The following is a 57,671-nucleotide window of genomic DNA, read 5'->3' as shown; positions in this document are numbered from 1 at the left end:
ACGGCGGCGTCGGCCCCGCCGGCGGCGGCGACGGCGGCGGCGAGCGCGTCGGCGGGGTTGGGCACGGGCGGGGCGGCGGTGAGGACGGTGGCCCGGCCGGTGCCGGGGGCGAGTTCGCGCCGGGCGACCACGCGGACCGGGCGGCCGGCGGTGAGCGGGATCCGGGCGGTGTGCTGGGGCGGGCGGACGTGGATGACGGCCGGATCGTCGGTCTCGGGTGGGAACTCGCCGTCGATCAGGGCCGTTGTGCCTGCGGAGAGGCGCAGGGCGCCGAAGCCGCCGAGCCCGAGGGTCCAGGGTCCGGTCGCGTCGGGGTGGAGCAGGGCGTCGAGCTCGATGGTGTGGGCGCCGGGCGGCAGTTCGGGTTCCAGGACGCGCCCGGAAGGCTGGTGCGCGGAGTACAGCACCACGTCGGCGGCGTCGAGCACGCGCAGGCGCACGCCGGGTGCCCCGCCCTCCGGGTCGCGGGCGTACCGCGCACCGAGCGGCTCCTGCCCGGCGCCGCCCTCGGGCGCGGGGCCGGGCTCGTACCCGATCCGGACGTGGGGCGGCAGCGCGTCGCGCAGCCCGTCGAGCGGGCTGACCACGCCCTGCGGGAAGACCTCGGAGCTGCCACCGCCTTGTACGCGGGGGGTGTCGGCGTGTGCCCCGATCACGGCGAGGCGATTGAGCGCACCGGGCTCCAGGGGCAGCGCTCCCCGGTTCTCCAGCAACACGAAGCTCGCGGCGGCTGCTTCGCGCAGCTCCCGGCGCAAGGCGGAAGTCTCGTCATGGCCATCGGCACCGCCCTTCGCGGAGGAACCGGAGGCAGCCGCCTCGCGCAACCCCCCGCGGAGGGCGGAGCCATCGCCATCGCCATCGGCACCGCCCGGCGCCAACGGACGGGAGGCTGCCGCCTCGCGCACCCTCCGATGCAGGGCAGAGGCCGGCCCCTCGACCGGGGCCGAGGTCGAGGCAGAGGCCAGGACTGGAGTCGAGGTCGAGGCCCGGGCTGAGGCCTGGGCCGGCTCCAGGGTTCGGGCCTGAACCCCCCGGTCCGGGGTGCAGGCCTCACCCGCCTCGTCAGGGGTACGGGTTGAGCCCGCCCCGGCAGGGGTGTGGGCCGTGCCCGCCCCCGCAGGGGTGTGGGCCGTGCCCACTCGGTCCGGGTCACGGGGGCCGAGGGCGCCTACGCGGTCCGCGAGGCGGAGGAGTCTGCGGGTCTTGTCCTCCACCGCCTCGGCCGGGACGCGGCCGCTCGCCAGGGCCTCCACCAGCGGCTCGCCCCACAGGCCGTGGGGGCCGGGCATCGCCAGGTCCTGCGCGGCGACGGCCGAGGCCACGGTGGAACGGACCCCGCCCCAGTCGGAGACGACCACTCCGTCGAAGCCCCACTCCCCCTTCAGCGGGTCGGCGAGCAGGGAACTCTCGCTCATCGTGGTGCCGTTGACCTTGTTGTACGCCGACATGACGAGCCACACCCCGGCCCGGACGGCGGCCTCGAAGGGCGCGAGGTACAGCTCGCGCAGCACGCGCTCGTCGAGCCGTACGTCGAGGGTCAGCCGTTGCGTCTCGGAGTCGTTGGCGACGTAGTGCTTCGCCGTCGCGGCCACTCCCCGCGACTGGACGCCGCGGATGAAGGCCGCTCCCGTACGGCCCGCGAGGAGCGGGTCTTCGGAGAAGCACTCGAAGTGGCGCCCGGCGAGCGGGCTGCGGTGCAGGTTGAGGGTGGGTGCGAGGAGGACGTGGACGCCTTTGCGGCGGGCCTCGTCGCCGAACAGTTCACCGAGCCGGCGGACCCGGTCCTCGTCCCAGAGTGCTCCCAGCGCGGTGGGCGAGGGGAGCAGGGCCGAGGTGGAACTCTCCTCCCAGCCGGGCCCGCGTACCCCGGCCGGACCGTCCGAGAAGACCATCTCCCGCAGCCCGATGGCCGGTTCGGGGCGGGTCCGCCAGATGTCGGCCCCGGTCAGCAGCCGCACCCGCTGCCCGGGATCCAGCTTGTCCACCAGTTGTTCCACGTCATCGTGCATGTCCACCCCTCGCACACCAGCCATCCGGATCGCCGGGAGAGCGCTCTCCCGCATGATCCCGGCGCACCGGACGGACTGTCAACGGCCGTGCGCGGACAGGCGCCGGAGCCGCCCCGTCGAATCGCGCGGGTGAAGAGTGCGGGACTGGCGACCACGACCGTGGCCGCCGATCTGCCGGGGCCGCTGCTGACCGGCTGCGGCGAGCGGGATCCGGCGTACGGCGAGCGGGCCGCGGTCACGCCGTACGCGGGCATCGAGGAGGCGCCGCAGAGTCCGGCCGCGTTCCCGCGGCGCGCTCTTCGACGAGGAGTCGTTCGACGAACTGCTGACCGGCATCCAGCGGCAGCCTCTGAAGCGCGGGAACCCGCCTGATCCGGCCGGTTCCCGCGCCGGACCCAACAGGCGGCCGGCCAGCGGTCAGGCGCGTGCGCGGCCGGTCAGGCGTGGACGGGGTGCGCGGCTTGGAAGGCCAGCCGGGCATCCGCGCCATCGGCGAGACGGCCCAGCAGCTCGTCGAGTTCGAGGTACACCGCCCAGCGCTCGGTGCCGGGCGGCGCGGCCCGGACGAGGTGGTCGATCAGGAGGTCTTCCAGGTCGGCGACCCGCGCGCCCTTCCACACCTTGTCGGCGGCGCTGACCAGCAGCTCCTCGATGCCCACCCCATCCGCCGCCCAGGCTGCGTGGGTGGCGGCGAAGCGGGCCGGCGCCGGGGGGAAGCCGTGTGCGAGGAGCAGGTCCCGGCCGGCCGGCTCGTGCGCGGAGCCGGGGCCTTCGAGTTCGGCGGTGTGCACGGCCTTGCCGATGTCGTGGGTGGCCGCGCCGAACAGCACGGCGTCGCGGTCGAAGGACACCGCCGGGTGGAACTCCGTGAACCAGTCGGCCAGTTCACACCCCACATCGTGCACGAGCCGCAGATGCGCCGCGAGCCTGGGCGGCGCGGCGAGATCGCGCAGCAGTGTGGATACGACTCCGGGGAGAGGGCGCAACGGCAGGTCGGCCGGGGCGTCGAGCGCGCGGGAGAGGAGGTCGGATCGGGGCATCCGGCCAGACTAACCCGGGCACCGCGGCGCGCCCGTACCCGCGCGGCAGCCCCCGTACCCGCACGACGACCCGCGTGGAAGCAACGCCCGCGCGGAGGCGACGCCCCCGGCCCGCCCTCACTCGTACTCCGTACCGCCCTTGCGCGTCAGGTACGCGGGGCTGACCGCCTTCGCGATGGCGCGTCCGCCGACCACCGGGCTGTAGCGCTCTGCCGCCGGCCGGATGACGACACCCTCGCGCAGGTGCATGCCCCGGCCGGACACGGTCTCCCGACCGCTCGCCCACTCCAGAACCATGTCCAGGTCGTAGGCACCCTCGAACAGCCGGGGAACCAGGGGCAGTTCACCATCGACGAAGACCTGTGCCGGGTCCAGCCACCGCACTTGTCCGTCGATCTCGGCGGAGACGTCGAATACGGCGTACCCGGGCGGCGTTTCGGCCGTCCGCACGTCGGTCCCGTAGGCCAGGTCCTGAACTCCCTTGCCGTACACCTCGGCGAAGATCCCGACCCTGGTCGCCCCGACCCGCTCGGCCAGCCGGGCGGCGGCCTCGGGCACGCCGTGGCCGCGTGCGGCCCGCCAGTAGAGGTTGCGTTCGTCCTCCCGGAGCGCCAGCCCCTTGGATCCGAAGCCCTTGGAGGAGACGAGCACCCGGCCGTCCTCGGCGACATAGGTCAACAGGCAGGCGGTTCCGTGCAGTTTCTCCGTGAGGACGACGGGCTCGCCGGGCTCGAAGATGCCCGGGTAGCGCTGGAGGTTCTCGATGTCCACCCACGGGAGCAGCTCGGCGGCGGCCTCCACCTCCCCGTCCATGGTGGTCGGGACGGGCGGGGACCATTTGGTGATGCCGAGCGACTCGGAGAAGTCCGTACCCTCCTTGGCCGCCAGGACGAGGTCCACGTCGGCCAGTGCGCGCGGCCGGCAGACCAGGCCCTGCGACAGCTCGCCGCGCAGCCGGACGGCCTTGACCCGGTTCGCGTCGCCGCCGGCGAGACGGCCGGTCAAGCCGAGCTCCTCGATCAAACCGGCGGGCAGCACGGACTGTTCGGGTACGTAGAGGGCGAAGTCCCCGGTGCGGTAGACGCCCTTGGCGACGACGGCCCGGTAGAGGCCCACCTGCGCCAGCTCCAAGGCATCGGCGTTCGGGTGTGGATGGACGGAGATCTCTTCGGCGGTGACCCTCAGGGTCGACATGGCGGTACTCCTCGAATGACGGGCGTCAGGTCTCGCAGGTCACTCTGCGACCCCGCATTTCCACTGGTCCAGCGCTTATTCACGGTGTTAGCCTGCGGCGGCGGTCCCGCCTGCTCGGCGGCTCTTCGATGGTCCACAACGGCCTCTGCAACGGCCTCTGCCGCAGCCGAGGCGATCGGGGCCAGGGGGGCGAGCGGGCCCCACCGTACTCGCCGCGCGCGGACGCCGTGATCATGGGCGTGGGCACGACATGGGTACTGCGTCACACAGGAGGCTCATATGTCACGTCGTCCGGTCACCGTCGTCACCGGAGGCAGCCGCGGCATCGGCGCCGCCACATGCGTCCGGCTCGCCGCCGACGGGCACGACATCGTGCTCGGCTACCTCCGCGACGAAACTGCCGCCAAGGCCACCGCCGAGCGCGTGCGCGCGGCCGGCGCCCGGTGCGTGAGCGTGCGCGGCGACACCTCCGAGGAGTGCGGCGTCGAGCGGCTCTTCGACATCGCCGGAGCCGAGTTCGGCGCGGTGACCGGCCTGGTCAACAACGCCGGGGTGACCGGCACCCCGGGCCGGCTCGCCGACACCAGCACCGAGGACCTGCGCCGGGTGCTGGACGTGAACCTCTTCGGGTACCTGCTCTGCTGCCGCCGGGCCGCCCAGGACATGGCCCGCTCCGGCGGCGGGGCGATCGTCAACGTCTCCTCCGCGGCCGCCACTCTCGGCAGCCCCGGCCGCTACGTCCACTACGCCGCCACCAAGGCGGCCACCGACACCCTGACCCTGGGCCTGGCCAAGGAGCTCGGCCCGGACGGGATCCGGGTCAACGCCGTGGCGCCCGGCATCATCGAGACCGACATGCACGCCGCCATGGGCGACCCCGACCGCCCGGCGCTCGCGGCCGCCGAGATCCCGCTCGGACGGGCCGGGCTGCCCGCCGAGGTCGCCGCGGCCATCGCCTGGCTGCTCTCCGCGGACGCCGCGTACACGACCGGGACCGTCCTCCGCGTCGCCGGCGGACGCTAGTGCGGTAGCCGGCAAGTCGGACGGCCCTGGGGGTGCTTCTCGCCCTGCCGGTGTTCAGCCGTCGATCGGGAAGGCCGCCCGCGTGGCCGGACCGTAGATGCCCTGCGGGTCGCCCTTGATGCTCCGGTGCTGCTGGAGCTGGGTGACACCGCGCCGGGTGTGCCCGTCGTAGACCCCGGTGACCGAGACGTACGTGAACCCCTGCGCGTAGAGCCGTTCCTGCAGGGCGCGCACCTCGGCGCCGCGGTCCCCCGGACGCAGGGTCCCGGCCTCTTCCGGCGGCTGCGTGCCCGCGGGAGCCGACGGCTTCGGGTCCCGGCTCGCGCTCGCCTGCGGAGCGGGCACCGCCGGGGCAGTCGTGGACGGCGCCGGGGGCTCGACCGGCCGTACGGACTCCGCGGCCGGCGAAGGATCCTCGCCCGCTCCCGGGCTGCGCACGGGAAGCATCGGCACGGACAGGTCGGGCAGGGCCACGGCCCGCGGCGGCTCCTCCTGCTCCGGGCCGAGCAGGAGGAGCGCGAGGACGCCCGCCGCGCCGAGTGCGAGCAGGGCGAGCCAGGCGAACGCGAATCCGGCGCGCCGGTCGGCACCGGGTCGGGCCGGGGGCACGGGTGAGGACGCCGGCGGCGGGACGCGAGGAGGCTCGGGCACGGCGGCGGGCGGCCCGAAGCGTGTCGGCACGGAGACCCGCCCGGACTCCTCGGGCCAGGCGGGAGCCGTCGACCCGGACGGCAGGCCCGAGGGGGCGACGTAGGGGCGTACGAGCAAGCGATCGTCGTCGGGCACGATCCCACTCTCATCGGGGTCAGGGGACACGGTTGTCTCCCGGCGGGTACGGGGGCCGGCGCGGCGGTGCGGTGTCGGCCCCCGTACCCGGCCGGTCAGGCCCTGCGCCGCCGGGCGGCCAGGACCGTTCCGGTACCGGCGGCCAGTACGACGGGGCCGGCGGGCGGCTCATGCGGTGGCGCTTGCCGCTCGGGCGATGGGACGCCGGTCCGGACGGTGGTACTCGCCCGGCGCACTCTTTCCCCCGGGGATGCCCCAGGTCAAGCCTGATGTCCGATGCATCCCATCCGCCCTATGTGTACATGACGACTTCGGCCAAACCGTCCCCCGGGGCCGGCTCCTCCGCAAGGCCGATCGCGGCCGACGGTCCGCATAACGGACGCTCAACTCCTCCCCCATGACCTACCGGTGGTCGGCCCCGGAGGTCTCCGGGGCGGTCTGCGCACCGGCCCCTCCCGGCGCGGCGCCGGCCCGCGGGCTCCCGTCCGCCCGCGCGGGCTTGTGGGCGTGGGCCCCTCCTCGCACCTGCACCCGCGCCCGCGCCCGGGCGCTTCCCGCCGTGGAGGCGACCCATGCGGTGACGGCCGCCAGGGCCATCAGCACCGCCCCGGTCAACGGTGCGGCGGACACGGAGATCCCGTCGACCGCGAGGCCGCCGGACAGCGCACCGGCGGCGATGGCCAGGTTGAACATCGCGACCATCAGCGAGGAGGCGGCCTCCGGCTCGTCCGGGGCGGCCTTGATCATCCAACTCTGGAGACTCACCGACACCCCGCCGTACACCAGGCCCCAGGCCAACAGCAGCACCGTGCCCGCGACCGTCCCGGGCACGTTGGCGATCAGTGCGAGGATCACGGCGAGGAAGGCCCCGACCGCGAGCAGCGTACGGTGCGGGTCGCGCGCGCCCGCCAGGAAGTTGCCCGCCACGCCCGCGAGCCCGTACCCCAGGAGGAGGGTGCTGACGAAGCGCACGTCGATGCCCGACACCTCCTGCAGGATCGGCCGTACGAACGTGTAGGCGGCGAACTGCCCCGCCACCACCAGGAAGGTGACGGTTACTCCGGCCCGGACCCCACGGTTGCTCCGGAGCAGGGCGGGGAGTTGGGCGAAGGTGGTGTGGCGGGTCGGCGGCAGCGCGGGCAACAGCAGGAGCAGGGCAGCCAGCGTGAGGAGTCCGAGTCCGCCGACGGCCGCGAAGGCGAAGCGCCAGCCGCCGAGTTCGCCGAGCAGGGTCCCGGCGGGGACACCGAGCACGGAGGCGGTGGGGACACCGCCGAAGACGAGCGCGGTGGCCCGGCCGACGTGGCGCTCGGGGACGAGGCGTACGGCGAGTCCGCCGGCTATGGCCCAGAAACCGCCGACGCCGACCCCGACGAGCAGCCGCGCCGCGAGGAGCACCGCGAAGCCCGGGGCGAGGGCGGCGACCAGGTTCGCGGCGGCCATCAGCGCGATCAGCCCGACCAGTACGAACCGCCGGTCGAGCCGGCCGGCGCCCACGGTGACGAGCGGCGCGCAGAACCCGGCGACCAGCCCGGGCACGGTGACCATCAGCCCGGCGGTGCCGTCGGACACGCCGAGATCGTCGCCGACGGGGGTGAGCAGCCCTACCGGCAGCAGTTCGGAGGTGATGAGGCAGAAGATCCCGAGCGCGACGGCGCACACGGCGCCCCAGCCCTTCCACCCGGCGACCGCCCCATCGGAAGCGGGCGCGGGGGCGGGGTCCGGAGCGGGACCGGGCTCGCGGATCGGCTCGGAGGCCAGGGCAGGGACCTGCTCGGAGGCCTTGCCAGAGAGGGGGGCCTGCCCTGGGCCAGGGGCAGGCGCAGGGGCAGGGACCCGGTCGCCTGGGGCAGGTTCGGGCTGGCGGTTGCCGGGCGCGGCGGCTTCAGGCATGGATCGCGACTCCGTACGGGCGGGTGGGCGGGCAGGTGGGTGAAGGGGCCCGCACACCGCTCCCGCCCGACGGGCGGGCCGTCGGACGAGCCGGTCCGCGGACCCGCACGGCGGCGCCGGACGCCAGGGGTCGCGCCTCCCCCGGCACCCGCGCCGTCGTCTCCGTCCCGAACCTTGTCCGGAATTACCCGTCCGGTCCACCCCTGTCCACGCACGGGCCCTCCCGGACCGGTGAAACCTCCGGTGGTGGCGGAAACGATCCGGGTGGCCGTGCCGAACCGTTTCGGCAACGGCTCCGGAACGTTCCGCCCGCCGCCGCTCCGCTCAGGACCGCCCCGGCCCCCTCCGGATCCGATCGGATCCGATCAAATCCGATCGGACCGGCTCCGCATCCGCCGCCGATCCGCAGCACTCCCACCCGCACGCGTGAGCACGGGATCCGGCCGTCCGACCCGTGGGGCATGGTGGTCCGATGCAGTTACGCCGGGTCCTGCCCCTCTCCCTCGTCGCACTCCTCGCGAGCGCCGGCTGCGTATCGGTCGGCCCGCGCGTCCCCGACGTGCCCGCGCGTGGCGCCGTACCGCCCGTCGACGCGCCGGAATCACCCGAATCACCCGCATCACCCGACGGTTCCGGTAGGCCCGGCGGGACCCGTCCGGCCGCCGCCGGCGTCCCCGATCCGCACGGGCTGCCCGGCGAACCGCTGCCCCTCGGCACGCTCCCGGGGGCTCCCGGCGCCGGCCAGGACCAGGACCGGGACCACGGCGGGGACCGCGACCCCGGCCGGCACGCCGCCAAGGCGCCCCGGCCGGCCACCGACCGCCACGCGAAGCCGGCGGCGCCGCGCCGGGCGCGCCCGCCCCAGTCCGCGCCCGCCCGGCCCGGGCGGCTGCCGGCCCAGCCGCCGCGCCTGGACGAGCTGTGCGCGGCCGCGGAAGGCACCATGCCGCCGTCCGTCGTCGATCTGTGCATCCGCCAGTCAGGTGGCCGCTGACCTGGACCGATGTCCTCATATTCTGGTCGGGCTTGACCCTCACACCGTGTCAGGCCCTCCACTGGAAGGCGTCATGTTCATCATCGGAGACTTCGCCAAGCACGGCCGGGTATCGGTCCGGATGCTGCGTCACTACGACGCCCTCGGACTGCTGCGCCCGGCCCGTGTCGACCCCGTCAGCGGCTACCGCTACTACGAGGCAGGGCAGCTCGCCCGCCTCAACCGCGTCATCGCGCTCAAAGAGCTCGGCTTCAGCCTGGAACAGGTGGGCTCGATACTCGACGAGCTGGTGGGCGCGGAGGAGCTGCGCGGCATGCTGCGGCTGCGGCAGGCGGAACTGGAGTCGGCCATGGCCGCCGCGGCGGCCCGGCTGACCCAGGTCGAGTCGAGGCTCCGGACCATTGAGAACGAGGGGACCATGCCTTCCATCGACATCGTCGTGAAGAGCCTTCCGCCCGTCCGGCTCGCCGAACTGAGCGCGATCGCGGGGAGCTACGAGCCCCAGGACATCAGCCCGGTCATCGGCCCGCTGTACGACGAGCTGTGCCGCCGCATCGAGGAGGCCGGGGTGACGCCGACCGCTCCGGGCGTCGCCTACTACGAGGACGCCGGCGACGCGGAGCGGCCGGGCGCCGTCCTGGTCCACGCGGGGCTGCCGGTGGCCGCCTCGGTGCGGGCCGAGGACCTCGGGGGTGACGTACGGATCGTCGTGCTGCCGGCCGTCGAGCGGGCCGCGACGGTCGTGCACCGGGGTTCGATGGACTCCGTACTGCCGACCGCGCAAGTCCTGGCCCAGTGGATCGACGCGAACGGGGAGCGTTCGTCCGGGTACGCGCGCGAGCTGACCCTGGCCTGCCCCGAGGACCGCGACCAGTGGGTCACCGAGCTCCAGGAACCGCTCGGCGTCTGAGTTCTCCGTCCGGGCTCCGGAACACCCCTTAGGCTCCGCTGATGCAGCGCGTACTCGTCGTCGGCATCAGCGGGGCCGGCAAGTCCACCCTGGCCCGGGGGCTGGGACGGCGGCTCGGGCTGCCGTACCAGGAGATGGACGCCCTCCACTTCACCGGGCCGGGGTGGGCCGTCAGCCCGTCCTACGCCGCGGACGCGGCCCGGATCGCGGAGGGCGAGCGGTGGATCCTCGACTCCGCCGGGCCCCAGGCCGTACGCGACCTCCTGTGGCGGCGGGCCGACACCGTGGTGTGGCTGGACCATCCGCGCCGCGTGGTCATGCGCCGGGTCCTGCTGCGCTCGCTGCGCCGCAGTCTGCTGCGGGAGCGGCTGTTCGGCGGCAACCGGGAGCGGTGGCGGGAGTGGCTGCGCCCCGACCACCCCGCGTGGTGGGCCTGGTCGCGGTACGCGTCCCGGCGCGCGGAGATCGGCCGGCGGGCCGGCGACGCGCGGTTCACCCCGCTACGGGTGGTGCGGCTGCGCTCCCCGCGGGCCGCCGACGCCTGGCTGCGGGCTCAGCGGGCGGCCGGGCGCCGGCCGCAGACGTAGGCGCAGCCCCGGACGGTGCCGCGTACGGTGCCCCGGCGGGCCGAGCGCAGCCGGCGCATCGTGGCGTGCCCGCGCCGGCGCCACTCGGCCCGGGGCAGCCCGGCGCGCTGGCCGCCGCCGGTGATCAGGGCGTTGACGGGTGCGTGCGGGTCGGCCGCGAGCCCCTTGGCGACCAGGACCCCGACCACGAGCGGAACCAGGGCCACGGCCAGCGCCGTACCGGCGGTGCTCACGTGCTGCTGCACGCGCGGACGGTTCGCGGTGCGCGCGGTGGCGGTGGCCGTGGCGATCGCGATCGCGGAGGGGGCTTCGGAGGTCATGCCCCCATTCGATCAGCGGGGGCGGTCCGGGGAATCGGGGCGGATACTCAGGCCGTTGGGTGTGAGGTACTCAGACGCGGACGTGGACGTGGACGGATGAGGGGGCGGCGGCCAGTGACGACACCCGGGCAGGGCTTCGAACCGGCGAGCGGCGACGGCCCGTCGCCACCCGCGGCGGGGCGGGCGGCGGAGCTCCGTACCGCCTACGAGGGCCTGTTGCAGATCCGCCGCCTGGTCAACGGACCGGCGGGGACCACGGTTCCCGCGCCGTGGGAGCTGCGCCTGATGCCGCGCGCGGTGGCGCTCGTACTGGAGGCGGCGGGCATCCCCGCGTCGGCGCAGGATCCGCAGAACCCCGAAAAGGACCGGCAGGACCCGGCGGACCGGCAGGACCCGGCGGACCCGCAGATCCCCGTGGACCCGCAGAACCCGCAGAACCCGCAGAACCCGCAGAACCCGCGGAACCCGCAGGATCCGCCGGACCCGCCGGACCCGCGGGCCCCACGCACGCGGACCGGATACCGGGTGGGCCAGGCCGCGTCCGGAGCCGGCCGGGTGGAGGTGACCTGGCTCGGCCCGCCGGGCGGCGGAGCGGCCGAGGAGGAGCAGGAGCGCCTGACCGCCTGCGCGGCGGCGCTCGAACCGCTCGGCTGGGTCTGCCTGTTGTACCGCGGCCCGCGCCGCCGCCGCTTCCTGGAGGTCGAGCCGCCGCCGGTTCCCTGACGCGGGCTCCCTGCCCCGGCAGCCGAAAACCGGTACCTCCGCACGCCGGCGCCGGGGCACACTCGCCCGATGGGCATGCTCGATGTACAGGCGGACCGCGTCCGCGCGGGCGCGACGGTGGAGTTCCGGCCTACGGGAACGTCGATGGTCCCGCTCGTCCACAGCCGGCAGCGGGTCCGCGTCGCCCCGGCCGAACCCGCCCTGCTGGAGCCCGGGGACATCGTCCTGGCCCGGGTGTCCGGCACCGTGTACCTCCACCTGGTGACGGCGGTGGACGCCCCGCGCCACCGGGTCCAGATCGGCAACAACCGGGGCCACGTCAACGGCTGGACGAGCCGCGACCGCGTCTTCGGCATCTGCGTCACGGTGGAGGGCGTACCCCGCCCCGGCGCGGCGGCCAAGGTCCGCGCGGCCGGGCCGACCGGGACGCCCACGCCCGCGACGCCCGGACCGGCCCAGCCGAACTGTGCGACCTAGCCGAACTGACCGGCCTGGCCGGACTGACCGATCCGCCGCAGGGTTTCCCTTACGGCCCCGGCCAGCCGCTCGTCCTCCCGCATCTCCTGGTCCTCGTCACCGACGTACATGGGGGTGCGGACGCGCTGCTCCGTCGCCGCCCGCAGCGCCGCCGCGGCTACGGCCGCCGCGGGACCCACAGCGGTCAGGACCCGGCAGACGTACAAGCCGAGGCCGTCGCGCCCGACGTTGTCCAGGAACGCGTCGAGGGCCGGGCCGGTCGGCTCCTCCCCCGCGTGCTGCCACAGGGTGCCGATCATGCGCGGGTGCGCCCGGGCACCGTCGGCGGTCTTCTCCCGGAGGCAGGCCACGTGGTGCGGCTCCAGTCCGCCGTGTTCGGCCAGCCACTCCAGCAGGCGGGCGGCCACCGCGATGCCGCGCGGCCGTTCATCCACCCCCGCGAGGACCTCTTCCGCCCGCCGCCGGTCCCCGGAGATCCGGATCAGGGCCATGGGGGTGTGGCCTCCCCGGACGCCCTGCCCGTTCGCGGCCAGCGCGTCGAGCAGGGGCAGGGCGGGAGCCGCCGCCGTGCCGATGGCGCCGAGAACGGCAGCCAGCCGGCTCGCCCTCCGGTTGTCCGAGCCGTCGCCCCGCAGGCCCTCCAGCAGCCGGACGAGCACGGGCACGGCGGGGGCCGCGGCCGCTCCGCACGCGCTCAGTACGGCGAGCGACGAGCCGGCGTCGTCCACCCCGCGCCCGTCGAGGGCGGCCACGGCCGCCGCGACGAGCGGGGCGAGGTCCACACCGGGTACGCCGGCCAGCCCCTCGGCGGCCTCCGCCGACGCCGGCCCGCAGCGCCCCTCCCGAACCATCCGGCACAGCTCCGGCAGCGCCCGTACGTCCCCGGTCCGGGCGAGCGCCAGCGTGGCCGTGTCGCCCCGTACGGGGCCCGGCTCCGCCAGCTCCTCCCGGCACAGCCGGGTGGCCTCCAGCGAGGCCCCGACCACGCGCACGGCCGCCGGCCCCGCCCAGGGGTCCGCCAGCAGCGGCCGCAGGTGCGGTACGAGGGCCTCCGGGGCCGCCCGCCAGTTCCGCAGCGCCACCCCCGCCATGTCGACGGCCGCGAGCCGGGCCGCCGCCGTCGGCCGGACCGCGAGCGCGGCGACCTGCGCGTAGCAGGTGTCCTCGGCGTCGGAGCGCCGCGCCTGGAGCCCCCACACGGTGCCGATCCGCCACTCCAGCCGACCGCCGGGCCCGCCGATCCGGGTTCCGGCGGCGTCGAGGTCCGCGAGGACCGCGTCGCCGTCGGGAGCCGGGGCTGCGCGCAGTCTGATACCCGGGTCGGGGTCGGTGCGCAGCCGGTCGCGGAGGCCGTCCCCGCCCGCCACGAGCAGGGCCTCGGCGAGCGCGAGGCGCGCGACGGGGCCGGGCGCGTCGGGGCCGTCCGCCGGGGCGGTCAGGAGTTCCTCGGCCCGCTCCCGGTCCGTCGCGGCGAGCAGCCAGGCGGCGGCGCGGCGTACGGGCTCGTCGGGGTCGGACAGCAGGGGCAGCGCGGTCCCGGCCGCCGCCGTCGGGTCGGTGGCGACGGACGCCAGGTCGGTGAGCAGCCTGAGCACTCGCAGTCGTACGTCGCCACGCGTGTGGGTCGTCAAGGAGGCGAGCCGTCTCGCCGCGGGGCCTTCGCCGTCACGGCCTACGGCGTCGAAGACCGCACTCCGCGCCGCCCAGTAGGCCGTGCCCTTACGGTCGCGCCGGGCTTCTTCCAGCCAGGCGTCCACACAGTCGGCCGGGTCCGCGGGACCCGGCGGTCGGGGGCTCACGGCCCCGGGCGCGGTACGCCCTTTCGCATCGTCATCCGTGGATGATCACCGGGCGGCCCGGCCCGGCGCAAACCGGTTTCTCAGCGGTAGCGCTCGGCCAGCTCCGCGACCGCCCGCGCGAGGGCCCGGCGCAGTTCCGGCGGGCCGAGCACCTCGGCCTCCGTACCGAGGCGGAGCAGGTCGCCGACGGCCACGGCCTCGGACTCGACGTCGAGTTCGGCCCGTGCCCAGCCGTCCGCGTCGGGCGGGCCGGCGGAGGCGAGGGCGCGGACGCCCGCCGCGCCGAACTGCATCGGCAGCAGGCGGCGGGCGCGCGGGGAGAGCCGTACGACGGCGGTCTGCCTGCGCATGGCCGCCTCCAGGCGGCGGGCGGACTGCTCCCAGTACGCGGCGAGTTCGAAGCCGGCGGGCCGTTCGAAGCGCTCGGCGAGGCTGTCGACGTCGAGGAACCGCCCCACCCGGTAGGTCCGCACGCCGGCCCGCGCATCGGCTGCCCGCGCACCGGCCGTCTCTTCGCCCCGTGCCTCGGCCCTCGCCTCGGCCCTCGCCACGAGGTACCAGATGCCGCCCTTGAGGACGAGGCCGAGCGGCCACAGTTCGCGGTGGACCTCGCCGCCCCAGCGGCGGTAGTGGGCGCGCAGGATCCGCTGGTCCCAGACCGCCCGGGCGATCGTACCGAGGTGCGGGACGGGGTCGGCGTCGCGGAACCACGCGGGGGCGTCGAGGTGGAAGCGCTGCTGGATCTGCCGGGCCCGGTCGGCGAGTTCGGCGGGGAGGGCGGCCTGGAGCTTCAGCTGGGCGGCGGCGAGATCGGCGCCGAGGCCGAGGTCCCGCGCGGGGCCGGGGGCGCCGGCGAGGAACAGGGAGCCGGCCTGGGCGTCGGTCAGGCCGGTCAGGCGGGTGCGGTAGCCGTCCATGAGCCGGAATCCGCCGGCCGGCCCCCGGTCGGCGTGCACGGGCACCCCCGAAGCCCCGAGGGCGTCGATGTCGCGGTAGACGGTCCGGACGGAGACCTCCAGCTCGGCGGCGAGCTCGGGGGCGGTCATCCGGCCGCGGTTCTGGAGCAGCAGGAGCAGGGAGAGGAGCCGGTCGGCGCGCATCCCGTCATTGTCCGGCATACCTGACAGGGGATGTCAGGTATGCCGGACAGGCTGTTCCCGACAGGGCGAGCGGGCCGACCAGCACGCGAGCCCGACCCGTCCGACCCGACCCAGGAGCTCCCATGTCCACGCCCGCGCCCACATCCGCAGCCACAGAGGCCTCCGGCGGCTTCACGTTCGAGAACTGGGAGGAACACCCGGTCGGTCCCACCGAAGCGCCCTTCCCCCGCCTGGCCCGCGCGACGGTCACGAACGCCTTCACCGGCGTCGTCACCGCCCCGGAGACGTCGTGCTCGTACGCGATCGTCTACACGGGCGAGAGCACCGGCACCTTCACCGGCATGGAACTGGTCACCGGCACCGTCGGCGGCCGCAAGGGCAGCTTCGTCCTGGAAGAACGCGGCACTTTCGACGCCACCGGCACCCGCTGCGGCTTCGAGGTGGTCCCCGGATCGGCCACGGCCGAGCTGGCCGGCCTCACCGGCTCGGGCTCCTTCGTCTACCGCCACGGCGACACGTCGGTGGAGTACGCCTTCTCCTACGACCTCCCGTAGGTCCTGCCGGTGGTCCGCGCCGATCCGTCCCGGCAGCGGCGCGACGGGCAGGCAGGCGGACGGGCGGGCAGGCAGGCGGACGGGCGGACGCAACGGTCTGCCGCTGCGCCCGCCCGCTGTCACGGCGCGCCGAAGGTGAGCGTCAGCCGTGGCGTCCCCTCGTTGGCCTGGGCCTCCGAGGACCACAGCCACAGGGCGTCGGTGCCGGTGCTGCTCAGCGCCAGGCCGTACGCGCTGCCGAGCGCCCCCGCGACGGCGGCCGCGTCCAGGCCGGTGGTGTGGACCGCCGAGCCGTCCGGGATCCCCGCGAAGGTGCCGAGCGCCGGGCCACCGAGCGCGGGCCGGTTGTCGTACGTGGTCCCGGCCTCCGTCCACGAGCCGGTGATCGGGAGCACCGAGACGGTGTCGGCCGTGCCGGCGCCGCTCATGGTGCTGGTCTTCACGCCGAGCGTGGCCGACTTCAGCACCGTGCCCGGGGGCGCGGCGGGCAGGTCGAAGCGCAGGTAGCTGCCGTAGAAGGAGCTTCCGCGCACCGCGAGCGAGCCGGACGTGCCGTAGTTGGTGCCCGGTGCGCCCGCGTTGGCGTAGGCGTCCTCCGCGGCGGCGACCTCGACGACCGAGTCGGCCGGGGCGGAGGCCAGGGCGTGGTGGTTCTGCACCTGGGCCGCGCTCAGGACGTTCGGGTAGACGGCGGTCTCGTCGAGCTCGCCCGCCCAGTAGTCGCTCGTCGGGCGGTCCGGCCAGGCGGTGAGGTTGTCCCCGCCCGCGTGCCAGTACCCGGTGAAGTTCTCGTTCGTGGTGACGTTCAGCGTGCCCTTCCGGACACCGTCCACGTACAGGGTCATGCCGCCCGCGCCCTGGGTCGCGACGACGTGGTGCCACTGGTTGTCGTTGTACGCGGCGGCGGTCGTGATCGTGCGGGTGGCGCCCGTGTAGACGCCGTAGACCAGCCGTCCGTCGTTGGTCATGTAGACGTGCTTGTCGTACTGCTCGCTGGTGCGCGACTGGTTGCTGCCGAACCCGAGCAGCTTTCCGCCCCGGGTCGTGCCCGTCTTGAACCAGGTCTCGATGCTGTAGGTGTTGCCGACCGTCTGGCGGCGGTCCCCGTACACCTGGGTGTCCGTGCCGTTGAAACCGATGGCCGTGCTCGCGCCCGAGACCGCGCCGGGCGTGCGGCGCAGGGCCGGAGTGTTCAGGTGCACGCCGCTCTGGTTGGCGTCGGAGGAATCCGCGGCGAAGGGCGGGGCCGACTCGTCGTAGCGCCAGAACAGCTGGGCCCCGTCCGCGCGGACCGCGTTCGGGTACGCGTCGACGGAGCTCACCGCCGTCACGCTCGCCGTCGCGGACAGCGCGCTGGTGTTGCCGGCCGCGTCGGTCGCGGTCACGCGGTAGGTGTACGACTGGCCGGGGGTGACCGTGGTGTCGGTCCAGGAGGCCTGCGGGCGGCGGAAGAACAGCGAGTCCGCGGCGACCGTGGCGATCGGCGTGGCCGAGCCGTTGCGGTAGATCCTGTACGTGAGCGTGCCATCGTCCAGGTCCAGGCTGGTTCGCCAACGCACCTGTACGGCACCCGGCTTGTAGCTGACGGCGCTCGCGAGCGGGACGGTGGGCGCGCCCGTGTCGCCGGTGGAGGCGAAACGCGTCAGGCTCTGCTGCGCCGCTCCGTTGACGGTGGTGAACTCCCCGCCGACCCAGAGGTATTGGACGCCCGCCTTGGAGCCGACCGCCATCACCCGCGGGCCGATGCTTTCCGCGATGCCGTCATTGGTGTCGGGCGCCCAGCCCAGCTTGCCGACGCTCGTGGTCGGCTGGGCCAGCAGGTGGTGGCGCTGCCCGTCGGGGAACTCGCCGACGCTGGCGCAGTCGTGCGCGTGCGAGGCGCTGTAGAGGACGTTCTGGTACGGGAGCACGGCCTGCGTGGCGCCGAGGCAGGTGTCGCGCCAGCGCTGGCCGAAGTCGGAGAGCTCTAGCGCGATCCGGCCGTCGAAGACGCCGCCGCCCGTGCCCTCGTTCGCGGTGTAGAAGCCGGTCGCGTCGGTGGCTATGTCCTTGACCACCGAATTGGTCGTGATGAACCCCGGGTAGGCCTTGGTGAGGGCGCCGCTCGTCGCGTCGACGACGGCGAGTGCGTGGGTGTTCGCACCGCCCACGGTGAAGAAGTCCCCGCCCAGCAGGACGTGCGCACCGTCCGGGGTGACCTCGACGGCGCGGACGGGCTCGTCGGCATGGGCGGTGAAGGGCTTCAGTGTGCCGTCGGTCGCGTCCACGGCGGCGGAGCGCTCGCGCTGCTGCCCGGAGACGGTGAGGAAGTCGCCGCCCGCGTACACGGTGTCGCCGGTGACCGCGAGGGCGCGGACGGTGGCGGCGAAGGCCGGGCGGAAGCCGGTCTTCACGCTGCAGGTCGCCACGTCGATGGCGGCGAGGCTGGAGACGGGGGTTCCGTTGACGGCGCCGAAGTAGCCGCCGGCGTAGAGGGTCTTCTTGTCCGGCGAGAGGACGAGCGCGCGCACGGTGGCCGTGCGGGTGCCCACGGTGAAGGACAGCTCGCAGGAGGTCGGGGCGCCGGTCGCGGCGTCGAGCGTCGCGAAGTTCACCGCCGGCCGTTCGCTGCCCGCGGCACCCTCGGGCGGGCGGACGGCGGAGAAGGTGCCGCCGACGAAGACCTGGCCGCCCGCCTCGGCGAGGGCCCACACGACGCCGTTGGCCTGCCATGTGGGCAGCGCGTCGGCGGTGAAGGCCACCGGCGGGGTGATCGCGGCGGCCTCCTCGACGAGGCCGAGGCCGACGGCGGCGCCGGTGGCGGCCAGGGACAGGGCGAGCGCGGCCGCCGGCCCTCTGGATCTACGCATGAACCCCCCAGTTCGGTGCGCGCCCCACCGCATCGGTACTGCGCGGGGCCGCGCACGGATCGCGGTGTGGCCGAGAACAGGCGTACAGCCGTCCATGGCCGTGACTACGGGCGCACCTTAGGGGGAATCCCGGCTCCGTTCATCACACTTGACGTATCAGATGCGAAATTGCACCGGCGGAAGGTGGAGAGGGAGCCGGAAGGGAAGGCCGGCACCGGAAGCCGGAAGCGGAGGCGGCTCACCCCCCGGAGGTACCGGACGGGTAGGCCGCACCCTTCGGATCTTGCCGGATCTTGCCGGTTCTCGCGATTGCCGCCCCGCCCGGGGCCCAGTCCCTCTACCGTGCCTGTGGGGGCGGACCCGGTGACGGATACACGTACGGGGCCGGGCGCGGGCACAGGCACGGGACCGGAGGGTGGGGGCGTGATGGACGACGAAGAAGACCAGCGGCTGGCGAGGATGACCCCGGAGGTATCCCGCCGCACCCTGGCCCTGCTGCGCGGCCTCGCGGGCCTCGAACCGCCGGAGCGGGTCCCCGAGGAGGCGATGCTCACCGCCGACGCGATCCTCGCCGAGTTCGGCACCGACGGGCTGCGCGTGCTGGTGATGACCCTGGCGTCCTGGGCGACGGCCCAGATCGAGAACGTCTCCGAACTGAGCCGGCGCAGCCACGAGGCCGTTCTCGACGCGATGGAGCTGGCCTGCCTCGAGGCCAACGCGGAGGACTGAGGACACACCGCTTCCGGGAGCCGGGGTCCGATCGGCCCGGCTTCAGCGACACTGGTGGTAACGGGGGGTCCCGATCGGAGGCCGTCGTGAGCACACCTTCCCCCATCCGGATCGCCGCCGTCCTGTCCACCGAATACCGCGGACGGCTGATGTCCCACGCCCGTGAGGTCAATTTCCGCGAGGGTGCGCGGATCTTCGACGAGGGCACCCGGGCAGAGTCCTTCTGGATCGTACGCTCGGGCACGGTGACCCTGGAGATCCCGGTACCCGGCCGCCGGCCCACCTCCATCGAAAGCCTGGGCCCCGGCGAGCTGGTGGGCTGGTCATGGCTGTTCCCGCCGTACGTGTGGCAGCTGAGCGCCGAGGCGATGACACCGGTCCGCGCCTACGAGTTCGACGCCACGACCGTACGGATGCTCATGGACGCCGATCCGGCCTTCGGGTCCGCCATCGGCCACTGGGTCGGCCGGGTCCTCGCGCTACGGCTGCAGCAGACCCGCACCCGCCTCCTGGACCGGTTCGCCCCGCACGCCGCCGCGAGCTGACCCGAGGCGGGGGTGTTCGGCCGATTCCACCGGCCGCTCCCCCACAGGTCAGCGCCCGCCCACCGCTGCGGTCTGCGGTCATGCGTGTGCGTTCGGTGACGAAAAGTAGAGGTGCGAACGGGCGTTCCGGTTCCGCATGGGCAAGACTCGCGTCCGTTATCCGACGCAACGACGCGAGGAGTGTTCGCCATGCGATCCATCACCAGGAGTCCCGCGGGGCTTTCGCTGGCCGCCGCCGGGCTCGCCGCCCTCACCGTGCTGGCCGTCTCCGGCGCGGCCGGCACGGCAGGCGCCGCACCGGCGGGCACCGACAGCCTGTACGCACCGTCCGCGCTCGTCCTGAGCGTCACGGGCGGGGACGACGCCGCGAGCGGTACGGTGCTGCGCGCGGTCACCCTCGTCTGCGCGCCCCGGCCGGGCGGAAATCACCCGGCTCCGGCCGCGGCCTGTGCCGAATTACGGGCCAACGGGCCGGAGTTGGACGCCCTGGCCGAGCCCCGCTCGGACGCGGCGTGTACCCGCGAGTGGGACCCCGTCACGGTGACGGCCGACGGGGTGTGGCAGGGCCGGCGCCTGAGCTACTCGTACACCTACGCCAACCCGTGCGGGCTGCGGAACAGCATCGGCGTGCTGTTCGGCATCTGAGCACCCGCCCCAGCCAGTGGGGCCACCCCGGGCCGGGCGGCGCCGTGCGACCGCCGTCCGGCCCGGGCCCGCCCCGGCACTGGGGGCCCGCCCCCGTCGCCGGGGCGACACCCCGCGGCGTCAGCCCAGTTCCAGGCTGGCGACCGCGTACATGCCGGTCAGGTCGATGTCAGGCTCCTCGCCGGTGTACATCCGGGCGGTCTCGAAGGTCGCCGACAGGCCCAGGCCGGCTGCCAGGGCGGTGGCTCGCGGGTTGGCGTCCGGCACGTCGAGGCAGACCGTGCCGTCCGGGGAGTGCTCCGCGAGACGGAGCAGCAGGGCGGCCGCGAGGGCCGGGGTGGCGGCGTAGAGCGGGCCGACGCGGGACGCGGCACTGCAGGGCCGGATGACGCCGAGTCCCTCGATCCGGCCGTCCCGGACGGCGGCGAGGGCGGTGCGGCCCGGCAGCCCGACCCAGGCGGCGAGGAAGGCCTCGCGCGGTGCGGGGAAGAAATGCCGGTCATAGGCGGCGAGTTGCCCGAAGGGCAGCGTGGCGGCGTCCACGATCTCCACCCCGGGCTCCAGCCCGCCCGCCGGAGCCCCCGGCTGCAGCCCGCCCGCCCGAGCCCCGGCGCGCGGCACGCCCTCGTGGCGGACGTTGTTCCAGGCCGGCCGGAAACCGGACTTGCGGTAGTTGTCCTGCTGCTCCACCACCCCGTCCAGCCCGACGAGCCGCCCGTCGAGCCGTTCCATGGCGGCCCGCCACATCCGGATGCCGTAGCCCTGCCCGCGTACGGCGGGCCGGGCGATGTAGAAGCCGAGGAAGCCGAAGCCCGCGCCGTAGCGCACGGCCGAGACACAGGCCACGGGCTCCCCGCCGAGCCGCCCGACGAGGAAGCCGTCCGGATCGGCGACGGCGAACGCGAACCGGTCGGAGTCCCCCGGGTTCCAGCCCTCCTCGTCGGCCCAGTCCCGGATCAGCGCCAGGTCGGCGGCGCTCGCGCCGTTGATCTCGAATCCAGTCGATCCCGTCATGTCGGTGTTGTACCAGATGCTCGGGAGGTGCGCAGCCGGGCCTGACCGGCCGTCAGGAGGCGGCGAACGCACCGGGATCGGCCTCCCGGTGCACATCGCTCACCTGCCCGGGCGGTCACCAGCAGGGGTTCGCCGTCGCGCCACCACACCCGTACCTCCGTGGCAGCGCATGGTTTTCCGCGCGGCGCGTGAGCCGGTACGGGATCGATGTGGGAGCCGGTACGGGATCGACGTGGGAGCCGGTACGGGATCAATTCGATCGCGGCGGGGCGTACGCGCTCCTTAGAGTCGGCGCATGGGAAAGCCACTCGTCGCAGTGTTCAGCGGGGCCGGGATGTCGACCGATTCCGGGATCCCCGACTACCGGGGCCCGCAGGGGCTGTGGCGGCGGGCGCCCGACGCCGAGAAGCTCGTGACCTACGAGTACTACATGGCCGATCCGGAGATCCGGCGCCGGTCCTGGCTGATGCGGGCGGAGATCGCGGCCCTCGGGGCGCGGCCGAACTCCGCGCACCTCGCCGTGGCCGAGCTGGAGCGCGGCGGGACGCCGGTGCGGGTGCTCACGCAGAACGTGGACGGGCTGCACCAGCTCGCCGGGATGCCCGCGCGCAAGGTGTTCGAGCTGCACGGCACGGCGCGGGCCGTGGTGTGTACGGCCTGTGGTGCCCGGTCGGGGATGGACGAGGCGCTGGTCCGGGTCGCCGCCGGATCGCAGGATCCCGCCTGCCTCGCGTGCGGCGGGATCCTCAAGGCGGCGACCGTGATGTTCGGCCAGCGGCTGGACCCCGAGGTGCTGGTGCAGGCCGTCGCCATCGCCAAGGGGTGCCGGGTCTTCGTGGCCGTCGGGTCGACGCTCCAGGTACAGCCCGCGGCCTCGCTGGCCGGTATGGCCGCGGAGGCCGGGGCCCGCCTGATCATCGTGAACGCGCAGGAGACCCCGTACGACTCCCTCGCCGACGAGGTGATCCGCGAGCCGATCGGCACGGCCCTGCCGGCGCTCCTGGCCCGGATCGGCGCGGAATCCTAGGCCGACCACGTTCTCGGCTGCTACGCCGCGTCGGCCGCGCGCCGCATCTCGGCCACGTCCAGCTTCTTCATCTTCATCATGGCCTCGGTGGCCCGGGCGGCGCGCTTCGGGTCCGGGTCGCTGATCAGCTCGATGGCACCCGGCGGGATGACCTACCGGGCCAACCCGAACTTGTCCTTGACCCAGCCGCAGGCGGATTCCGCGCCGCCGTTGCTCGTCAGCGTGGCGTAGTAGTAGTCCGCCTCCGCTTCGTCGGCGCAGTGGATCTGGAAGGAGACGGCCTCGGAGAAGGTGAATTCCGGGCCGCCGTTGAGGCCGACGAACTTCTGTCCGTTGATCTCGAACTCGACGACCAGGACCTCGCCCTCCGGGCCGGGGCCCGCCTCGGTGTAGCGGCCGACGCGGCCGAGCTTGCCGTCCTTGAAGACCGACAGGTAGTAGTCGGCGGCGGCTTCCGCCTGGCCGTCGAACCACAGACACGTGGTGAATCCGTTGCTCGCCATGACTGCCTCCAGAGTGCGTGTGTGCGGGATCGCGTCCCGTACATGAAGACCGGCCCCGGCCCCGAAACTCATCGGCGGGGCCGGGGCCGGTCTTCATCCGGTCTGGATCGCACTCCTGTGGGCTACATGTCGAGCATGCGGTCGACGACCCGCTCGGCGGCGTGGCCGTCGTCCAGGTCGCAGAACTCCTCGCGGAACGCCGTCCGCGCCCGCGCGTACTCCGCGCCCACCGCGTCCGCGTTCCGTACGGCCTCGATCAGGCTCGCCGAGTCCCTGAGCAGCGGGCCGGGGGCCTTCTTCTCCAAGTCGAAGGTGAAGCCGCGCAGCGTGTCGCGGTAGTGCTCCAGGTCGTACGTGAAGAGCAGGATCGGCCGGTCGGTGTGGACGAAGTCGAAGATCGCGGAGGAGTAGTCCGAGATCAGGACGTCGGCGACGAGCAGCAGATCGGTGGGGTCGGGCCAGCGCGACACGTCCTTGACGAAGCCGTCGCGGACGCCTTCGCGGACCTGCTCGGTGACCTTGTGGTGCCCGCGGACGAGCAGGACGTGATCCTCCCCGAGCTCGCGGCGGGTCGCGTCGAGGTCGATCCGCAGGTCGAGCCGGTAGCCGGAGGCGACCGTCCAGCCCAGGCGGTTCTCCCGCCACGTGGGCATGTACAGGACGACCTTCTTGCCTTCCGGCAGGCCGAGCCGCGAGCGGATCTCCGCGATCCGCTCGGGGTCGGGCCGCAGCAGCGCGTCCGTACGCGGGCTGCCGGACTCGATGACCTCGCCGTCGTAGCCGAGCGCCCGCTTGAGGACGGGCGTGGCGTACGAGCCCGGGGAGGCGAGCAGCGACCACTGGGCGCTGTCGTGCTCCAGCGCCTCCAGCACCTCGGGGCTGGTGTAGTAGTCGTGCATGAAGTCGTGGCCGATCTGCTTCAGCGGCGTGCCGTGCCACGTCTGTACGACGGTCTGCCCGGGACGGCGCCGGAAGGCGAGCGGAACGCTGTCGTTGACCACGTAGTAGCGGGCCCGGGCGAGCACGTCCCACGATTCGAGGCTGTCGTACTGGACCGCGCGCGCGGTCGCCGGGACCTCGGCGCGGCCGTCGCGCACCAGCCAGACGTGGTCCAGCTTCTCGCCGCGGCGCACCAGCTCCTCGTGGATGGCGCGGGGCGAGTCGCCGGCGCCGTGACCCCGGAAGGTGTCGTAGACGACGATGTTTTTGACCGGGAGGGCGCTCTGCGCCGGGTACGTCACGTCGCGCGCGATCCGCTGCGCGTAGTGCGAGCGGTCGTGCGGGCTGATCAGCGGGTCGGCGATCAGCGCGAGGCGGTCGTAGAGACGGGACTCGACGCGTATCCGGCGGCCCCGCGCCGTGACGGCGTGGGGTCCCGAGTGCAGGGCGGTGGGCGCGAACTGCAGCGGTACGCCGCGGTCGACGCCGACCAGGCCCGCGGTGGCCCCGCCCTGGGAGGCGGGGCGCATGGTGGTCCACCAGCGGCCCTGCGGCAGCGCGGTGCGGCCGGCGTAGCCGTCCGCGAGCACAGGCTCGAAGGAGGCTTCGAAGGCGTCGCCGTCACGGCTGACGGGGTAGCTGAACTCGAGGCCGAAGGAGTCGTGCAGGACCAGCTCGTAAGGCTCGTGGACGGGCGCGACGAAGCGGCCCCGGATCGTCAGGGCGCCGTCCTTGGCCTCGACGGTGTCGACCAGCGGCGGCGAGAACTGCACCGAGAGGGTGAGGTGTCCCGTGTTGCCGCGCTTGACGAACAGGACCCGGTCGGCATCCTCGCCGGGCAGGGGGACGACCAGGCCGGCGAACCCGCCGCGCTCGTCGTGCGCCAGCCGGTGGTCGGTGCCCCCGGCGCCGACGACGGACAGGCTCCACGGCTCGGGGGTCCAGTCGCCCGGCTCGCACGGGGCGTCCGGGACGGCGGCGAGGCCGGCCAGCGGCACGCGCGCGGTGAAGGGGATCCGGCCGCCGGCGACGGCGGCGGAGGTCTCCATCGGGAAGGTGAGCACGGATCCGGTGGAGACGTGCACGGCGCGCAGGGTGGCACCGGCGCCGACCTCGGCGGCGAGCTCGCCCGTCACCTCGACGGCGTCGTCACCGGACGGGCGGACGTCCAGGGCGCGGGCGCGGACGATCTCCACCTGCACGGTGAGGGAGCCCACGGCGCTCGGGACGATCCGTACGTCCGGGGCGACCCAGTGCGCGGGCGGATTCTGTCCGCTGTCGTGCTCACCGCCCCGGAGCCGGGCGCGGTGCAGACCGCCGGCGCCGGTGACGGCGACGGAAGTGCTCCATTCGCCTTCGTTCCACTTGCCGCCCGTCTGGAAGACGGTGGGGTCGACGACTGCGGTGAAACCGGCCCAGTCGGCGTGACGCAGCGCGAGGTGCGGGGAGTTCACGGTGGCCATCGGGGAGGCGACCGTACGGGTGGTGACGACGGTCCGGCGGCGCTTGCCGTTCTCGCGGAAGATCAGCGCCTTGCGCGAGCCGAGGCGGCTCTCGGCACCAAGGTGCCCGGGCAGGGCGTAGCCGCGCAGCATCAGCTTGCCGTCGGCCCAGTGGGCCTCCTCCAGGCGGCTGACGACGCGGCGTTCGCGCGGGCCGAGGGTGAGGACCTTCGCGGGGACGGGTGCCTTGAGGAAGGGGTAGTCGGCCTGCGGGCGGGCCAGTCCCTTCGCGGGCACGCTGTAGGTGAAGTCGCGCTGGTGGCGGAAGAGGGCGATGAACTCCTCGATCCTGCCCTCTGCGGCGAGGTAGGCCTTGAGCCGGTCGGCGACGGTGAGGTCGGACCAGGGCCCGGTGCCGATCTCCCGGATGAGGCCGCCGACCTCCTTGGTGAAGGCCGCGCGGAAGTCGGGGCCGGCCTCGGCCACGTACTTGTAGATGAGCGGGAGTTCCTCGCTCAGCACGTTGCGGTCGTACTCGCGCAGGTAGCGGGCGTACGCGGCACCCTGCTTGCTCTGGAGCGCCTCTCGCACCAGGCGTACGGAGGCCACCCGGTCGATGACCGAGACCGGGTCGGTGGAGCGCTGGGTGATGGAGCGCTCGCCGGTCTCGCGGACGCGCCAGTGGTAGACGCACTCACTGAGGATGTCGACGCTGGCGGCGAAGTAGTGCGCGGGAATGCTGACGGGGGCGTCCTCGTAGAGGATGCCCTCCGGGTACTGGAAGCCGTGCTCGTCCCAGAAGGTGCGCCGGTAGACCTTGTTCCACGCGGTGCGGTCGGTGACCAGCGCCGGGAACTTGGAGATGTGGGTCTTCAGCTTGGTGTTGGCGAAAGCCGTGCGGTGGCCCCAGGACTGCTGCATGCCGACGGAGCGGAAGCGCTTGACGTTGCCGGCGGCGAAGTCGGAGCCGGTCTCGTCGAGGGCGTCGATCAGCCGCTGGTACGCGTACGACGGCATGGTGTCGTCGCTGTCGACGAAGGCCAGGTACTCGGTGCCCGGGGTGATGTGGCGGGCGCCGACGTTGCGGGCGGCCCCGAGTCCCGCGTTCTTCTGGAGAACCAGCCGGAAGCGGTCGTCGCGGTCGACGAAAGCCTGTGCCAGTGCCGCACTGTCGTCGGTGGAACCGTCATCGACGAGCACGACTTCGAAGTCGTCGAATGTCTGCGCTGCGATGGACTCCAGGCATTCGTCGAGATAGAGCTCGACGTTGTAGACGGGGACGACGATACTCAGGCGCGGGGGCATGGGTGGCTAGTTCTCCAGCGTATTTACATTGTGATGATCAGCCGATTGCAGCATCCTACTCTGTAACGAGATCACAGAAATCGGTCATCTCGGACATATATAAGAAGCCGCCGGGGCGGACGGCAATGAGTTCAGCCGTCCGCCACCTCGCCGTCATCGGGTCACACTTCCAGTTCCGTCTCGATCTTCTTCAGCTGGTGGCGGGCCATCGCCAGGTTCGCCCGCCCCTTGTCGAGTGCGAGGTAGATGAAGAGCCCCGAGGAGCCCCGGGCCTTCAGCAGCCTGATCAGGTGGTACTGGGTTCCGAGGGTGATCAGGATGTCCTCGATCTCGTCCTTCAGACCGAGCAGCTCCATCGTGCGCACCTTGGAGCGCACCACGTCGGTGTTGCCCGCGGCGGCGACCGCGAGGTCGAAGTCCTTGCCGCCGCCCACGGTGCCCAGCGCCATACCACTGCTGTAGTCGACCAGGGCGGCGCCGATCACGCCGTCGATGGTGGTGGTGGCTTCCTTGAGCGCGGTCTCCACATTGGACATGGGTGTCTCCTCTTGCTTGTGGTTGTCCTGGAACTCGGGCGGTACGGAGGTACGTGGTCGGGAGGGAACCGCCGGGGGCGCCCGGCCCGGGGCTCGCCCGGCCGGGAGCACGATCGCCCGGCTATGTGATGGCGCCGAGGCCCCGCCGGCCGAGGCTGCGGTCGATCAGCTCGGCTATGCGCAGGCTGGAGCGCCGGGCCTCGAGGTGGAGCCGGCCGACGTTGACGCGCGACTCGGCTATCAGCGTCAGGACCGCGGCGTCGCCCGCCGCGTAGGTGGCGACGTAGCCGTCCTCGCCGCGCACGAGCAGCTCGCGGAAACCGCCCTGGCCCGTGCAGTCGCTGAGCCGCTGGGCCACCCCGAGGGCGGCCGCGGTCAGGGCGGCGACGGACTCGGCTTCGGTGGCGGCGCTGTCGTGGGCCAGGACCAGGCCGTCGGCGCTGGCGGCGAGGGCACCGGTGAGCTGGGGGACGCGGGCCCGAAGCCGTGCCAGCTCGGCGAGTATCTCGGCCTCCGCTTCGGCGGGCACCGTGCTCATGTCGGCCTTCCTCCTTTCGGGCTGCCTCCGCTCGGAGCGGTCGCCGCGCTGGGCCGGTCGCAGCGGGAGCCTCACAGGCTTGCCTCCAGTGCGTCGCGTAACCGGCGCAGCAACGCCACATCCGGGGACTGCGCCTGCGTCATCCAGTCGGGCAGGAGTGCTTCGGGTGCGGCGGCCGGGGCCGCCGGCGCGGACGGGGTCTCGACCAGTCCGGCCGCCGCCAGGCGCCGTACGTCGAGCAGGGTGTGGAAGGCCGGCCGGCCCAGCACCCACGCCAGGTCGGCCGGTGTCCGTACGCCGTCCGCCTGGTCCAGCAGGATCCGCTGCCGGGCGGTGACGGTCTGGCCGGGGGCGGCGGCCCGGGGCACGACCGGGGAGGTGTCCAGCAGCGGGTAGGGCCAGACCGCGTCGAGCAGTTCCCGGCGGCGCCGGGTCTCCCGCTCGACGGCGTCGGCCGGAACGGAACGGACGGAGCCGATCCAGTGCGTGGCCCCGCGGCGGAAGCGGGAGGGGCCGCTGCCCGGGGAGAGCGCGAAGAAGGCGGCGTCGAATATCGCGGCGAGGTGGCAGATCTCCAGCTCGCCGCCCGCCATGCCTCCGCTGTCGACGAGGAAGCGGGCGACCTGGCGGCGGGCGCCGGCCTTGTTCACGGCGTCGGTCCAGCGCTCGGGGGTGAGGCCGCCGCCGGTGGTGAGCAGGACGTCGAGGCCGGGGGTGGCCGGACTCTCGGCGTGCACGACGCGGCCGTCCTCCAGGAAGAGGGTGCCTCGCTCGCGGAGCAGCGCGCCGGTGGCGCGCTCGGCGGCGAGCCGGGTGAGCAGGGGCGAGACGGCGGCCGGGGTGCCGGCCTGGCCGTCGGGGAGGGCGGGGGTCCCGGAAGGAGCCGGGGCACCGGGGGGCAGGGCCGCCGCGTTCACTTGAGCACCAGCCCCTCGGCCAGGGACCGGAGTCTGTGCCGGGCGAGGGCGAGGTTGCCGTCGGCCCGGTCGAGCCACAGGTGTAGGAAGACGCTGCTGTCGAAGCTGGTCTCGACGAAGCGGAGCACGTGGTAGCCGGTCCGGGTGGTGACGATCAGGTCCTCGACGGGCGGTCCGGCGGCTTCGCCCGAGCCTGGTTCCGCCGGGGCGAAGGACTCGTACTCGGCGGCCGCCCTGGCCAGCTCGGCGGTCTCGGCGGCGGTGGTCTCGTGGTCCCCCACCGGTGAGTCCCCGATGGTGCCGAGGGCCAGCCCGCTGCTCCAGTCGACCAGCGCGGCCCCCCTCGCACCAGGCAGGGCCATGGCTTCGAGCAGGCATTCGTCGATCCCGGGCACGCGGGCTCCCCTCCCGGCCGGACCGTGCGTGGTGCACGGTCGTACGGCGCGACAGGAGGAACTTACTCAACTTCCACAGTGCGGAAGGGGGTTCTGGCATTTTCCGCTGGAACATGCGCGGTAGCACGTGACAGCTTGGCCGGAACCCATCGGAATTTGATCATTGCGTTGATCCATCCGCTCCGCGCCGGTCATACGGAACCCGAATTCACGAGGCGAGAGGCAGTGGCAGACCGTCCGCGAGCCGGAAGGCTCCGCCCTCTCGCTGCACGTAGCCCTCGTGGCTGAGGGTGCGCAGCAAGTGGTAGACGGTGGGCAGCGGGATACCCGTGAGGCGCGCGAGCCTCTTGGCGGTCGCCCCGCCCTCCGCGTACATCGCTTCCACGAGACGCAGCGCCCTCTGGACGGAACCGATGAGGGTGGGTGCGGTGGCGGTGCTGGTGATGTCGTCCGAACTGTCCTTCTGGCTGCGGTCGGTGCCCATGAGTGGTCCCCCTGCTCCGGTACGAGGCCTGGCAAACCCATCAAAGTCGCTCATCGGCCGCAAAACCAGCGGACGCGCGTAAACCCGAGCATAAGATCAACCAATACCCGACCGGCGAAACCGATGCGGTGGCGAGGATCACTGGGCGCAGGTCACGAAGGCCGGCAGGGAGGCCTCCTCGACGAGGCGGCGCGGGAGGGACAGCGCGAAGCGGTGCTCCAGGACGCGGAGGGTGAGGCGGTCCCGGTCCTCGTACGGTTCCCCCTCGGGGCGGGCGCAGCCGCCGTCCGGGGTGAGGATCTTGGCCTCGACCAGCTCCGGCAGGAGGAAGTCGGGCCGGTGGCCGCCGCGCCAGCACTCCTCACCGAGGCCGAAGCAGCAGACGAGCTCGCCGTCGCGGGCGTACGCGAACTGCTTGGGCGGGTGGTCCGGCTGCGGGTCGAGGTGGACGGCCTCGGCGCCGCCGCGGGAGATCTCGGCGAGGCGCTGCGCCCCGGCCGGCATGCCGTGTTCGATGGCGAAGGACCAGCCGCCCCAGCTGCCGACGCGGGCCACGCCGTCGCCGTCCACGGTCTCGGTGACCATGCTCCACGCGTCGATGGCGCCCAGTGGCCCGGGGTGGACGCCGGGTATCGCGCCGAGTCGCGCGGCCAGTTCCTCGGGGCCGATGCCCCGGGCGAAGGTCAGACTGACGTACCAGGCGTCCCAGTCCGCCAGCCACCGGATGCCGCCGTCGGCTCCGGTGCCGTGGTCCCTGCCCGTGCCGCCGTCCGCGTCGCCGCCGCTCCCGGTGATGTCAGCCGTCTCCACGGTGCCCTCCCGCGCTTCGTGCCGGTGCTCGGTGCTCCCCCACCGGCACGATAGTCAGTCGGCGGGGTGCTCCGGGAGGAGGCGCTCGACCATGACGTCGATGAGCCCCTCCAGCGGGTAGGGGTCCAGCAGTCCGGGCGCGGTCAGGTCGTCGACGATCAGCCCCAGCATGGCCAGGTACAGCAGCACCACGCCCTGCCGGTCCCCCGGCAGTCCCGCCTCCAGGTGCCAGGCGATGTTCGCCTCCAGCTCGGCGCCCTGGAATCCGGCCAGTTCGCTTTGGAGCTCGGGCCGCCGGGTGGCCTCCAGCCTCAGTTCCAGCATCGCGGTGTGGACGCTGCGCTCGCGGCGCATGCGCTCCACGAGCCGGCCGAGCAGCTCTCTCGTGTCGAGCGGGCCGGCCAGGTCCGCCGGGTCGGGGGTCAGCCGCTCCCGGGTGCGGTGCAGGATCTGTACCAGCAACTGGGCCCGGTTGGCGAAGTAGTTGGAGGAGGTGCCCGTCGGGACCCCGGCCTCGACGTCCACCGCACGCAGGGTGAGCCCGCGGGAGCCCTCGCGGGCGAGGACTTCGATGGCGGCGTCGAGCAGCGCGGCGCGGCGCTCCGGGTTCTGGCGCATGGGCGGATCCCTGACGGTGTGGACACGGGGCCGTGCGGGGCGGCACGGCGTAAGCGGTGCTGCGGCCCGCCGGTACGCCGGGCACGCCCGTACCGCTGCTATGACCGCCGCATATGCACTGCACGCGCAGTGCTTCGGACACGCTAGCGGACACGGCACCGTCCCGGCCCTCCCCACCGCCCCCTCCGCCGTGCCACCCTGCCCGTCATGGAGCGGATCATCGAGGAGATACGCGAGGACCTGAACCGCCGGATCGCCGTCGCGGCGCACCGGCTCGCCGACCGGATGCCGACCGAGGAACCCGCCTACGCCGCCCTGCTCGGGCGGGCCGAACTGCGCGACCGGTTACACGACGTCCTGCGCCAGGCCGTCGAGGGTCTGGCCGGCGGTTCCCCCGGCCTCGTGCCGGATCTCGCCGACGCCCGCGCCGAGGGCGCGCTCCGCGCCGGCCAGGGGCTGCCGCTCGACTCCCTGCTGCGCGTCTACCGGCTCGGCGGCCGACTGCTGTGGCAGAGCCTGACCGAGGCGGTGGCCGCCCACGACCGGGCCGCGCTGCCCCGGCTGCTGACCGCGGCGCCGGCACTGTGGGACGTGATGGACCGGACGGCGGACGCCGCGGCCGAGTCCTACCGGCGGGCCGAGACCGTGCGCGGCGAGCGCGAGCGGGAGCTGCGGGCGGCGCTGCTCGACACTCTGTTCGACGGAGCCGGTCCGCCGGAGGCGGCCGCCGAGTCGGCGCACCGGCTCGGGCTGCCGGAGCGCGGCCGGTTCGCGGTCGTGGTCCTCGGCCCGGGCGGGAGCGCGGACGCGCACCCCGGCGCCGGCGCCCCGCGCGTGCTGTGGCGGATCCGCGCCGACGGGGAGACCGGGCTCGTGGACCTGGGCCACCTTCCGCTGGAATCCGTACGGGACGCGCTCGCCCCGCTCGGGGTGCGCGCCGGGGTGAGCCCGGTGGTGTCGTCGCCGGCGGAGCTGGCACGGGCCCGCCGGCTGGCCGTCCTCGCGCTGGGCACGGCCCCCGCCTCGGAGGGCCCGCGCACCTCTCTACTGGACGAGCGGCTCCCGGCGGCCCTGGTCGCGGCCGAGCCCGATCTCGCGGGCCGGCTGCGCCAGGTGGTGCTGGGTCCCGTCCTGGCGCTGGCTCCGGAGGACCGCCGGGTGCTGCTGACCACCCTGGGCACCTGGCTGACCTGCCAGGGCTCGACGACGTACGCGGCGCAGCGGCTGTACTGCCACCGCAACACGGTCTCGAACCGGCTTCGCCGCCTGGAGCAGCTCACCGGCCGCTCCCTGTCCGATCCGGCGCACGTGGTGGAACTGGCGCTGGCCCATACGGCGGTGACCCTGCGCCCGGCTACCCCGGCACCCGTTCCCCCTCCGGCTCCGGCGCCTCCGGTTCCGCGGGCTTCGCGGACTTCGCCGACTCCAGGAGATACGGCACGTCGATGACCGCGACCCCGGGCGTGAACAGCAACCGCGCCTTGAGCCGCAGCGCGTTCTGGTTGTGCAGGGGCTGCTCCCACCAGTGCCCGACCACGTACTCGGGGATCACCACCGACAGCATGTCCGTCCCCTCGGCGGCCGCCTGCTCCTGTACGTAGGCGAGCACCGGCCCGATGACCTCCCGGTACGGGGAGTGCAGCACCTTCAGCGCGATGCCCGGGTCGTGCTCGGCCCAGGCCGCCCGCAGCCGGTCCGCGTCCTCCTCGTCGGCGGCCACCGAGACGGCCGTCAGGGTGTCGGGCCGCAGTCCCATGGCGAAGCCGAGGGCTTTGAGCGTCGGGGCGTGGACGGCGGCGACGAGGACGACGACGTGGTGGCGGGAGGGCTTGCGCGGTTTCATCCCGGGGGCGACGGCCACTTCCCGCGCCACGGTGTCGTAGTGGCGGCGCACGCCCTTCATGCCGAGGAAGAGCAGCGGCATGGCGATGACCACGAGCCAGGCACCGTGGGTGAACTTGGTGATCAGGACGATGACCAGGACCACGGAGGTCATGACGGCGCCGACGGCGTTGATGGCGCGCCTGCGGTGGATGTGGATCCGCTCCTCCTGCCGGGTCTCGGGCGAGGCGAGTTCCTGCTTCCAGTGCCGGACCATGCCGGCCTGCGAGAGGGTGAAGGAGACGAAGACGCCGATGATGTACAGCTGGATGAGGCGGGTCAGCTGGGCGTCGAAGGCGACGATGAGGGCGATGGCGGCGAGCGCCAGCAGGACGACGCCGTTCGAGTAGACGAGCCGGTCGCCGCGGTTGTAGAGCTGGCGCGGCACGTACCGGTCCTTGGCCAGGATGGAGGCGAGCATCGGGAAACCGTTGAACGCGGTGTTCGCGGCGAGGACCAGCACGCCGGCCGTGACGGCCTGGAGCAGGTAGAAGAGGAAGTGCCAGTCGCCGAAGGTGGCGCGGCCGATCTGTGCGAGCGCGGTGGACATCGGCGTCCCGGGGGCCAGGCCGAGCTCGGCCGGATCCGCCGCGACGTGCACCTTGTAGTTCATCGCGAGGATGGTGATCCCGCCGAACATGGTGACGGCCAGCGCGCCCATCACCGCGAGGGTGGTCGCCGCGTTCTGGCTCTTCGGCTTCCGGAAGGCGGGCACGCCGTTGCTGATGGCCTCGACGCCGGTCAGCGCCGTACAGCCGGAGGCGAAGGCGCGCAGCGCGAGCAGCACCAGGGCGAGCCCGGCGTAGGTGCCGGCTTCGGTGATCGGCAGCTCGGCCGATTCGGCGCGGATGGTGTCGCCGGTCGCGAGACGGTAGGCGGCCACCGCGAACATGAGGTAGATGACGAGCACGAAGCCGTAGGTCGGGATGGCGAAGACCCGGCCCGACTCCCGTACGCCGCGCAGGTTCATCAGGGTCAGCAGCACCACGAAACCCACCGACATGGAGACTTCGTGGTCGTCGAGGGCGGGGATGGCGGAGGTGATGGCGGAGACGCCGGAGACGACGGAGACGGCGACCGTCATGACGTAGTCGACGAGCAGGGCGCTCGCGGCGGTGAGTGCGGCGCTCTCGCCGAGGTTCTTGGAGCTGACGATGTAGGCTCCGCCGCCGCCCGGGTAGGCGTGACAGGTCTGCCGGTAGGAGGCGACGACGACCACGAGCAGGAAGACGATGGCGGCGGCCGCGTACCAGGCGAGGTGGAGCAGCGCGACGCCGCCGAGGGCGAGGATCAGCAGGATCTCCTCGGTGGCGTAGGCCACCGAGGAGAGCGGGTCGCTGCAGAAGATGGGGAGGGCGAGCCGTTTGGGAAGCAGGGTCTCGCCCAGACGCGCGGTGTCGAGCGGTTCACCGACCAGCACACGTTTCGCATTGATACGCCTCATTCAGGCATGATCAGATACAAGCGTCCTGATTTTTCCCTCATAAGCCCTGTGTCACGGGGTGAACCCTGCCGGAGCCCGAACCGAACACCACTTCGACGCGGTGTGCCGGCAGCGCCCGCCTACATCTTGGCGGCCGCGCTGCGGATCGCCTCCCGGATGCGGAAGTAGGTGCCGCAGCGGCAGATGTTGGCGATCGCGTCGATGTCCTCGTCCGTGGGCGTGCTCGTCCGCTTCAGCAGGGCCACCGCCGCCATGATCTGGCCCGGCTGGCAGAAACCGCACTGGGAGACGTCCTGTTCGAGCCAGGCCTCCTGCACGGGGTGCAGCTCGTCGCCGTTCGCCAGGCCCTCGATCGTGGTGACCGACTTCCCCGCGCACGCGGAGACCGGCACGACGCAGGGGCGGACGTCCGCACCGTCGAGGTGGCTGGTGCAGGCCTTGCAGACGTCCACGCCGCAGCCGTACTTGGGGCCGCGCACGCCCAGCATGTCGCGCAGCACCCACAGCAGGGGCAGATCGTCGGGCGCGTCCACGGTGACGCTCTGCCCGTTGACGGTGAAGGTGTGCGAGGGCACGGCTCGGCTCCTGGACTAGCGGGGGTAAGGGGTGAAGTCGACGTCGAAGTCGAGGGGGAAGCTGCGCGGCTTGGTGCCGGTGGCCCGGGCGTAGGCGTTGGCGATCGCGCCCACGGCGGCGGGCAGGCCCAGCTCGCCGGCGCCGCCCGGCGCCGTGCCGGTCGCCGGGAGCACGAAGACCCGTACGTCGCGCGGGGTGTCGCGCTGCTGCGCCCAGTGGAACTGGCTGTAACTGCCCTCCAGCGGGAGACCCTTGTCCAGGTGCAGGCCGGCCTTCAGCGTGGTGGAGATGGCGTCGGTGAGACCGCCGATCATCTGGGCCTCCAGACCGCGCGGGTTGACGGGCAGGCCCACGTCGACGGCGATGACGGCCTTGGTGACGCGGACGTGCTCCGGATCCCTGGTGTCGATCTCCACCAGGCAGGCGGTACGGGACTTGTACTCCTCGTGGAAGGCGATGCCCTGGGCGCACCCGACGGGCAGGGCGCGGCCCCAGTTCCCTTCCGTCGCCACCTTGTCGAGCACGGCGCGCTGGGCTGCCGTCTTCAGGAAGGTCCGGCGGAACCGGTACGGGTCACGCCCGGTCGCGGCGGCCAGCTCGTCGACCACGATCTCCTCGGCGCCCCGGGTGTTCGCCGAGTACACCGAGCGCCAGGAACCAGTGGGCACCCCGGTCGGGACCTCCGTGAGCGCCTGGGTGGTGAGCCCGAAGTGGTACGGGGACTTGATCGTGGTGAGGAACAGCGTCTGGGCGAGGGTCGCGTTGCCGATGCCGAGCGGAAGGCTCGCGGCGGTGGCGGTGATGATCTCGCCGAGGCCGTGCCGGAAGTCGGTCTCGGCGGCGGCGACCCGGTGTTCGAAGCTGAGCACCTCGCCGAGCAGGTGGGTGGCACGGATCTTGTGGTGCGTGGCGGGGCGCATCCGGCCGTGCCGGGTGTCGTCGACGCGGGTCCACATCAGGCGGACCGGGCGGCGGCACGCCTTGGAGATCCGGGCCGCCTCCAGGGCGGCGTCGAAGAACAGCCGGCGGCCGAAGGAACCGCCGGCCTGGACCACGTGGACGGTGACCTTGTCGAGCGGCAGGCCGAGGTCGGCGGCGATCGTCTCGCGGGCCACGATCGGGGACTTGAGCCCGGACCAGATCTCCGCGCGGTCGTCGCGGACGTCCGCCACGGCGGAGTTGGTCTCCATCGGGGCGTGGCTGACGAAGGCGAAGTCGAACTCGGCGTCCACGTGCGCCGTGAGCAGCGGCGGCACCAGCAGCGGCGGCGTGGCGGCGCGCAGCTTCGTACGGACCTGTGCGTCCGAGAGCTGGTCGGCGGGGCCCGGTCCCCAGGTGACCTGGAGGGCGGCCTTGGCGTCGAGGGCCTGGCCGAAGGTCTCGGCGACGACGGCCACGCCGGTGGCGACGGTGACCACGTGCAGGACGCCGGGCATGGCCTCGACGGCGGCGAGGTTGGCCACGGCGCGGACGCTGCCGCCGAGGGTCGGCGGGCGGCGGACCACGCAGGGCTTGGCACCGGGCACGTCGAGGTCGAGGGTGTAGCGCTGGGCCCCGGTGACCATGGCGCGGGCGTCGATCCGGCTGGTGGGCTTGCCGACGAGCGTGTGCTTCGCGGCCGGCTTGGGGGTGGCGCCGAGGACGATCAGGGCGGGGTCGGCGGCGGCCGCGGCGAGCGAGCCGTAGCCGGCGGTGCGGCCGTCGGGGGCGCTGACGGCGCCGTTCGCGGTGGTGAGGGAGGACGCCGGGAGGCTCCAGTGCCGCGCGGCGGCCGCGACGAGGCGGGCGCGGGCGGTGGCGGCGCACTGGCGGACCGGTCCGTAGAGGGAGCGGATGGAGTTGGAGGAGCCGGTGAGCTGGTTGAAGAGCAGCTCGGGGCGGGCGTCGTCCAGTTCGACCCGTACGCCGGCCAGTGGCGCGTCGAGTTCCTCGGCGACGAGCATCGCCACCGCGGTGGTCAGGCCCTGGCCCACTTCCTCGCGCGGCAGCCGGAAGCGGATGGTCCCGTCGGCGTCGACGACGAGCGCGAGCAGGGCGGAGGTGGGGGCGCCGGCCAGGATGAACAGGTCGCCGAGGTCCAGCAGGTCGGCGATGGCGGGCAGGGTCGGGATCACGGCGTGGGCGGCCTGCGGGGCCAAGGCGTCGGCCCCGGCGCGGGTGACGAGGGCGAGGGTCGGCGCCGCGACGAGGTAGGTGAGGAAGGACCGCCGGCTGTGCCCCCCGCCCTCGGCCGGCCGGCCCGGAGCGCCGCCGGGCTCCCGGGGATCCTCTGCGCGGCTGTGGCCGCCGGTCGGCGCGTGGCTCTGCCCGGTCATGTCGTCGTGTCCCCACCCTGCGCGCAGCCCGCCCAAGCGGACCTCCCCGGCTCATTACCGACACGTAGGGTAGCCATCACCCGGTGCGCTGGGAAGTCCCGGCCCGACCCCGGCGGCGGCGCGCGCGGGGCCCGGCCGCAACACGGGGGTCCTTCGTTCGGGGGGTACCGGCCCGGGCGAGTTGATCCGGGTCCCGCACCGCTTTTCGCGAGCAGCCGGGGCAACGTCCCTCGTACACCTCGGCCGTACGATCGACCATCCCCGTCCGAAAGGCCGGTTTCCGGCCGCGGGGGAACGACGGAAGGAGAGCGCCGGGAGCCCGGCGGTGCGGCGTGGACGCGCGCCTGGGCCGACCCGGCGTCCGGCACGGTCTACTGCCTCTCCGAGGCACCCTCGGCGGACGCGGTCCAGCGCATCAACGAGCGCACGGGCCACCCGGCCGGCGAGATCCAACCGGTGCCGCTCGCCGTGTAACGGCCCAGGCACCGCAAGGATCGACGGGGCTCCGGTCCCGATCCGCCGGCAGGGTTTGACTGGATTCGTTCGCACACCCGAGAGGGGCCGGGAGGCCGCAGGCATATGCCTTAAGCAAGCCCGCTACAGATGTTGCCAAACGCCTTACAGGCCGTCGCCGCCTGTGCAAGAGTCGTTACAGGCCCTTCCATCAGAACCGGTCCCTCCTCAGACTTGGCCGTGCCGCGCCTGTATCGGAGTTCTCATGCCGTCCCACCTGTACGCGGACCGCCCCGCGCAGCCCCCCGAGCCAGGGTCGGTGGACGCACTGATCTCCCAGACCCGAAGGCTCCGGGGAGAAGTCGACGCCGTCCGCCGCGACACCGTCGTCGACGACGACGACGCGCAGGGCCGCTGGCAGCGCGCACTGTGCGATCTCGCCGTCCACCACCTCGACGACCTCCGCGAACACCTCGGCCAGCTCAAGGAGGGCCTGCCGGCCGCCGCGCCCGAAGCCGCAGCGGTGCCGCAAGCCGCCCCCGAGACCGGGGCGGAGGCCCAGCAGACCCGGGTCGGCAGCGCCGAGTGGAACCTGCTGACCGACGAGGTCAACTGGTCCGACGAGCTCTTCCAGATCTTCGGCCGCTCCCCGGAAGCCGGCGCGCTGCCCCTCGACGAGCTGGGCTCCACCCTGTTCTCCGAGGACCAGCCGCTGCTGACGGCGATGGTGACGGCCTGCCTGGTGGACGGCAAGCCCATAGACGGCGAGTTCCGCATCGTCCGGGCCGACGGCCGCGTCCGGACGCTGCACATGAGGGGCGAGCCGGTACTCGACTCCGACGGCTGTACGGCCTCCATGTGGGCCGTACTGCGCGACGTGAGCGAACTGCGCCGCAGCCAGCGGGCGGTGCGCGAGTCCCGCGACTCGCTGCAGCGCCGGCAGGAGATCGCGCAGACCGAGCGCCGGCTGGCGGTCGAGCTGCAGGAAGCCGTGCTCCCCCCGTGGCGCGGCTCCCTGCGGTTCCCGCACGACAGCACCCGGGCACTGGACGTCGCCGCGCACTATCTGCCCTCCGCGACCAGCGCGCTGATCGGCGGCGACTGGTACGACGCGCTCGAACTGCCCGACGGGCACTCCATGTTGACCGTCGGCGATCTGACCGGGCACGGGGTGACCGCCACCTCCGGCATGGCGATGATGCTCGGCGCCCTGCGCGGGATGGCCATGGCGGGCATCGAGCCGGGCCCCCTGATGGGCTGGCTGAACCAGCTCCTGGAAACCTCCGTACAGCCCGCGCTGGGATCGGCGGTTTGCTGTCGCTACGATCCCGCCCGCCGGGTGCTGTCCTGGGCGCAGGCCGGCCATCCCGCCCCGCTGCTGTTCCGGCGCGGCCAGGGCCGCTCGCTGCTGCCGCCCGAGGGCGTACTGCTCGGAGCGACCTCCGGAGCGACGTACGGACAGGCGGAGGAGCGGCTGGAGGCCGGCGACGTGCTCGTCCTGCACACCGACGGACTGACGCCGCGCAGCATCGAGTTCAGCAAGGCCGACGGGACCGCGCGGCTGCTGGCTCTCGCCCCGCACTTCTCGGCGGCGCGGTCGGCGCAGGAATGCGTGCGCCTGGTGATCGGGGAGTTCGGAGAGGGCGAGCGCGAGGACGACGCCTGCGTGCTGGTGGCCAGGATCGGCTCGTAGCGGGCGGGCCCGATCCGTCGGGCCCCTGCGCGTACCAGGTTCAGGAGTTCAGGGCCGCGCCGGAGGGCGCGGCCTTCCTCGTCTGCGTGCTCGGGGTGCCACGGGCCACGGACCGTACCGGCCTCAGACCGTACGGGCGACAGGGCTGTCCGGCAGCGCCAGCTTGATCTCCTCGCGGAGCTCCTCGATGCCGGCGAAGCCCGAGTAATGTCCGGTCAGCCGGTACATCTCGCGCAGCCGGTCCCATGTGCGGTGCGAGGAGGTCTCGTTCATCGAGACGAGCGCGAGGCGGGCGTAGCGGTCGGCCTGCTCCGGGTCGTCGGCGATGAAGCAGGCCGAGGCCATCGAAATGTAGTCGAAGATCTTCGATCTCTGGTGGCCGTCGGCCCGCAGTCGCAGGGCTTCCCTGGCGTGCTTCTGGGCGATCGGCGCCGCCGAGGGGTCGTGGTCGGCGAGGGTGCGGAAGGCCAGCGCCTGCATGCCGTGCAGGTCGGCCTCGTCGAAGTGCTGCATCCAGGAGGGCGGTGGCACGTCACCCGAGGTGGACACGAACAGGTCCTCGGCCTCGCCCAGGGTGCGCCGCATGGCCTGCCCCTTGCCCAGCGCGGCCTGCGCCCAGGCCTCGATGGTGTGCAGCATGGCGCGGGTGCGGGGCAGCGTCTGCTCGCCGGAGCCGGACTGCGCCAGCTTCATCAGGTCGAGGGCCTCGTTCGGCTTGCCCAGGTGGACCATCTGCCGGGCGGCGCGGGAGAGCGCCTCCCCCGCGCGCGGCCGGTCGCCGCCCTCGCGGGCCGCGTGGGCGGCGATGACGAAGTACTTCTGCGCCGTCGGCTCCAGGCCCACGTCGTGGGACATCCAGCCCGCCAGCACCGCCAGGTTGGCAGCCACCCCCCACAACCGCCGCTGCAGGTGGTCGGGATGGTGGTACGCGAGCATGCCGCCCACCTCGTTGAGCTGCCCGACCACGGCCTTGCGCTGGAGGCCGCCGCCTCTGGAGGCGTCCCACGCGCGGAAGACCTCCACGGAGCGCTCCAGGGCCTCGATCTCCTGCGAGCCGATGGGCGCGGCCTCGTAGCGGTCGTAACCCGCCGCGTCGGCCTGGAAGTAGTCGTCGTGCCCCTGCGCGCCCTTCGCGCGGGCGGGGTCGGTGTGGAGCCAGTCGTACATGGCGTTGCTGAGGGCTGAGCCGGCGGTGAGCGCGGCACCCGCGCTCATCAGACCGCGACGGTTGAGCATGAGGTCCATTCCCGTGAATTCGGTGAGGACCGCGGCTGTGCGTTCGGGCGCCCAGGGCATTCCGTCGGGGTTCTCCTTCTCCCCGTCCGGCTGCCGTTTGGTGGTGCGCCGTTGCCGTACGAACCCGAGGTCCTCGATGGTCACGACACGACCGAGCCGCTCGGTGAACAGGGCTGCCAGTACCGTGGGAACCGGTTCGCGCGGGGTCTCCCCCATGTCGATCCAGCGCCGCACCCGCGAGGTGTCGGTCGCCAGCTGGTGGTGACCCATGGAGGCCGCCTGCCGGTTGACCATCCTCGCCAGTTCACCCTTCGACCAGCCGGCCAGGCCGAACAAGTCGTTCAGACGGGTGTTTGGTCCTTTGCTCACGTCAAGCCCCCAGGTTCTCGGCTGAGTTGACAGTAACCCCCCGTCAGATGCCGAGCGACTATTCGCCAGGGTTCGCCAGGGCACGCAATGTGGTCCGCCACCCACGGCCGGGTGTCAGGTAGGAATGCGCCTCCCCGACCCGGTCACCGGCGGAACTCCCCAGGGTGATGCACGGGATCCGGCGGGGCGGCGTACGCAACTCGTCGGCGCACGAAGGGATCCGTAACGCCATGTACGCAGCAACGACCTCCGTGTCCGCACCTGTCCGGCCGCACCGCACCCTCCCCGCGGGGGGCAGCCCCTACCTCGAGCCCGGCCGCCCCGCGGCGACGTCGCAGGGCGTCGTACGGACGCGGCGGATTCCGGGTACCGGATCGCAGCCGCTCAGCGGAAGAATCGACCTCTCGGGCCCGCAGGGCGCCCAGTTGCGCACCGCGCTCGCATCGGTCCAGCGGATCTGTCCGGAGTTCGCTCCGGTGCAGGTGCTGCGGCGCAGCGGCAGGTCGGTCCTGCTGGTGGGGACCACCGGGCGGATGACGGCCGTAGCGAAGGTCTTACTGGATCACTCGCCAGAGTGGCGCGAGCGGTACCGGCACGAAATAGTGACGTACCGGACCTTCGTCCGGCACCGCCCGCAGGTCCGGGTGCCGCGGCTGATCGCCGCCGATCCGGAGAACTGCGTACTGATCGTCGAGCGGATGGCGGGCCGGGTCGCGGCGCTGCAGCGGCATCCGGTGGAGTCCCCGCCCAGGGCCGACCTGAGGGCGGCCTTGGGAGCGGTGCGCCAGGTGAACGGCTGGCGGCCTGCCGAGGAGCTCTTCGGGCGGCCGCTGAACTACGGCCGGCGCATCGCCCGGGACTACGAACTGGGCCTGCTGACCGACCGGGACCTCGGTGACCTGCAGAAGCTGCTGCACGGGGTGAAACTGTCCGGCACCCCCTGGCAGTTCAACCACGGCGACGCGCTCCTGTCGAACCTGCTGCTGTCCCCGGCGGGACCGGTGCTCCTCGACTGGGAGCACGCCGGCTGGTACCTCCCGGGCTACGACCTGGCCACGCTGTGGACGGTACTGGGCGACGCCCCGGCCGCCCGGGCCCAGATCAGCCGCATGGCCCAGGCGGCCGGACCGGCGGCGCGGGACGCGTTCCTGGTCAACCTGATGCTGGTGCTGACCCGGGAGATCCGGATGTCCGAGACGGCGGTCCAGCGCTCGATGCTGGCGGCCACCCCGGCCCAGTCCCTCCCGGCGGGCGCCCTGTCCTCCGGCGAGGAGCAGCGCCTGCTGCTGCGCCGCCTGCACGACGACGCGGGCATGGCCCGCAGGGCGCTCCGCGCGGCGGTGGGCACCCGCTGATCCCCGCACGACCCGTAGTCCCGCGGCCCTCGGGCCGCGGGACTACGTCGCGTTGTGGCGCCGCGCACCCCCTGGACGGCCGCGCCGGCGGTGTTACCGGGAGGAAAGTCTACGATCGTTTCAGTTGTGGAATCGATCGTCGCTCTGGTGTAGTGGCTTCGCAGGTAGGGGCATCACGTCCGGCCGCCGCATCGCCACCAACCCCGCCAGGAGAGTCCGTGATCGACGAGGGTGACCCTCACCTGAAGAGCCTCGGCCTCCTGGAAAAGCTGATCGAGGAAGCCGATCTGGACCGGGCGGCGGTCCTCGACCCGGTCCCGCTGTCGATGAGCACGGGCTTGGCCGTGGGCGTCGTGCGGGCGGGGCTGACGCGGCGCCCGATGACCCAGACGAACTTTCAGCAGCAGGTGGCACAACGGCTGGCGTTCCTCCGCGAGACCCGACTGCGCGCGGACGGCGGTCAGTACACGCAGGCCGAGATCGCCGACGGCTCGGACGTGACTCCCCAGTGGGTCGGTGAGCTCCTCAAGGGCCGCAAGGTACCCAGCCTCGAACTCGCTTCCCGGATCGAGGACCTCTTCAAGGTCCCCCGCGGCTTCTTGACCGCGACGCCGTCCCAGGCGCTCAACCGCGCCTTGGAGGAGAAGCTCGCGAACGAGCAGGCGCGGCAGCTCACCGGCCTGCGAGAGCTGAAGGAGCGTTTCCAACTGCGCTCGGTCGCGTTCAGGGGTGCCCCCGAGACGCTTGCCGCGATGCAGGACCTCCTGAACCTCATCGTGAACGAGCAGCCGAGATCGACGTGATCACGTGTCGTCGGAGATAGGGACACAGGGGACTACAGGTCAGGAGTCAAGGGGTGGGGATCGTGTGGAAGCGGCGGCGAGGCCAGCAGCTGGAAGAGGAGATGGTCCGGCTGTGCGACGAGCTGTACGCCGGCCTGGGCGAGCCCGCGCCCGGCGACATCGATGAACTGATCGCCCGTATCGCCGGGTACCTCACCGACTACCGCGGCGACCCCGCACGCCCGGTCCGCATCGTGCGCCGGGACTTCCCGCAGGGCCTCGGCCCCGTTTCGGGACTCTGGCTCGACCGCGAGAGCGAAGACATCATCGTCGTCGCCAAGAGCACCAGCCCCTTCCACGCCCTGGTCATCCTGGGCCACGAGATCTGGCACATGGTCCGAGGCCACTGCGGCACCCATGTGCTGGGTGCCCAGGTGGCCACGCGCCTGCTCGGCGACGACGTCCTGAGCCCCGGGGACTTCGACGAAGCGCTGCGCCTGGTCGCCGCGCGGACCCATGCCTTCGCCGGCGACGAAGCCGAGGCGGAGCAGTACGGCCGCATGCTCGGCCGGCGTTTTCGCCACCTGGTCGAATTCGACCCCGCGCAGCGGGTCCTCGAGGGACCTGCTGCCAGGATCCAGGCCTCCCTCGGCGACGGCTGATGAACGGCTCGGACTACTACATACCGGCGGCCGCCCTCGGCCTCGCCTTCCTCTCCAAACTCCCCGGACTCGTCCGGCGGTGGCGCGATCCCATGGTCAGGTCCGTCGCCGGGCTGCTCCTCATGGCCGGCGCCGGGTTCGCCCTCGCCGCGCCCCCCACCATCACCGTGGTCAACCGGGCGGTGGGCGTGCCGAACGTCTCCGCTCCGCTGGTCTACGCGATCAACAACGTTTTCAACACGTTCTGCATCGTGCTGCTCGCGTACTGGCGTGAGGGTCTCGGCGAGGACGTCCAGCGTCGCGTGAGACGGTGGTTCGCCGCCTGCGGCGCCGTCATCCTCCTGATCGCGGCGTGCTTCGCCCTGGGTGAGGCCCCGGTGGAGCGGCTGCGGGACCTGGACACCCACTACGCGTCCACTCCGTGGATCCGAGAGATGATCGTCATCTACCTCTCCTGGCACATCGTGGTCGGCGTCGTCGTCCCGGCGATGTGCTGGAGGTGGTCCCGGGTGGTGGACGGATGGCTGCGGGCAGGCCTGCTGACGCTCGTGGCCGGCTTCACCTTCAGCACCGCTTTCGGCCTGGCCAAGGCCGCTGCCGTCATCACCCGCTGGGCGGGTGGCGACCTGGACTTCCTCAGTACGGAGGTCGCCCCGCCGCTGGCCGGCATGGGAGCCGTGCTGACCACCACCGGCTTCCTGCTGCCGCAGGGCCGGCGCATGGCCGCGGCCTGGGAGGCCTGGCAGACCTATCGGTGGATGGGGCCGCTGTGGCGCAGGCTCCGTACCCTCATGGGCCTGCCGGCGACCACCACCTGGTGGGAACCCTTCGGATCCCGGCTCCTCGACCGCGAGACGGACATCCACGACGATCTGCTGGCCCTGTCCCCGTACTGCGACCTCCAGACCATGACCGCATGTCACGACCGGGCGCTCGACGACGGCGTCAGCCCCGATGACGCATGGGACGTGGCCGCGGCCACGATGATCGCGCTCGCCATCGCGGCCAAGGAATCCGCGACCGGGAGCGGCGAGGAATCCCAGGAAACAGGCACGGCGGCCCTCGGCGCCGTGCTCGGCACCGGAACGCGGGGGATCGCACGGATCGCCCGCCAGTACGGCGCCCTTCGCCACGACACCGTGGCTGCCTAGTGAGAAAGACACCCTTTATGAATGGCCCTCGGCTCCACCTGGCCCGGCACTTCGCACAGCCCGCGCCCCGCCGACGCACCCCGCTGTGGTCCGCCGCTCAGAACGCGCTGTTCAACGACCACGGTCAGCAGGTGGCTTCGTGAGCAATCCCAACGGTGTCGCGTTCTACATTCCGGGCGCGCTTCTTCTGCTGGCCGGCTGCCTGAAGCTGCCCGCTCTGTGGCGCAACCCCAAGGACGAGCTGCTGAGGTCCGTCTGTGTGCTGCTCTTCGTCGCCGCCGGCGTGTTCGCCGTCGCCGCGGTGCCGTCCATCGCGGCCATCAACCGGGTCACCGGCATACCGAACGCGGCCGCCCCGGTCGTGTACACGATCCTGACCGCCTTCTCGGGCTCCAACCTGGTGCTCATCATCCGCTGGAGCAGCGGTCCCGACGAGGCGGAGCAGGCAGCGCGGTGGTCCCGTCGCTGCAATTGGGCCACGATCACGGTCATCGCCGCGATCATCGGGTTCTTCGCCCTGGGCAACGCCCCGGTGGAGCGGCTGATCGACCTCGACACCTACTACGCGAACACGCCGTACATCCGCGAAATGATCGTGCTGTACCTGGTCGCGCACACGACGGCCGCGGTCACGATGACCATTCTGTGCACCCGCTGGGCGAGGGTGGTCCACGGTCCCCTGCGCGCCGGTCTGGTCCTGATCGTCATCGGCTACATCCTCAACCTGGTCTACGACGCCCTGAAGTTCACGGCGGTCGGTGCCCGTTGGAGCGGCCACGACCTGGACCGCCTCAGCTGGCCCATAGCACCGCCGATCGCGGCGGTCTCCGCCCTGCTGATCGGCATCGGGTTCGTGCTGCCCCTGCTGTCCCAGCGCCTCATGAACCTGGTGAGCCCGTGGCGCCGGTACTACCAGCTGCAGCCCGCGTGGAAGGAGCTGCGGGTCGCCACCCAGCACAGCATCAACCTGGCGCGCGGCCTGCGGACCCCGATCGAAGTACGGGTGTGCCAGCTGGAATCCGACATCTATGACGGGATCCTCACCGTCCACCCGTACCTGGACCGCGAAGTGCACGCCCTCTCCCTCGTCGAAGCCCGCAAGACGGCCCGGACCGACGAAGACGCGGCCGTCATCGCGGACGCCGCCGCCCTGGCCCACGCCGTCGTCGTGTGGACCCGGAGGACCAACGACCAAGGCGCTGTGGCCGAGGAGCAGTCCGGTGACGGGCCCCTGCTCTCCTCCGCCGTCAACGCCGCCGGCCTCGTACTGCTGTCCCAGGCCCTGTCGAAGTCCCCCATCGTCCGAGCCACACGCGAAGCCGCCGTCCTAGAGAGCAGCACACGATGACCCAGCCCACCGGCAAGACCCGCGTCGTCATCCTCGGGGGCAGCCTGGCCGGCACCCTCGCGGCCGCCGCACTGGCACCGCACGTCGCCGAGGTCCTCGTCCTCGAACGCGACAGAGTGCTCCCCGAAACCGCGGCACCCCGGCCCAGACTTCCCCAGGCGGCCCACGCCCACATGCTGTGGTCGGGCGGCGCCGACGCCATCGAGGACCTGCTCCCCGGCACGACCGACCGATGGCTGAAGGCCGGCGCGCACCGCATCCCGATCCCCAACGGGATGGTGTCCTTCTCGGCCGCGGGCTGGTTCCGGCGGTGGACCGAGACGCACTACCTCATCGGAGCCAGCCGCGACCTCATCGACTGGGGCGTGCGCACCGCGGCCCTGGCGATCCCGAACGTCCGCCTGCGCACGGGCGTGACGGTCACCTCGCTGGTGGGCAGCGCGTCGAGGGTGGGCGGCGTCCGGGTCCGGGACGAGGACGGTGAGGAGAGCGTGATCGACGCCGACCTCGTCGTCGACGCCACCGGCCGCGGCTCCAAGCTCCTGGAGTGGCTCCGACAGATCGGCGGCCCGGTGGTCGAGGAGACCGTCGTGGACGCCGGCGTACGGTACGCGAGCCGCCGCTACCGCGCCCCGGAAGGCGCCGAAACGAACTGGCCTGTGATCCACATCCAGGCGGACCCGCGAGAGGGAAGGCCCGGCCAGCTCGTCTCCATCATCTCCATCGAGGACGGCCAGTGGCACGTCAGCCTCTCCGGCACCCGCGGCGGTGAGCCCAGTGCCGACGAGGCCCTCTTCGAGGAGTTCGCCCGCGGAGTCCGCCACCCGCTGGCAGCCGAGTTCATGGCCCGCGCGGAGCCGATCAGCGACGTCGTCGTCTACGGGCGCACCGCCAACCGGCAGCGCCGGTTCGAGAAGGCCGCGATGCCCGCCGGCATCGTCGTGCTCGGCGACGCCGCCACCAGCCTCAACCCGGTCTACGGCCACGGCATGTCCGCCGCCGCGCTGGGCGCCGTCGCCCTGCGCGAGACGGCAGCGAAGACACCCGTGAACGCAGCGAAGTTCGCCGCCCAGGCCCAGAAGGCCGTCGCGCGGCCGGCCGCCGCCGCCTGGCTCCTCGCGGTGGGTCAGGACCGGTTCTATCCGGGCACCATCGGCAAGGCACCCGGTCTGGCCGACAAGGTCGCGGCCCGCTACGTCCACCGCCTCAGCCACACCGCCATCGGAAGCTTCCTCGTCGTCAAGGCACTCACGGACGTGATGACGATGCAGAAGCCCGCCTCGGCCCTCGGCAACCCGGACGTCCTCATCGCCGCGGCCCGCGGCCTGCGCCGGCCCCTGCTCGAAGGACCCGAGCTCACCGCGAGGGAACGCGGCATCCTGGAGCGCGAGCCCCTGCGCCGCACGGAGGAGAGCAAAACAGCCTGAGGGCGGTCCCCGGCCCAGCCACGTTCCCGGGCCGGGGCCGGGGGCGCGAACCCGCCCGCACCAAGAACATCGCGGCCTGCCGCCATACTGCCCTTCGACGCGAAAGACGTCTGGCCCTTCCGGGACTCGGAAGGGCCAGACGTCGGTCATTCATGGCTTCACAAAGAGCCCGAGCGCACCTATTTCAGAGATGTGAATTCATGCTTCTCCGCGCTCGTCTCTCGCCACAACACGGTAGCACCGTCGATCGTTCCGACCCAGAGCGATCCGAAGCATCCAGTTCCGAACTTCAGCTGAATCCTCGTCACCCCCTGCCCCGTATCAAGTGACGACCAGCTACCGGCCCCCGGATCCGGAACCCCTTCACGGCAGTCACGCTTACCGAAGTCGACACCCTTGGATTCGAATGAACCGTCCTCCTTCAGAGCGACCTCGGTTCCGTTCTCGCCCCACGAGCGGACCAATGAGTCCCGATCGGCCAAGACCCCCTCCGGATACCCCGTCCCGGCGTCCTCAAGGGCCGCACATGAAGACACGACAGGGACGGAGAGAGACAGAAATAGCGCGAGCACTCGAATCGACTTGAGAATTCTCACGATTTCGGTGTTCCGTAGTTGTAATTTCGCGGAATGACCACTCTGAAGACAACGGTCATACCCTGCCCCTTCCCGTATCCCAATACACCAGGCTTGTCGACATTCTTCTGCAGGAATAGGTCCGACGGAGTGCCATAGCCCGTTTTGGCGTGAGCGAAGGACGAGACCGTCATTCCATTGCTGATGGTGATACGCGCCTGCACTCCATTTTTGCCTTCGCGGAGTACCTCATAGTCGGCGGTGTACGAACCCAGGACAGCTGTGGCCAGCTTGGCGCTGTCGTGTGTGGCGATAGCGGTGAGATCCTCCCGAAGCTGGCTCGACTGGCCATCCTCATCCTTGCCGCCGATGGAGTTCGAGGTCAACTCGCCAGACCTCTGCCCGCCTTCGTAGAAGAGCTTTCCGATTTGATTTCGGTGCGCCGCGGTGAGATCGCTCTTCATCACATCTCGCGCAACCGGACTGTTTTCTCCATAGGTCATTTCGGGCTCCAACATCCCGAGTGCCCAGAGGACTCCCACAGCGGTGATCGGACCTTGGTTCTCCCCTCCAAGGACGGCGTCCTCAGGGTTGCAAGACAGGACCGGATCGAACTGGCATGCCCGTTCCTTCGTGTACTCGGGGGCAGCGATGGTGGGAGGGAGATAAGGGGGCGGTGCGATGATGCTGACGAATGAGCCGCGCTTGTTTCCGGATCCAGTGCCCTTCGATCCGCCGCCGCCTGTAGATCCAGAAGGCGGTGAGGGTGTCGGGGAGGGAGTGGGAGTGGGATTGGTCTCGCTTCTCGGCATACATCCGCCGCGCGCGTCGTCTCTCGGAATGCAGAGACCCGTCGGGTCGCTGAAGGTGACCGGGCTGTTGTTCGCGTAGGTGTAGCCGTTGAGGGACTGGTGCTGGTCGAGGCTCAACACGGGGTCGACGCTGAGGAACTGGCCGAGGGCCGCGTCGTATTCGCGGGCGCCGATGTGGGTCAGGCTCGTGCTGGTGTCCTCCGGCTTGTCGAGGAACCGCTTGTCCTCGGGCCAGTTGGCCGCCGCCGGTCCGCGTGCGGATCCGAAAGGAGTGGTGTAGCGCTTGGACACCGTCTGGGTGTCGTCGGCGGAGATGGTCAGGGACGAGGTGCCGTGGGCGTCGCCCGCGACGTAGGACAGCTTGGCGGTGCCGGATTCGTTGGTCAGCACCGCGATCTTGACGGCCGAGAGGGTGTAGGAACGGGTCGCCCACTTCTTGGCGCCCTTGAGGTGCACCTCGTTGGAGCCCGCGTAGAGGACGGTCTCTCCGGCCGGGTCGCGGCGGATGAGGAGTTCGCCCTCCGCGTCGTACACGTAGTCGGTGGCGGTGGCGCCTTCCGTGGTCTTGGTGAGCTTGCCTTCCGCGCCCCAAGCGAGGCTCTGGGAGGTGGCGCTGCCGGGGGTTTCGGCGCGCTTGGTGGTGTTGCCGGTGGCGTCGTAGGTGTACTGGGGGGTGACGCCGGTGCAGGTGGCGCCGGTGGTGGTGGCCGCCAGGGCGTGCGGGCGGGCCGGGTCGTAGCAGTAGGTACGGGTCTGCGGGGTGCCGGTGTTGGTCTTCTCTACGGCCCGCTGTCCGGACGCGGTGTAGGTGTAGCTGTTCCAGTAGGGGGCCGCGCCGTCGAGGTTGGCGGCGGTGCGCCCGGCCGGGGCACAGTCGGCGGTCTTCGGGGTCCAGGCCTCGGTCATCCGGCGCTGGCCGTCGTAGGAGAAGCACTGGTTGTCGGCCTTGGTGAAGCCGCTGAGCGGGGCCGAGTCGAAGATCGAGAGGACGTTGCCGGCCTGGTCGTAGTTGTAGGTGAGTTCCTGGAGCATGCCGTTGTGGGTCTGGTCGTTGACCGTGGACTTCAGCAGACGGCGGGTGCCCTCCTCGTAGGTGTTGCCGATGAACGTCTTGCGGACACCGGCGGCCGCGGAACGGGCCAGCGTGAGCTGGTCGATCTCGCCCAGCGGGGAGTACGCCACGTCCTGCACGTAATCGGTGGTGCCGGAGAGCCCCTTCGGAAGGCCGAAGTTGTTGTAGCCCACCTGGAGGGTCTCGGCGGGCAGGCCGCCGGCCGCAGGCGCTGCCACCGTGTTCGGGGTGCCGTCGAGCCGGTAGGTCACCGTATGGTCGGTGGTCGCCGCGATGGCTCCCGAGGTGACGAGCGGGTCGTCGGACGGCAAGGTCAGCCGGGTCGTCGCGGGACGGCCCAGGACGTCGTACGCGGTGATCGACTTGGTGTAGGCCTTGCCCGTCAGGCCGCCCTCGTAGCGGGTGGAGGCCGTGGGAGCGCCCTTGCGGACGCTGTCGTAGGTCCATGCCGCGAGCTGGTTGGCGTCGGACTTCGGCGACTTCCACAGACCGGTCTTGCGGCCCACTTCGTCGTAGCCGTATTCCAGGACCGTGTTGCGCGCGTCCTTCGACGTCGCGATCTGGTCGAGCACGGTGTAGGTGGTGGTACCGGTGCCCTTGTCGGGGTCTGTAGTACTAGCGGTCCTACCGAAGAGGTCGTAGCCGTACGTCCACTCGGCGTTGTCCGGGCCGGTGGTCGTGGCCTGCTTGCCGTCGACCGTGTACGTCTGCTTCACACTGGTGTAGGGGGTGTTGGGCGCGGTGCCGCCGTAGGCGGGGTCGTTCGGCGTGATCCCGGAGTAGGTGCGGGTCTCGACCGTCCGGCCCAGCGCGTCGGTGATCGTACGGGTCGCGTTGCCGCCCTGGACGGCCGTGACGGCCGTGGAGTCACCGGTGTAGCCGGTGGTGGTGGTCTGCTTCTGCACCCCGTAGACGAGGAGCGAGGAGCTGATGGCGCGGCCGAGGCCGTCGAAGACGGTCTGGGACTGCGCGGGAGTGCTGCCGTACTCGGCTCGGGCGTAAGTACCCTCCGGCGCCTTGTCCTTGTCCCAGATATCCGCGTACGACTCGTAGGCCAGGCCACGGGAGTCATAGCGGGTATCGGTCAGGATCCGGCCGCCGTTCGGCGACGGGGTCTGCGTCTGCAGCGGGCGGAGCAGGGCGTCGGCGATCGTGTAGACCGTCTTGTAGGTCGTCCCGTCGGCCGTCAGCGTGGCGACCGAGGTCCACGGCTGCTTGCCGCGTTCCACCAGGTAGCCGTACTTGACGTTCGGCGACTGCGACTGGCCGCGGTTGGGCAGCCAGGTGGCGGTCACGCGGCCGAGGCCGTCATAGGTGTTGAAGGTCGAGGCCATGTTGGCGTCGATGGAGCGCACGATCGAGCCGCGCAGGTCCACGTAGCTGTACGTCTTGTGCTGCTGCCCGTTCGAGGCGAGCTTCGGCTCCGTGACCACCGTGACTTCCAGCGGGCCCGCGGCTGCGGGTGTGTAGCTGGTCGTGGTCGTGTTCCCGGCCCCGTCGGTGACGCTCAGCGGACGCCCGAGCTTGGCGGCGGCCGTGTCGTACGTGGTCTTGGTGACGGTCTGCCAGCCGGCGGCGCCGGCCGGATTCCGGTCGGCGGTACCGCTGGCCACCGGGTAGGCCTGCGCCCGCCCGGTCCAGGTCGCCAGGCCCAGGGTCGGGGTCTGGGTCGCGCTCCAACCGGTGGCGGCGTTGTCGTCGTACACGGTGGCCAGGTCGGACAGGACATCGCCGCGGGTCTCCGAGGAGGCCGGCAGGGACAGCTTGTCGTCGGTGACCGAGCATGCCGCGCCCACGGTACGGGTGCGCGAGGGCAGGCCGGTCAGGCCCTTGGCGTCGTTGCGCGCGTACCAGGTACGGGTGCAGGTCTCGTCACCGGTCTTGGCCGTGTCACCGGACGCCGAGACCGATGCCGGCAGGCCGTAGGCGTCGTAGGCGGTATCGGTGCGGGTGGTCCGCCACGTGTTGGAACCGGTCAGGAAGGTGTGCCCGTACGCGGTCTGCGGGCGGACGAAGTAGGCCTTGATATTGGCGTACGACTTCTGCTGGCTCGCGGTCTCCTTGCTCCACGGATCCGTGACGGACACCGAGACCGGGGTGTTCCCGTCATAGGTGACCTGCTGGCGCTGGAAGCCGGAGTACTGGTCGTCGTCGTTGATGTCGGGGATCGTCAGGCCGGGCACCGGGACGGCCGCGACCATGGTGGTGCGGGTGGCGGTCGTGCCCTTGCGCTTGTCACCGCGCATGCCCTGCATGAAGACCTTCACGGTCTTCGAGCGGGTCTTGCCGGTGGCGCCGCTGTAGGCGGTGACCTTGCCGTAGCCGCGCCAGTCCGACCAGGTCCGCTCCTTCTCCAGGGTCAGCGGGTCGTCGTTGTGGTGCCAGCCCGGGTTCGCGTACTCGTAGGCGTTCTCGACGAGGTCGTTCTGGCCGGCAGGGTCGGCGACGGTGACAGCCGTGACGTTGTACTTGTGGAACCAGTCGAGCTGGGGGTCACCACCGTTGATCGGCCAGTACACCGGGTAGCAGGACAGCGAGTTGTCGTCCTCCGCCACGGGCATCTTCGTACCGCGCACGCACTCCGGGTTGGACAGGGTGACCGTCGTGATCGCGCCCGTCTCGGAAGTGATCGTGTTGATGCGCGGGCGGTTGAGCGGGACGATGTTGTCCCCGTCGACATCCACCCGGTTCGGACGCATGTGGTAGGTGAAGTCCACCGGCGGAACATCGGCCGTGGACCCGTTCTTACCGGTGCGCTTGATCGACTTCAGCACCAGGCTCTGGTCGCTGGTGTCACCGAGGTCGCCCGGGTCCAGGTACTCCTGGGCGAGGTCGTAGGTGTCCACGGGCGCGTAGTTGTCGGGCTCCGACGCCGTGGACCAGGCGTACGTGTTGATCGCCGACATCCGCTTGCGGGTGAAGAAGGCGGGCGAGGGCGCCCGGCAGTCGGTTTCGCTCGACGAGCAGATCGAGTCGAAGGGGACGTCGGGCCAGTTGTCCGAGGTGTCCTTCGTCAGGTTGGTGCAGTTCGCCGCGAAGCAGCGCTCCTTGTAGTCGAAGGCGACCTTGTGGGAGGGCGTTGCGGTGAAGAGCGTGTCGGCGCGCTGGCCGTAGCGGATCTCGGAGAGGCTGCCGCCGCTCGTGTAGGACAGGAGCTTGGTCTTGTCGCCGGTCTTCGCGTAGTTGTTCGTCTCCGCCGCGTACCAGTAGCTCGCGGTGTTGCCGTGGACGTCCTGCACCATGTCCACGTTCCAACGCCAGGCCTGGGTCTCATGGCGGCCGGCGAAGGTGGAACCCTTCGTGTAGCCGGGCTCGCCGGCATCGTCGCCGAAGACCGGGACGCTCCAAGTGGAGTTGGTGCGCTCGGAGCCGGCGCCGGGCAGCTTGTTCAGGCCGAAGGTGTACGTCGTACCGTCACCGGTGACCACCTTCCAGAACTCGCCGTCGTTGTCGCCGTTCTCAGCTCCGGTCCCCCAGGTCACCTGGGAGGCGTCGTCGTCCTTCAGCCGCCACGTGCCCGTCGTGTCGTCCTTGACGAGCTCGCTGGACTTGCCGTTCAGGACCAGCGAGGCGTTCTCGTACTTCCAGCACAGGTCGTACTTGTCGTCCTGCCCGTCATCGTCGCAGGAGCCGTACTTGCGCTCGACGTACGAGGACGTGAGGTCGAAGCCCTCGCCGACCTGGGAGCCCTGGTTGTTGGAGTTCGCGGTCCGCCCGTCGACGCTGCTCGAACTGTACGAGAGCGACATCGAAGGCGTGGGACCGGCCACGGCAGCCGGGACCGTCAACGGATAGGCCCAGGCGAACGCCCCGGACGCGGCCCCCGACTCCCAACTGGAGGAGGCGGAGAGCGGGGTCGCCGCGAAGTCTCCGCCGCCCTTCGGAGAGGCGGTCTCCGTCGCCATGACCGCGAAGACCGCCGGAGCCTGGGCGGGGGCCTTGGTCTTGGCCGAGGTCGGTGTTCCGGCGGGGAGCGAGGCGACGTCGGCCGTCACGGTGCGGTTCTTGATGCTGTTGGCCGAGGGCAGCGGAGTGGCCTTGCGGCATTCCGCCTTCTCGGGCGTCGTCAGCGCACAGGCGGGCAGACTGACCATCCCGAGACGGGTGGACCAGCCGCCACCGACCGCAGAGGCGAAGGAGCCGTAGTCCACGGTCAGCTGCGCCGGGCCGTCGGCGGTGTTCGTCGCGGTGAACAGCACACCGGTGATCCCGGCCCGCTCAGCCGCCTTCTGGTCGAGGACCTTGACGGTCGACTTGCCGGCGTCCGGAGCCGCCGCGGCGGGTGCCGCCGGACCCGTGGGGGCGGCCGGATTGAGCAGCGGGCTCTTGGCCCGCGCGGTGGGCCGTACGTCGACCAGGGGGCGGGAGCCCGACCGTGAGCCGGAGCCCTCCAAGGTGGCCGGCTTGGGCCAGTCGGCCTTGGCCTCCTTGCGGGCCCGGTCCGCCTGGACCTTGTTCTCGGCCTGGTTCTTGGCCACCAACTCCCGGGCGGCCTTGGCCCCTTGGGCGTTGACGGCCTTGACCTTGGCGTCCTTGTATTTGGCGATCTTCAGGGCGCCGGGGAGGTCGGCGGCCTCCGCCATCGGTGTGAGGACCCCTGGCACCGCGAGGGCGAGGGCCAGTGCGGCTGCCAACGGCAGCCGGTGGCGGATTCCTCCGCCTGGTGGTCGGATGGACACGAATGCTCCATGTAGGTAGATGTTTTGGGTACACGTGGGCCGTGGCCGCCCCGTTCGCGGGGCGGCCACGGCAAGCTATTGATGGGTCCCGGAGGGTCAGCCGCCCGAGCCGAAGACGGTGTCGGAGACCTGCTGGGCGTCCTTCATCGCGCCGGACCACAGGCGCATGCCCTTGATCTCGCCGGGCAGGAAATTGCCCCAGGCGCTGTCGGTGAAGCCCTTGCCGACAGCGAGCTCGCCACTGCCGACGGCGGCCGTGAAGGCCTTGGGCTGGGCCTGGCCGACCGCGCCCACGTAGAGGGTGATGGTCCCGTCCTGCGCGTTGTGGACACCCGTCACCTGAACGCCCGCGTTCAACGCGGCCAGGCTGTCACTGGCCACCGAGGGGCCGGTGCCGTCGGCCGTGAGCCGTCCGAAGTGCCAAGTGCCCTCGACGAAGCTGTTCATCTTGGTGGGATCGAGCTCGTCCGGCTCGGTCCTGACACCGGTCTTCTCGAACCACAGGCTCCAGGAAGAACCCGTGGCCGTGCGCTGACCGATGACCTGCGCCTTGTAGCCGTTCGGCTTGTCCAGCAGACGGGCGTTGTCGACCTTCGCCTCCGCCGTCACCGTGAACGAACCGGTGTCGTCCACGAGCGGACCGGCCGCGGTGGCCGCCTGGGTGGAACCGTCCAGGACCAGGGCCCCGTTGCTGACAGCGGTACCCGCGGTCGGGGTCAGCGGGCGGCCGTTGCCGGAGGTGTCGGCGAACGTCGTGCCCGCCTGGGAGAGGTCCCAGGCGGCGGCCAGGTCCACCTGCGGCTTACCCGTCGCCGGGTCGAAGAGCTGGGCGTCCTTCTTGATCTCCAGCTCGCTGCGCTCGGACTGCCAGGCCGTGACCTCGTCGATCCGGCCCGGGAGGAAGTCCGTCAGGGCGCCGCGGTGCTTGATGGCGCCGAAGGTCATCGGACCCGTCGAGGCGATGGGGTTGGTGACGGTCATCTGGCCCTGGAGCTGCCCGTTGACGTACAGCTTCGCGATGTCGGTGGTCTCGTTGTAGGTGGCGGCGACGTGGGTCCACACTCCGGCCTGGGCCGGGGCCGTCCCGGTGAAGCGGCCCATGGTCGTGTGGCCGTCCACCGTGTCCTGGGTGGCCATCTGCATCATCCACGGCTTGCCGGCCCAGGCGGTGATGGCGATGCCGCTCATGTTCTGGCCGGCCTGGCCGACCACCGAGTAGCTCATGTCGGTGCGGTCGAGGCGGACCCAGCCGGCGACGGTGAACGAGGCGCGGGTGTCGATGACCGGCTTCTGGGTCACCGCGTACTGGCCGCTGCCGTTCAGCTGGAGCGTGCGGTCCTCGTGCGGGGTCGGCGTCGTCACCCAGCCCCGACGGCCGCTCTCGGTGCGCAGGCTGCCCGTGGACAGGTCGGCGTTTTCCTTCAGGGCAGGGTCGGTGGTGGAGGTGTCGAAGGCCTGGCCGTCGTACTCGTCGAAGTTCCAGTGCCCGACGGCGCCGGGGCCCTCCTTGACCACGAAGTCGACGACCTGCGTGGCGCCCCAGCGGCCCAGGGAGTCCTTCGCCTTGACGCTCAGCTTCATGGTCCCGGAGATCGGCGGGGTGATGGAGACGGTCGGCTTGGCACCCGCGATCTCGGTCCACGTGGAACTCGTGGCCAGCTTGTACTGGTAGGCCGTGTTGGTGTCACTCGCTCCCGGACCGAAGGTGAACTGACCGGGAGTACCGGGCTTGCCGGCCGCCGCGCAGGCGGTGCTGGTGCACTGGCTGTACGGAGCACCGAAGGTGATCACCGGGGCCTTGGGGGCGCTGGAGTCGACCTTGAAGTAGCAGTCCGCGCTGGGCACGCTGCCGCGTACGTGTCCGTCCGCGAACGACATGGTCCAGGTCCGGAAGCGGTACATGGCTCCGTCCTGCAGCGTGGCGGGCGGATCACTCGTGATCTTGACGTTGTCACCGACATAGCCCGAGCTCGGCCGTTCGATGTGGTCGGGGTCGGTCGCGTTGGCCTTGACCGAAGCCCACACCAGCGCGCCGGAGGGCATGGTCGCCTTCTCGGTCTGCATGGCGATCCGCAGCTGGGCTCCGGCCTCACCGCCCCACACCGTCTCGGTGATCGCGGTCATGGCCGGCGTCGGGTCGGAAACGATGGACGGGTTGCCCAGGTCGTTGGAGCAGATCTCGCCGGAGCCCGTGACCAGGCCGACGTAGATGGGGATGTTGGGCTTGCCGATGTAGTCGACCGACAGGACCGCGTCGTTGCGGAAACGCTTCCACGAAGCGGTGTCCGACTCGTCCTCCGCCCGCAGCTCCAGGTTCAGCCGGTTGTACTTGCCGTCTGCGAAGTCGCGGACGGTCGGGGTGAGGTTCTCGTCCGGCTCGTCCGGGAGATTGTCGGCGAACTCCACCGGCGCGGCAGGCGAGTTCGGGTCACAGGCCGAACCACGGCCCGCAGACAGCCAGCGGTCGCCCATCAGGTCCGCGTAGTTGGGCTTGTTGCCCCAGCTCGTCGACGAGGAGATCTCGCCGTCCATCCGGACCAGCCACACGTTACGGACCGAACACTGGAACGCCCACGGCTCGGTGATCCTGAAACGGGAGTTCAACACCTCCTTGCCCCGCAGTTTGTCCGGCGAGAACTCGAAGTACAGACGCTGGACGTATCCCGGACCGCAGTAATAGCCGTTCCAGGAACCGCACTTGCCCATGCCCTTGCCCATGTCGTCACTGCCGTTGTCCCAGTTCCAGAACGAGACACCGTCATTGCGCAGGGCCGTGTGCTCCGTACCGTCGTCCAGAGCGACCGACGGGTCGATGTAGAGGGGGAACGCCGCCGGGTCGGTCTGCTCGAGCAGGGCCGCGTCCGGTACGACGGCCAGCGAATCCTTGTCGACGTGCACCGGCATGTTCTTGGCCTGTGAACCGGGGACCGGTCCGTCAGCGGGCCGGGCGGGCGGCTCCCCGCCGGCCGGGGCCGTCGGCAGCGCGCCGCCCTCGGCCTTGGCGGCGGCGACCTTCTCCTTCGCGGACAGCGCGAGCGGCGCGGGCACGCCCTTGGAGTCCCACATCAACGCCGGCGGCGCCTTGAAGACCGGCACACCATTGGCATCGGTCGCCGACAGGCCGCCGTCCTTGGCC

Annotated in this window: 42 protein-coding genes and 3 pseudogenes (1 of these 45 running past the window's edge); 20 read left to right on the top strand and 25 right to left on the bottom strand. The window is 72.1% G+C overall.

Features of this window, described 5'->3' with window-relative positions; genetic code table 11:
• From J7F03_RS41115 to J7F03_RS21150, 3 genes are all read right to left on the bottom strand, one after another.
• On the bottom strand, positions 1 to 2,009 hold the 5' portion of the coding sequence (locus tag J7F03_RS41115; RefSeq protein ID WP_251072236.1) for a glycoside hydrolase family 3 C-terminal domain-containing protein. 781 nt of this gene lie to the left of the window's left edge; the window shows 2,009 of its 2,790 coding nt (coding positions 1–2,009); the start codon lies at positions 2,007 to 2,009; its stop codon lies off the left edge, out of view.
• A 437-nt stretch (positions 2,010 to 2,446) separates the two neighbouring features.
• Positions 2,447 to 3,049 carry an HD domain-containing protein gene (locus tag J7F03_RS21155; protein WP_214951697.1) on the bottom strand — a complete coding sequence of 201 codons (603 nt, stop codon included), beginning with the start codon at positions 3,047 to 3,049 and terminating at the stop codon, positions 2,447 to 2,449.
• Positions 3,050 to 3,166: 117 nt separating this feature from the next.
• On the bottom strand, positions 3,167 to 4,243 hold the full coding sequence (locus tag J7F03_RS21150; RefSeq protein WP_214951695.1) for an RNA ligase (ATP): 1,077 nt from the start codon (positions 4,241 to 4,243) through the stop codon (positions 3,167 to 3,169).
• Between the two features lie 279 nt (positions 4,244 to 4,522).
• Between J7F03_RS21150 and J7F03_RS21145 the strand changes: the two genes are divergently transcribed.
• On the top strand, positions 4,523 to 5,266 hold the full coding sequence (locus J7F03_RS21145; RefSeq protein WP_214951693.1) for an SDR family NAD(P)-dependent oxidoreductase: 744 nt from the start codon (positions 4,523 to 4,525) through the stop codon (positions 5,264 to 5,266).
• Positions 5,267 to 5,320: 54 nt separating this feature from the next.
• Here J7F03_RS21145 and J7F03_RS42370 read toward each other — a convergent pair whose 3' ends face one another.
• Both J7F03_RS42370 and J7F03_RS21135 read right to left on the bottom strand, forming a co-directional pair.
• Positions 5,321 to 6,052 carry a peptidoglycan-binding protein gene (locus J7F03_RS42370; RefSeq protein WP_214951691.1) on the bottom strand — a complete coding sequence of 244 codons (732 nt, stop codon included), beginning with the start codon at positions 6,050 to 6,052 and terminating at the stop codon, positions 5,321 to 5,323.
• A gap of 402 nt (positions 6,053 to 6,454) precedes the next feature.
• Positions 6,455 to 7,714, bottom strand: coding sequence for an MFS transporter (locus J7F03_RS21135; protein ID WP_214951690.1), 1,260 nt, complete (start codon positions 7,712 to 7,714; stop codon positions 6,455 to 6,457).
• Positions 7,715 to 8,417: 703 nt separating this feature from the next.
• On the opposite strand from J7F03_RS21135, the gene J7F03_RS21130 reads away from it, so the two are divergent.
• The 3 genes from J7F03_RS21130 (at position 8,418) to J7F03_RS21120 (ending at position 10,436) form a co-directional block, all read left to right on the top strand.
• Positions 8,418 to 8,939 (top strand): hypothetical protein, encoded by a 522-nt coding sequence (locus J7F03_RS21130; RefSeq protein ID WP_214951688.1) that lies wholly within the window; start codon positions 8,418 to 8,420, stop codon positions 8,937 to 8,939.
• A 73-nt stretch (positions 8,940 to 9,012) separates the two neighbouring features.
• Positions 9,013 to 9,849, top strand: coding sequence for a MerR family transcriptional regulator (locus J7F03_RS21125; protein WP_214951686.1), 837 nt, complete (start codon positions 9,013 to 9,015; stop codon positions 9,847 to 9,849).
• Positions 9,850 to 9,890: 41 nt separating this feature from the next.
• Positions 9,891 to 10,436: an adenylate kinase gene (locus tag J7F03_RS21120; RefSeq protein WP_214951684.1), complete on the top strand. Its 546-nt coding sequence runs from the start codon at positions 9,891 to 9,893 to the stop codon at positions 10,434 to 10,436.
• Here the strand turns inward: J7F03_RS21120 and J7F03_RS21115 are convergent.
• Entirely contained in the window at positions 10,403 to 10,756 is a 354-nt protein-coding gene (locus J7F03_RS21115) for a hypothetical protein (protein WP_251072235.1), read from the bottom strand. The genes J7F03_RS21120 and J7F03_RS21115 overlap by 34 nt on opposite strands.
• Positions 10,757 to 10,870: 114 nt before the next feature.
• Here J7F03_RS21115 and J7F03_RS21110 point away from each other — a divergent pair, with 114 nt between their 5' ends.
• Together J7F03_RS21110 and J7F03_RS21105 are read left to right on the top strand one after the other, a co-directional pair.
• Entirely contained in the window at positions 10,871 to 11,479 is a 609-nt protein-coding gene (locus tag J7F03_RS21110) for a hypothetical protein (protein WP_214951682.1), read from the top strand.
• A gap of 69 nt (positions 11,480 to 11,548) precedes the next feature.
• On the top strand, positions 11,549 to 11,956 hold the full coding sequence (locus J7F03_RS21105; protein WP_251072234.1) for a S26 family signal peptidase: 408 nt from the start codon (positions 11,549 to 11,551) through the stop codon (positions 11,954 to 11,956).
• Here J7F03_RS21105 and J7F03_RS21100 read toward each other — a convergent pair.
• Both J7F03_RS21100 and J7F03_RS21095 read right to left on the bottom strand, forming a co-directional pair.
• On the bottom strand, positions 11,953 to 13,755 hold the full coding sequence (locus J7F03_RS21100) for a hypothetical protein (RefSeq protein ID WP_214951681.1): 1,803 nt from the start codon (positions 13,753 to 13,755) through the stop codon (positions 11,953 to 11,955). The genes J7F03_RS21105 and J7F03_RS21100 overlap by 4 nt on opposite strands.
• Positions 13,756 to 13,835: 80 nt before the next feature.
• Complete coding sequence (locus J7F03_RS21095) at positions 13,836 to 14,855, bottom strand: YafY family protein (protein ID WP_214951891.1); 1,020 nt, start codon at positions 14,853 to 14,855, stop codon at positions 13,836 to 13,838.
• Between the two features lie 122 nt (positions 14,856 to 14,977).
• Between J7F03_RS21095 and J7F03_RS21090 the strand changes: the two genes are divergently transcribed.
• Positions 14,978 to 15,409, top strand: a complete 432-nt coding sequence (locus J7F03_RS21090; RefSeq protein ID WP_214951679.1) for a DUF3224 domain-containing protein — start codon at positions 14,978 to 14,980, stop codon at positions 15,407 to 15,409.
• Between the two features lie 119 nt (positions 15,410 to 15,528).
• Here J7F03_RS21090 and J7F03_RS21085 read toward each other — a convergent pair whose 3' ends face one another.
• Entirely contained in the window at positions 15,529 to 18,258 is a 2,730-nt protein-coding gene (locus tag J7F03_RS21085) for a DNRLRE domain-containing protein (RefSeq protein ID WP_214951677.1), read from the bottom strand.
• 426 nt (positions 18,259 to 18,684) lie between these two features.
• Between J7F03_RS21085 and J7F03_RS21080 the strand changes: the two genes are divergently transcribed.
• From J7F03_RS21080 to J7F03_RS21070, 3 genes are all read left to right on the top strand, one after another.
• Positions 18,685 to 18,987, top strand: a complete 303-nt coding sequence (locus J7F03_RS21080) for a hypothetical protein (protein ID WP_214951675.1) — start codon at positions 18,685 to 18,687, stop codon at positions 18,985 to 18,987.
• A gap of 86 nt (positions 18,988 to 19,073) precedes the next feature.
• A complete protein-coding gene (locus J7F03_RS21075) occupies positions 19,074 to 19,532 on the top strand; it encodes a Crp/Fnr family transcriptional regulator (RefSeq protein ID WP_214951672.1) in 459 nt (152 codons plus the stop codon).
• A 189-nt stretch (positions 19,533 to 19,721) separates the two neighbouring features.
• The gene (locus tag J7F03_RS21070) at positions 19,722 to 20,177 is read left to right on the top strand and encodes a subtilase-type protease inhibitor (protein ID WP_214951669.1); all 456 of its coding nucleotides are present in this window, start codon (positions 19,722 to 19,724) and stop codon (positions 20,175 to 20,177) included.
• A gap of 120 nt (positions 20,178 to 20,297) precedes the next feature.
• Here the strand turns inward: J7F03_RS21070 and J7F03_RS21065 are convergent, their stop codons facing one another.
• On the bottom strand, positions 20,298 to 21,191 hold the full coding sequence (locus J7F03_RS21065) for a GNAT family N-acetyltransferase (protein WP_214951667.1): 894 nt from the start codon (positions 21,189 to 21,191) through the stop codon (positions 20,298 to 20,300).
• Between the two features lie 295 nt (positions 21,192 to 21,486).
• Between J7F03_RS21065 and J7F03_RS21060 the strand changes: the two genes are divergently transcribed.
• On the top strand, positions 21,487 to 22,218 hold the full coding sequence (locus tag J7F03_RS21060; protein WP_214951665.1) for a Sir2 family NAD-dependent protein deacetylase: 732 nt from the start codon (positions 21,487 to 21,489) through the stop codon (positions 22,216 to 22,218).
• Positions 22,219 to 22,238: 20 nt separating this feature from the next.
• On the opposite strand, the pseudogene J7F03_RS21055 reads toward J7F03_RS21060, so the two are convergent.
• The 9 genes and pseudogenes from J7F03_RS21055 to J7F03_RS21015 form a co-directional block, all read right to left on the bottom strand.
• Positions 22,239 to 22,721 (bottom strand): annotated as a pseudogene (locus J7F03_RS21055) (VOC family protein).
• Between the two features lie 122 nt (positions 22,722 to 22,843).
• Positions 22,844 to 26,407: a bifunctional glycosyltransferase family 2 protein/CDP-glycerol:glycerophosphate glycerophosphotransferase gene (locus tag J7F03_RS21050; protein ID WP_214951663.1), complete on the bottom strand. Its 3,564-nt coding sequence runs from the start codon at positions 26,405 to 26,407 to the stop codon at positions 22,844 to 22,846.
• Between the two features lie 161 nt (positions 26,408 to 26,568).
• Positions 26,569 to 26,943, bottom strand: a complete 375-nt coding sequence (locus tag J7F03_RS21045) for a hypothetical protein (RefSeq protein WP_214951661.1) — start codon at positions 26,941 to 26,943, stop codon at positions 26,569 to 26,571.
• A gap of 121 nt (positions 26,944 to 27,064) precedes the next feature.
• Entirely contained in the window at positions 27,065 to 27,481 is a 417-nt protein-coding gene (locus J7F03_RS21040; protein WP_214951660.1) for a roadblock/LC7 domain-containing protein, read from the bottom strand.
• A 71-nt stretch (positions 27,482 to 27,552) separates the two neighbouring features.
• Positions 27,553 to 28,398: a transcriptional regulator gene (locus tag J7F03_RS21035; RefSeq protein WP_374104370.1), complete on the bottom strand. Its 846-nt coding sequence runs from the start codon at positions 28,396 to 28,398 to the stop codon at positions 27,553 to 27,555.
• Complete coding sequence (locus J7F03_RS21030; protein ID WP_214951658.1) at positions 28,395 to 28,793, bottom strand: hypothetical protein; 399 nt, start codon at positions 28,791 to 28,793, stop codon at positions 28,395 to 28,397. Before J7F03_RS21030 ends, J7F03_RS21035 begins: the two co-directional genes overlap by 4 nt.
• A gap of 235 nt (positions 28,794 to 29,028) precedes the next feature.
• Positions 29,029 to 29,277: pseudogene (locus tag J7F03_RS21025) on the bottom strand (helix-turn-helix domain-containing protein); the annotation flags it as partial.
• 138 nt (positions 29,278 to 29,415) lie between these two features.
• Positions 29,416 to 30,087, bottom strand: coding sequence for a DUF6461 domain-containing protein (locus J7F03_RS21020; RefSeq protein WP_308379828.1), 672 nt, complete (start codon positions 30,085 to 30,087; stop codon positions 29,416 to 29,418).
• A 54-nt stretch (positions 30,088 to 30,141) separates the two neighbouring features.
• Positions 30,142 to 30,705 (bottom strand): TetR/AcrR family transcriptional regulator, encoded by a 564-nt coding sequence (locus J7F03_RS21015; RefSeq protein WP_214951654.1) that lies wholly within the window; start codon positions 30,703 to 30,705, stop codon positions 30,142 to 30,144.
• Between the two features lie 207 nt (positions 30,706 to 30,912).
• Here J7F03_RS21015 and J7F03_RS21010 point away from each other — a divergent pair, with 207 nt between their 5' ends.
• Positions 30,913 to 32,154, top strand: coding sequence for a CdaR family transcriptional regulator (locus J7F03_RS21010; RefSeq protein ID WP_214951652.1), 1,242 nt, complete (start codon positions 30,913 to 30,915; stop codon positions 32,152 to 32,154).
• Here the strand turns inward: J7F03_RS21010 and J7F03_RS21005 are convergent.
• The 3 genes from J7F03_RS21005 to J7F03_RS20995 all read right to left on the bottom strand — a co-directional run bounded on the left by J7F03_RS21005 (position 32,060) and on the right by J7F03_RS20995 (position 36,921).
• Positions 32,060 to 34,030: an APC family permease gene (locus J7F03_RS21005; RefSeq protein WP_214951650.1), complete on the bottom strand. Its 1,971-nt coding sequence runs from the start codon at positions 34,028 to 34,030 to the stop codon at positions 32,060 to 32,062. The two genes, J7F03_RS21010 and J7F03_RS21005, sit on opposite strands and share 95 nt — an antisense overlap.
• Before the next feature lie 119 nt (positions 34,031 to 34,149).
• Positions 34,150 to 34,605 carry a (2Fe-2S)-binding protein gene (locus J7F03_RS21000; protein ID WP_214951648.1) on the bottom strand — a complete coding sequence of 152 codons (456 nt, stop codon included), beginning with the start codon at positions 34,603 to 34,605 and terminating at the stop codon, positions 34,150 to 34,152.
• Positions 34,606 to 34,620: 15 nt separating this feature from the next.
• Entirely contained in the window at positions 34,621 to 36,921 is a 2,301-nt protein-coding gene (locus J7F03_RS20995; protein WP_251072233.1) for a xanthine dehydrogenase family protein molybdopterin-binding subunit, read from the bottom strand.
• 333 nt (positions 36,922 to 37,254) lie between these two features.
• Between J7F03_RS20995 and J7F03_RS20990 the strand changes: the two are divergent.
• Positions 37,255 to 37,395 (top strand): annotated as a pseudogene (locus J7F03_RS20990) (nickel-binding protein); the annotation flags it as partial.
• 244 nt (positions 37,396 to 37,639) lie between these two features.
• A complete protein-coding gene (locus J7F03_RS20985) occupies positions 37,640 to 39,067 on the top strand; it encodes a PP2C family protein-serine/threonine phosphatase (protein WP_214951646.1) in 1,428 nt (475 codons plus the stop codon).
• 123 nt (positions 39,068 to 39,190) lie between these two features.
• On the opposite strand, the gene J7F03_RS20980 is transcribed toward J7F03_RS20985, so the two are convergent.
• Positions 39,191 to 40,672, bottom strand: a complete 1,482-nt coding sequence (locus J7F03_RS20980) for a hypothetical protein (protein ID WP_214951644.1) — start codon at positions 40,670 to 40,672, stop codon at positions 39,191 to 39,193.
• A gap of 230 nt (positions 40,673 to 40,902) precedes the next feature.
• Here J7F03_RS20980 and J7F03_RS20975 point away from each other — a divergent pair, with 230 nt between their 5' ends.
• The 6 genes from J7F03_RS20975 to J7F03_RS20950 all read left to right on the top strand — a co-directional run bounded on the left by J7F03_RS20975 (position 40,903) and on the right by J7F03_RS20950 (position 47,397).
• Positions 40,903 to 42,027 carry an aminoglycoside phosphotransferase family protein gene (locus tag J7F03_RS20975; RefSeq protein WP_214951642.1) on the top strand — a complete coding sequence of 375 codons (1,125 nt, stop codon included), beginning with the start codon at positions 40,903 to 40,905 and terminating at the stop codon, positions 42,025 to 42,027.
• Between the two features lie 218 nt (positions 42,028 to 42,245).
• A complete protein-coding gene (locus J7F03_RS20970) occupies positions 42,246 to 42,830 on the top strand; it encodes a helix-turn-helix transcriptional regulator (RefSeq protein WP_214951640.1) in 585 nt (194 codons plus the stop codon).
• A 53-nt stretch (positions 42,831 to 42,883) separates the two neighbouring features.
• Positions 42,884 to 43,471 (top strand): toxin-antitoxin system, toxin component, encoded by a 588-nt coding sequence (locus J7F03_RS20965; protein ID WP_214951638.1) that lies wholly within the window; start codon positions 42,884 to 42,886, stop codon positions 43,469 to 43,471.
• On the top strand, positions 43,471 to 44,622 hold the full coding sequence (locus tag J7F03_RS20960) for an MAB_1171c family putative transporter (RefSeq protein WP_214951636.1): 1,152 nt from the start codon (positions 43,471 to 43,473) through the stop codon (positions 44,620 to 44,622). The genes J7F03_RS20965 and J7F03_RS20960 overlap by 1 nt, the downstream gene beginning before the upstream one ends.
• Positions 44,623 to 44,761: 139 nt before the next feature.
• Positions 44,762 to 45,970, top strand: coding sequence for a DUF6545 domain-containing protein (locus tag J7F03_RS20955; protein WP_214951634.1), 1,209 nt, complete (start codon positions 44,762 to 44,764; stop codon positions 45,968 to 45,970).
• The gene (locus J7F03_RS20950) at positions 45,967 to 47,397 is read left to right on the top strand and encodes a pyridine nucleotide-disulfide oxidoreductase (protein WP_214951633.1); all 1,431 of its coding nucleotides are present in this window, start codon (positions 45,967 to 45,969) and stop codon (positions 47,395 to 47,397) included. The genes J7F03_RS20955 and J7F03_RS20950 overlap by 4 nt, the downstream gene beginning before the upstream one ends.
• A 592-nt stretch (positions 47,398 to 47,989) precedes the next feature.
• Here J7F03_RS20950 and J7F03_RS20945 read toward each other — a convergent pair.
• Positions 47,990 to 54,535 (bottom strand): RHS repeat-associated core domain-containing protein, encoded by a 6,546-nt coding sequence (locus J7F03_RS20945; protein WP_308379823.1) that lies wholly within the window; start codon positions 54,533 to 54,535, stop codon positions 47,990 to 47,992.
• Positions 54,536 to 54,631: 96 nt separating this feature from the next.
• Positions 54,632 to 57,671, bottom strand: a 3,040-nt coding sequence (locus J7F03_RS20940) for a LamG domain-containing protein (protein WP_214951631.1), incomplete at its 5' end; no start/stop codon positions are given.

It is taken from the genome of Streptomyces sp. ISL-43 (genome assembly GCF_018614195.1).
Classification (GTDB): domain Bacteria; phylum Actinomycetota; class Actinomycetes; order Streptomycetales; family Streptomycetaceae; genus Streptomyces.
This window is presented reverse-complemented; position numbering and strand designations above follow the sequence as displayed.

What these genes read in the sequence shown, in the direction of transcription:
- J7F03_RS20995 (WP_251072233.1), bottom strand. Translation starts at nt 36,921, where the DNA reads ATGACCGGGCAGAGCCACGCGCCGACCGGCGGCCACAGCCGCGCAGAG.
- J7F03_RS21060 (WP_214951665.1), top strand. Translation starts at nt 21,487, where the DNA reads ATGGGAAAGCCACTCGTCGCAGTGTTCAGCGGGGCCGGGATGTCGACC.
- J7F03_RS21120 (WP_214951684.1), top strand. Translation starts at nt 9,891, where the DNA reads ATGCAGCGCGTACTCGTCGTCGGCATCAGCGGGGCCGGCAAGTCCACC.
- J7F03_RS21105 (WP_251072234.1), top strand. Translation starts at nt 11,549, where the DNA reads ATGGGCATGCTCGATGTACAGGCGGACCGCGTCCGCGCGGGCGCGACG.
- J7F03_RS21085 (WP_214951677.1), bottom strand. Translation starts at nt 18,258, where the DNA reads ATGCGTAGATCCAGAGGGCCGGCGGCCGCGCTCGCCCTGTCCCTGGCC.
- J7F03_RS21125 (WP_214951686.1), top strand. Translation starts at nt 9,013, where the DNA reads ATGTTCATCATCGGAGACTTCGCCAAGCACGGCCGGGTATCGGTCCGG.
- J7F03_RS20960 (WP_214951636.1), top strand. Translation starts at nt 43,471, where the DNA reads ATGAACGGCTCGGACTACTACATACCGGCGGCCGCCCTCGGCCTCGCC.
- J7F03_RS21040 (WP_214951660.1), bottom strand. Translation starts at nt 27,481, where the DNA reads ATGAGCACGGTGCCCGCCGAAGCGGAGGCCGAGATACTCGCCGAGCTG.
- J7F03_RS21015 (WP_214951654.1), bottom strand. Translation starts at nt 30,705, where the DNA reads ATGCGCCAGAACCCGGAGCGCCGCGCCGCGCTGCTCGACGCCGCCATC.
- J7F03_RS21095 (WP_214951891.1), bottom strand. Translation starts at nt 14,855, where the DNA reads ATGCGCGCCGACCGGCTCCTCTCCCTGCTCCTGCTGCTCCAGAACCGC.
- J7F03_RS20985 (WP_214951646.1), top strand. Translation starts at nt 37,640, where the DNA reads ATGCCGTCCCACCTGTACGCGGACCGCCCCGCGCAGCCCCCCGAGCCA.
- J7F03_RS21130 (WP_214951688.1), top strand. Translation starts at nt 8,418, where the DNA reads ATGCAGTTACGCCGGGTCCTGCCCCTCTCCCTCGTCGCACTCCTCGCG.
- J7F03_RS21065 (WP_214951667.1), bottom strand. Translation starts at nt 21,191, where the DNA reads ATGACGGGATCGACTGGATTCGAGATCAACGGCGCGAGCGCCGCCGAC.
- J7F03_RS21010 (WP_214951652.1), top strand. Translation starts at nt 30,913, where the DNA reads ATGGAGCGGATCATCGAGGAGATACGCGAGGACCTGAACCGCCGGATC.
- J7F03_RS21080 (WP_214951675.1), top strand. Translation starts at nt 18,685, where the DNA reads ATGGACGACGAAGAAGACCAGCGGCTGGCGAGGATGACCCCGGAGGTA.
- J7F03_RS21155 (WP_214951697.1), bottom strand. Translation starts at nt 3,049, where the DNA reads ATGCCCCGATCCGACCTCCTCTCCCGCGCGCTCGACGCCCCGGCCGAC.
- J7F03_RS20950 (WP_214951633.1), top strand. Translation starts at nt 45,967, where the DNA reads ATGACCCAGCCCACCGGCAAGACCCGCGTCGTCATCCTCGGGGGCAGC.
- J7F03_RS21050 (WP_214951663.1), bottom strand. Translation starts at nt 26,407, where the DNA reads ATGCCCCCGCGCCTGAGTATCGTCGTCCCCGTCTACAACGTCGAGCTC.
- J7F03_RS21090 (WP_214951679.1), top strand. Translation starts at nt 14,978, where the DNA reads ATGTCCACGCCCGCGCCCACATCCGCAGCCACAGAGGCCTCCGGCGGC.
- J7F03_RS21045 (WP_214951661.1), bottom strand. Translation starts at nt 26,943, where the DNA reads ATGTCCAATGTGGAGACCGCGCTCAAGGAAGCCACCACCACCATCGAC.
- J7F03_RS21115 (WP_251072235.1), bottom strand. Translation starts at nt 10,756, where the DNA reads ATGACCTCCGAAGCCCCCTCCGCGATCGCGATCGCCACGGCCACCGCC.
- J7F03_RS21145 (WP_214951693.1), top strand. Translation starts at nt 4,523, where the DNA reads ATGTCACGTCGTCCGGTCACCGTCGTCACCGGAGGCAGCCGCGGCATC.
- J7F03_RS21005 (WP_214951650.1), bottom strand. Translation starts at nt 34,030, where the DNA reads ATGAGGCGTATCAATGCGAAACGTGTGCTGGTCGGTGAACCGCTCGAC.
- J7F03_RS21150 (WP_214951695.1), bottom strand. Translation starts at nt 4,243, where the DNA reads ATGTCGACCCTGAGGGTCACCGCCGAAGAGATCTCCGTCCATCCACAC.
- J7F03_RS21070 (WP_214951669.1), top strand. Translation starts at nt 19,722, where the DNA reads ATGCGATCCATCACCAGGAGTCCCGCGGGGCTTTCGCTGGCCGCCGCC.
- J7F03_RS20975 (WP_214951642.1), top strand. Translation starts at nt 40,903, where the DNA reads ATGTACGCAGCAACGACCTCCGTGTCCGCACCTGTCCGGCCGCACCGC.